General features: G+C 68.7%; 49 protein-coding genes (2 of these 49 cut by a window edge). 32 read left to right on the forward strand and 17 right to left on the reverse strand.

Annotated elements, in window-relative coordinates; translation table 11 throughout:
- Together murI and ABD088_RS11130 are read left to right on the forward strand one after the other, a co-directional pair.
- Positions 1-882, forward strand: partial view of a glutamate racemase gene (gene murI / locus ABD088_RS11125; RefSeq protein WP_343902003.1) — the 3' portion only. 54 nt of this gene lie to the left of the window's left edge; the window shows 882 of its 936 coding nt (coding positions 55-936); the start codon falls outside the window, past its left edge; it ends in the stop codon at positions 880-882.
- A complete protein-coding gene (locus ABD088_RS11130) occupies positions 879-1,739 on the forward strand; it encodes an MBL fold metallo-hydrolase (protein ID WP_343902004.1) in 861 nt (286 codons plus the stop codon). Before murI ends, ABD088_RS11130 begins: the two co-directional genes overlap by 4 nt.
- A gap of 19 nt (positions 1,740-1,758) precedes the next feature.
- On the opposite strand, the gene ABD088_RS11135 is transcribed toward ABD088_RS11130, so the two are convergent.
- A complete protein-coding gene (locus ABD088_RS11135) occupies positions 1,759-1,884 on the reverse strand; it encodes a hypothetical protein (protein WP_343902005.1) in 126 nt (41 codons plus the stop codon).
- Positions 1,885-2,030: 146 nt separating this feature from the next.
- Here ABD088_RS11135 and rph point away from each other — a divergent pair, with 146 nt between their 5' ends.
- Positions 2,031-2,783 carry a ribonuclease PH gene (gene rph, locus ABD088_RS11140; RefSeq protein ID WP_343902006.1) on the forward strand — a complete coding sequence of 251 codons (753 nt, stop codon included), beginning with the start codon at positions 2,031-2,033 and terminating at the stop codon, positions 2,781-2,783.
- Positions 2,780-3,409, forward strand: a complete 630-nt coding sequence (gene rdgB / locus ABD088_RS11145) for an RdgB/HAM1 family non-canonical purine NTP pyrophosphatase (RefSeq protein ID WP_343902007.1) — start codon at positions 2,780-2,782, stop codon at positions 3,407-3,409. Before rph ends, rdgB begins: the two co-directional genes overlap by 4 nt.
- Before the next feature lie 66 nt (positions 3,410-3,475).
- Here the strand turns inward: rdgB and ABD088_RS11150 are convergent, their stop codons facing one another.
- Positions 3,476-4,171, reverse strand: coding sequence for a DedA family protein (locus tag ABD088_RS11150; RefSeq protein WP_372710587.1), 696 nt, complete (start codon positions 4,169-4,171; stop codon positions 3,476-3,478).
- 117 nt (positions 4,172-4,288) lie between these two features.
- Between ABD088_RS11150 and ABD088_RS11155 the strand changes: the two genes are divergently transcribed.
- Positions 4,289-5,296, forward strand: a complete 1,008-nt coding sequence (locus ABD088_RS11155; protein ID WP_343902008.1) for a 3'-5' exonuclease — start codon at positions 4,289-4,291, stop codon at positions 5,294-5,296.
- Between the two features lie 27 nt (positions 5,297-5,323).
- On the opposite strand, the gene ABD088_RS11160 is transcribed toward ABD088_RS11155, so the two are convergent.
- Positions 5,324-6,238 carry an ADP-ribosylglycohydrolase family protein gene (locus tag ABD088_RS11160; RefSeq protein ID WP_343902009.1) on the reverse strand — a complete coding sequence of 305 codons (915 nt, stop codon included), beginning with the start codon at positions 6,236-6,238 and terminating at the stop codon, positions 5,324-5,326.
- Positions 6,239-6,348: 110 nt separating this feature from the next.
- Between ABD088_RS11160 and ABD088_RS11165 the strand changes: the two genes are divergently transcribed.
- The 3 genes from ABD088_RS11165 to ABD088_RS11175 all read left to right on the forward strand — a co-directional run bounded on the left by ABD088_RS11165 (position 6,349) and on the right by ABD088_RS11175 (position 11,943).
- Complete coding sequence (locus tag ABD088_RS11165) at positions 6,349-7,515, forward strand: exonuclease SbcCD subunit D (protein WP_343902010.1); 1,167 nt, start codon at positions 6,349-6,351, stop codon at positions 7,513-7,515.
- On the forward strand, positions 7,512-10,595 hold the full coding sequence (locus ABD088_RS11170; protein ID WP_343902011.1) for an AAA family ATPase: 3,084 nt from the start codon (positions 7,512-7,514) through the stop codon (positions 10,593-10,595). Before ABD088_RS11165 ends, ABD088_RS11170 begins: the two co-directional genes overlap by 4 nt.
- Positions 10,596-10,659: 64 nt before the next feature.
- Positions 10,660-11,943 carry an MFS transporter gene (locus tag ABD088_RS11175; RefSeq protein WP_343902012.1) on the forward strand — a complete coding sequence of 428 codons (1,284 nt, stop codon included), beginning with the start codon at positions 10,660-10,662 and terminating at the stop codon, positions 11,941-11,943.
- 28 nt (positions 11,944-11,971) lie between these two features.
- Here the strand turns inward: ABD088_RS11175 and ABD088_RS11180 are convergent, their stop codons facing one another.
- The gene (locus tag ABD088_RS11180; protein ID WP_372710551.1) at positions 11,972-12,724 is read right to left on the reverse strand and encodes an IclR family transcriptional regulator; all 753 of its coding nucleotides are present in this window, start codon (positions 12,722-12,724) and stop codon (positions 11,972-11,974) included.
- Positions 12,725-12,991: 267 nt separating this feature from the next.
- Between ABD088_RS11180 and ABD088_RS11185 the strand changes: the two genes are divergently transcribed.
- Entirely contained in the window at positions 12,992-14,323 is a 1,332-nt protein-coding gene (locus ABD088_RS11185; RefSeq protein ID WP_343902014.1) for an MFS transporter, read from the forward strand.
- A gap of 121 nt (positions 14,324-14,444) precedes the next feature.
- Here ABD088_RS11185 and ABD088_RS11190 read toward each other — a convergent pair whose 3' ends face one another.
- Positions 14,445-16,007, reverse strand: coding sequence for an aminopeptidase P family protein (locus ABD088_RS11190; protein ID WP_343902366.1), 1,563 nt, complete (start codon positions 16,005-16,007; stop codon positions 14,445-14,447).
- Between the two features lie 58 nt (positions 16,008-16,065).
- On the opposite strand from ABD088_RS11190, the gene ABD088_RS11195 reads away from it, so the two are divergent.
- From ABD088_RS11195 to ABD088_RS11205, 3 genes are all read left to right on the forward strand, one after another.
- Positions 16,066-16,923 carry a PHP domain-containing protein gene (locus ABD088_RS11195; protein WP_343902015.1) on the forward strand — a complete coding sequence of 286 codons (858 nt, stop codon included), beginning with the start codon at positions 16,066-16,068 and terminating at the stop codon, positions 16,921-16,923.
- 376 nt (positions 16,924-17,299) lie between these two features.
- Positions 17,300-18,979, forward strand: coding sequence for a sodium:solute symporter family protein (locus ABD088_RS11200; RefSeq protein ID WP_343902016.1), 1,680 nt, complete (start codon positions 17,300-17,302; stop codon positions 18,977-18,979).
- A gap of 17 nt (positions 18,980-18,996) precedes the next feature.
- Entirely contained in the window at positions 18,997-19,128 is a 132-nt protein-coding gene (locus tag ABD088_RS11205) for a putative transporter small subunit (RefSeq protein WP_343902017.1), read from the forward strand.
- Between the two features lie 100 nt (positions 19,129-19,228).
- On the opposite strand, the gene ABD088_RS11210 is transcribed toward ABD088_RS11205, so the two are convergent.
- Together ABD088_RS11210 and ABD088_RS11215 are read right to left on the reverse strand one after the other, a co-directional pair.
- Positions 19,229-20,092, reverse strand: coding sequence for a DNA-methyltransferase (locus tag ABD088_RS11210; RefSeq protein ID WP_343902367.1), 864 nt, complete (start codon positions 20,090-20,092; stop codon positions 19,229-19,231).
- Between the two features lie 71 nt (positions 20,093-20,163).
- Positions 20,164-21,840 (reverse strand): DEAD/DEAH box helicase, encoded by a 1,677-nt coding sequence (locus tag ABD088_RS11215; protein ID WP_343902018.1) that lies wholly within the window; start codon positions 21,838-21,840, stop codon positions 20,164-20,166.
- 389 nt (positions 21,841-22,229) lie between these two features.
- On the opposite strand from ABD088_RS11215, the gene thiO reads away from it, so the two are divergent.
- The 3 genes from thiO to ABD088_RS11230 are packed head-to-tail and all read left to right on the forward strand — an operon-like array spanning position 22,230 to position 24,443.
- On the forward strand, positions 22,230-23,411 hold the full coding sequence (thiO, locus tag ABD088_RS11220; RefSeq protein ID WP_343902019.1) for a glycine oxidase ThiO: 1,182 nt from the start codon (positions 22,230-22,232) through the stop codon (positions 23,409-23,411).
- Positions 23,408-23,653, forward strand: coding sequence for a sulfur carrier protein ThiS (gene thiS, locus ABD088_RS11225; RefSeq protein ID WP_343902020.1), 246 nt, complete (start codon positions 23,408-23,410; stop codon positions 23,651-23,653). Before thiO ends, thiS begins: the two co-directional genes overlap by 4 nt.
- A gap of 4 nt (positions 23,654-23,657) precedes the next feature.
- The gene (locus ABD088_RS11230) at positions 23,658-24,443 is read left to right on the forward strand and encodes a thiazole synthase (protein ID WP_343902021.1); all 786 of its coding nucleotides are present in this window, start codon (positions 23,658-23,660) and stop codon (positions 24,441-24,443) included.
- 50 nt (positions 24,444-24,493) lie between these two features.
- On the opposite strand, the gene ABD088_RS11235 is transcribed toward ABD088_RS11230, so the two are convergent.
- On the reverse strand, positions 24,494-25,957 hold the full coding sequence (locus tag ABD088_RS11235) for an RNB domain-containing ribonuclease (RefSeq protein WP_343902022.1): 1,464 nt from the start codon (positions 25,955-25,957) through the stop codon (positions 24,494-24,496).
- 78 nt (positions 25,958-26,035) lie between these two features.
- Between ABD088_RS11235 and ABD088_RS11240 the strand changes: the two genes are divergently transcribed.
- Together ABD088_RS11240 and ABD088_RS11245 are read left to right on the forward strand one after the other, a co-directional pair.
- Positions 26,036-26,716, forward strand: coding sequence for a ferritin-like fold-containing protein (locus ABD088_RS11240; RefSeq protein ID WP_343902023.1), 681 nt, complete (start codon positions 26,036-26,038; stop codon positions 26,714-26,716).
- A gap of 42 nt (positions 26,717-26,758) precedes the next feature.
- Positions 26,759-27,451: a 4a-hydroxytetrahydrobiopterin dehydratase gene (locus ABD088_RS11245; protein WP_343902024.1), complete on the forward strand. Its 693-nt coding sequence runs from the start codon at positions 26,759-26,761 to the stop codon at positions 27,449-27,451.
- A gap of 95 nt (positions 27,452-27,546) precedes the next feature.
- Here ABD088_RS11245 and ABD088_RS11250 read toward each other — a convergent pair whose 3' ends face one another.
- Positions 27,547-27,774, reverse strand: coding sequence for a DUF3107 domain-containing protein (locus tag ABD088_RS11250; RefSeq protein WP_343902025.1), 228 nt, complete (start codon positions 27,772-27,774; stop codon positions 27,547-27,549).
- Between the two features lie 67 nt (positions 27,775-27,841).
- Positions 27,842-28,519 carry a TetR/AcrR family transcriptional regulator gene (locus ABD088_RS11255; protein ID WP_372710546.1) on the reverse strand — a complete coding sequence of 226 codons (678 nt, stop codon included), beginning with the start codon at positions 28,517-28,519 and terminating at the stop codon, positions 27,842-27,844.
- A 32-nt stretch (positions 28,520-28,551) separates the two neighbouring features.
- On the opposite strand from ABD088_RS11255, the gene moeB reads away from it, so the two are divergent.
- Complete coding sequence (gene moeB / locus ABD088_RS11260) at positions 28,552-29,730, forward strand: molybdopterin-synthase adenylyltransferase MoeB (RefSeq protein WP_343902026.1); 1,179 nt, start codon at positions 28,552-28,554, stop codon at positions 29,728-29,730.
- A 13-nt stretch (positions 29,731-29,743) separates the two neighbouring features.
- On the opposite strand, the gene ABD088_RS11265 is transcribed toward moeB, so the two are convergent.
- Positions 29,744-31,093, reverse strand: a complete 1,350-nt coding sequence (locus tag ABD088_RS11265; protein ID WP_343902369.1) for a glutamyl-tRNA reductase — start codon at positions 31,091-31,093, stop codon at positions 29,744-29,746.
- Positions 31,094-31,284: 191 nt separating this feature from the next.
- Between ABD088_RS11265 and hemE the strand changes: the two genes are divergently transcribed.
- The 8 genes from hemE to hemL all read left to right on the forward strand — a co-directional run bounded on the left by hemE (position 31,285) and on the right by hemL (position 40,130).
- On the forward strand, positions 31,285-32,355 hold the full coding sequence (hemE, locus tag ABD088_RS11270; RefSeq protein ID WP_343902027.1) for a uroporphyrinogen decarboxylase: 1,071 nt from the start codon (positions 31,285-31,287) through the stop codon (positions 32,353-32,355).
- Positions 32,356-32,447: 92 nt separating this feature from the next.
- Positions 32,448-33,917: a protoporphyrinogen oxidase gene (gene hemG, locus ABD088_RS11275; RefSeq protein WP_343902028.1), complete on the forward strand. Its 1,470-nt coding sequence runs from the start codon at positions 32,448-32,450 to the stop codon at positions 33,915-33,917.
- 59 nt (positions 33,918-33,976) lie between these two features.
- Positions 33,977-34,681: a hydrogen peroxide-dependent heme synthase gene (gene hemQ, locus ABD088_RS11280; RefSeq protein WP_343902029.1), complete on the forward strand. Its 705-nt coding sequence runs from the start codon at positions 33,977-33,979 to the stop codon at positions 34,679-34,681.
- Positions 34,678-35,892, forward strand: a complete 1,215-nt coding sequence (locus ABD088_RS11285; protein WP_343902030.1) for a ferrochelatase — start codon at positions 34,678-34,680, stop codon at positions 35,890-35,892. The genes hemQ and ABD088_RS11285 overlap by 4 nt, the downstream gene beginning before the upstream one ends.
- Positions 35,889-36,887 (forward strand): hydroxymethylbilane synthase, encoded by a 999-nt coding sequence (gene hemC / locus ABD088_RS11290; protein WP_343902031.1) that lies wholly within the window; start codon positions 35,889-35,891, stop codon positions 36,885-36,887. The genes ABD088_RS11285 and hemC overlap by 4 nt, the downstream gene beginning before the upstream one ends.
- On the forward strand, positions 36,888-37,766 hold the full coding sequence (locus ABD088_RS11295) for a uroporphyrinogen-III synthase (RefSeq protein ID WP_343902032.1): 879 nt from the start codon (positions 36,888-36,890) through the stop codon (positions 37,764-37,766).
- A gap of 64 nt (positions 37,767-37,830) precedes the next feature.
- A complete protein-coding gene (hemB, locus tag ABD088_RS11300; protein WP_343902033.1) occupies positions 37,831-38,814 on the forward strand; it encodes a porphobilinogen synthase in 984 nt (327 codons plus the stop codon).
- Between the two features lie 2 nt (positions 38,815-38,816).
- Entirely contained in the window at positions 38,817-40,130 is a 1,314-nt protein-coding gene (gene hemL, locus ABD088_RS11305; RefSeq protein ID WP_343902034.1) for a glutamate-1-semialdehyde 2,1-aminomutase, read from the forward strand.
- 80 nt (positions 40,131-40,210) lie between these two features.
- Here hemL and ABD088_RS11310 read toward each other — a convergent pair whose 3' ends face one another.
- From ABD088_RS11310 to ABD088_RS11325, 4 genes are all read right to left on the reverse strand, one after another.
- A complete protein-coding gene (locus ABD088_RS11310; protein WP_343902035.1) occupies positions 40,211-40,870 on the reverse strand; it encodes a methionine ABC transporter permease in 660 nt (219 codons plus the stop codon).
- On the reverse strand, positions 40,867-41,961 hold the full coding sequence (locus ABD088_RS11315; protein WP_343902036.1) for a methionine ABC transporter ATP-binding protein: 1,095 nt from the start codon (positions 41,959-41,961) through the stop codon (positions 40,867-40,869). Before ABD088_RS11315 ends, ABD088_RS11310 begins: the two co-directional genes overlap by 4 nt.
- A gap of 115 nt (positions 41,962-42,076) precedes the next feature.
- Positions 42,077-42,982: a MetQ/NlpA family ABC transporter substrate-binding protein gene (locus tag ABD088_RS11320; RefSeq protein ID WP_343902037.1), complete on the reverse strand. Its 906-nt coding sequence runs from the start codon at positions 42,980-42,982 to the stop codon at positions 42,077-42,079.
- A gap of 328 nt (positions 42,983-43,310) precedes the next feature.
- On the reverse strand, positions 43,311-43,991 hold the full coding sequence (locus ABD088_RS11325) for a 3'-5' exonuclease (protein ID WP_343902038.1): 681 nt from the start codon (positions 43,989-43,991) through the stop codon (positions 43,311-43,313).
- A gap of 69 nt (positions 43,992-44,060) precedes the next feature.
- Here ABD088_RS11325 and ABD088_RS11330 point away from each other — a divergent pair, with 69 nt between their 5' ends.
- The 3 genes from ABD088_RS11330 to ABD088_RS11340 are packed head-to-tail and all read left to right on the forward strand — an operon-like array spanning position 44,061 to position 51,123.
- Entirely contained in the window at positions 44,061-44,444 is a 384-nt protein-coding gene (locus ABD088_RS11330; RefSeq protein WP_343902039.1) for an MGMT family protein, read from the forward strand.
- Complete coding sequence (locus ABD088_RS11335) at positions 44,444-47,677, forward strand: ATP-dependent helicase (protein WP_343902040.1); 3,234 nt, start codon at positions 44,444-44,446, stop codon at positions 47,675-47,677. Before ABD088_RS11330 ends, ABD088_RS11335 begins: the two co-directional genes overlap by 1 nt.
- Entirely contained in the window at positions 47,674-51,123 is a 3,450-nt protein-coding gene (locus tag ABD088_RS11340) for an ATP-dependent helicase (RefSeq protein WP_343902041.1), read from the forward strand. Before ABD088_RS11335 ends, ABD088_RS11340 begins: the two co-directional genes overlap by 4 nt.
- An 11-nt stretch (positions 51,124-51,134) precedes the next feature.
- On the opposite strand, the gene ABD088_RS11345 is transcribed toward ABD088_RS11340, so the two are convergent.
- Positions 51,135-52,568 carry a phosphotransferase gene (locus ABD088_RS11345; protein ID WP_343902042.1) on the reverse strand — a complete coding sequence of 478 codons (1,434 nt, stop codon included), beginning with the start codon at positions 52,566-52,568 and terminating at the stop codon, positions 51,135-51,137.
- A 208-nt stretch (positions 52,569-52,776) separates the two neighbouring features.
- Here ABD088_RS11345 and nudC point away from each other — a divergent pair, with 208 nt between their 5' ends.
- Both nudC and ABD088_RS11355 read left to right on the forward strand, forming a co-directional pair.
- A complete protein-coding gene (nudC, locus tag ABD088_RS11350; RefSeq protein ID WP_343902043.1) occupies positions 52,777-53,727 on the forward strand; it encodes an NAD(+) diphosphatase in 951 nt (316 codons plus the stop codon).
- Between the two features lie 4 nt (positions 53,728-53,731).
- On the forward strand, positions 53,732-55,852 hold the full coding sequence (locus tag ABD088_RS11355) for an ATP-dependent DNA helicase UvrD2 (protein WP_343902044.1): 2,121 nt from the start codon (positions 53,732-53,734) through the stop codon (positions 55,850-55,852).
- A gap of 13 nt (positions 55,853-55,865) precedes the next feature.
- On the opposite strand, the gene ABD088_RS11360 is transcribed toward ABD088_RS11355, so the two are convergent.
- A complete protein-coding gene (locus ABD088_RS11360; protein ID WP_343902045.1) occupies positions 55,866-56,879 on the reverse strand; it encodes a ThiF family adenylyltransferase in 1,014 nt (337 codons plus the stop codon).
- Between the two features lie 135 nt (positions 56,880-57,014).
- Here ABD088_RS11360 and ABD088_RS11365 point away from each other — a divergent pair, with 135 nt between their 5' ends.
- Positions 57,015-57,671, forward strand: the 5' portion of a protein-coding gene (locus ABD088_RS11365) for a M48 metallopeptidase family protein (protein WP_343902046.1). The gene runs 15 nt beyond the window's last position; only the first 657 of its 672 coding nucleotides appear in the window; the start codon lies at positions 57,015-57,017; its stop codon lies off the right edge, out of view.

Here is a 57,671-nt window from a genome sequence, read left to right on the forward strand (position 1 = left end):
GCCGCCCGCGAACGCACGGCACCCCTGGGGATCTTCGACTCCGGCGTCGGGGGCCTGACCGTCTCGCGCGCCATCATCGACCAGTTGCCCCATGAATCCACGCTCTACGTCGGGGACACCGCGAACAGCCCGTACGGCCCGTTGCCGATTGCCCAGGTCCGGGCCAACGCCCTGGGCGTCATGGACGAACTGGTCGACGCCGGGGTGAAGCTGCTGGTCATCGCCTGCAACTCCGCCTCCGCCGCGGTGCTGCGCGACGCCCGGGAACGCTACACCGCGCGCTACGGGATCCCCGTCGTCGAAGTCATCCTGCCCGCGGTCCGCCGGGCGGTCGCGGCGACCCGCAACGGGCGCGTCGGTGTCATCGGCACCGAGGCCACCATCGGCTCGCGGGCCTACCAGGACGCCTTTGCCGCGGCCCCCCACCTGCAGATCACCGGGGCCGCCTGCCCGCGGTTCGTCGAATTCGTGGAAAAGGGCATCACGTCCGGCGAGGAACTGCTGCGCACCGCCGAACAGTATCTGGCCCCGCTCAAGGACGCCGGCGTGGACACCCTGGTGTTGGGCTGCACCCACTACCCGCTGCTCACCGGCGTGATCTCCTACGTCATGGGCGACGGGGTGACGCTGGTTTCCAGCGCCGAGGAGACCGCGAAGGACGTCTATGGTGCCTTGATGCGCCATGGCATTGCCAGTGGCACCGGGGAACCGGGCAACCACGAATTCATGTCCACCGGCGACGCCGCATCCTTCGAGGTCCTGGCCCGCCGCTTCCTCGGCCCCGAGGTCCAGGGGGTCCGGCACATCTCCCACGGCGGCACCATCCACCCCACCGGCGAGATCCCTCGCGTGGACCGGATCGACGCGGGGAGCCGGCCATGAAGATGACCATCATCGGCTGCTCGGGCTCGTTCCCCGGCCCCGGGTCGCCGGCCTCCTGCTATCTGGTCACCGCGCACGACGGCGAACGCACCTGGCGGATCCTGCTGGACCTGGGCAGCGGCTCACTGGGCGTGTTGCAGCGCTACATGGACCTGGAGGACATCGACGCGATCTTCCTGTCCCACCTGCACCCTGACCACTGCATGGACCTGTGCGGTCTCCACGTGGCAGTGCACTGGAACCCGAACGGCTGGAACCGTGACCGCATCACCGTCTGGGGCCCCGCGGCCACCGCCGACCGGATGGCCACCGCCTACGGCCTGGAACTGCAACCGGGCATGCACGAGGACTTCGACTTCAACCACTGGGTGCCCCGCGCCCCCGTGAAGCTGGGCCCCTTCACCGTCTCCGCGATCCCGGTGCGGCACCCCGTCGAGGAGGCCTATGCCCTGCGCGTGGAAGCCACCGAGACCCTGCAGGACGGGTCGGTACGCACCTCAGTGCTGGCCTACTCGGGGGACACCGACACCTGTGAGGGGCTCGTGGAGGCGGCGCGCGACGCCGACATGTTCCTCTGCGAAGCGGCCTTCGAGGAGGGGCGCGACGACGCCATCGACGGAGTGCACCTGACCGGCAAGCGCGCCGGCGAGATGGCCACCGCCGCCGAGGCGAAGCGCCTGCTACTGACCCACATCCCCGTCTGGACCGACATCAACACCGTCGTCGACGAGGCCAAGACCACGTACGACGGCGGATTGGCCATCGCGGTCTCGGGGGTCACCTACGGCGTGTGGTCCGGCGACCGGCTCGGCGAGCCCAAGGTCCGGCCGGTCCCGCGGGACCCCACCCGCGGCTGAGCCGCGGGCCTTGGTCCGCTCAGCCCAGTCGTTCGGCCAGGGAAACGATGATGCCCTCCGGGCCCAGACCGGTGAAGAAGACGACCGCGGCTTCCAGACTGACGACGGTGATCCCCACATGGTCCATCCGTAGTATTCCGGGCATGGCCGCAGTCCCCTGGACTCGTCGGGTCCGCCGGCGTGTGCCGACCGGGGGTCGAAACGCCACGCCGGTCAGGCGGCGCGGACCAGAGGTTGGCGGAGCCGTTCCCGGTTCGGTGCCCGCCGTCCTCGGACCCTAGACTGGAAGGCATGACTACTGGTTCGAACACATCCTCCGTCCAGCGCGCCGACGGGCGCGGCACCGCAGAACTGCGGCCCATTTCCATCACCCGCGGGTGGTCCCGCCAGGCCGAGGGTTCGGCCCTGATCGAATTCGGCAACACCCGCGTGTTGTGCACCGCATCGTTCACCGCCGGGGTTCCGCGCTGGCTGAAGGGCGAGGGAACCGGCTGGGTCACCGCCGAATACGCCATGCTGCCCCGGGCCACCAACACCCGCAACAGCCGCGAATCGGTCAAGGGCAAGATCGGTGGTCGCACCCACGAGATCTCCCGCCTCATCGGACGCTCCCTGCGTTCGGTCATCGACACCAAGGCGCTGGGCGAGAACACCATCGTGCTGGACTGCGACGTCCTCCAGGCCGACGGCGGAACCCGCACCGCGGCGATCACCGGCGCCTACGTGGCCCTCGCCGACGCGATCGCTTGGGCCCAGGGCGAGAAGCTCATCCCCGCCAAGGCCACGGTGCTCACCGACAGCGTCTCGGCGATCTCCGTGGGCATCATCGACGGCACCCCGATGCTGGACCTGCCCTACGTGGAGGATGTGCGCGCCGAAACCGACATGAACGTCGTGGTCACCGGAAGCGGCGACTTCGTCGAGGTCCAGGGCACCGCGGAGGGCGCCCCGTTCAAGCGCGACGAACTCGACGCCCTGCTGGATCTGGCACTCTCCGGCACGTCCGAGCTGGCCGTCATCCAGCGCGAAACCCTCGGCAAGTGACGACGGCCGAACCCCGGCTGGTCCTGGCCACCCACAACCAGGGCAAGCTGCGCGAACTGCGCGAACTGCTGCGCGGGCAGGTCCCCGGCCTGGACGTGGACACGCAGGTCGTCGACGCGGGGGCCGTGGGCGCCCCGGATGTGCGCGAAACCGGGGTGACCTTCGAAGCCAACGCGTTGCTGAAGGCCCACGCCGTCGCCCAGTCCACCGGGCTGCCGTCGATCGCCGACGACTCGGGGCTTGCCGTGGACGTCCTCGGTGGCGCCCCGGGCATCTTCTCCGCCCGCTGGGCCGGGCGCCATGGCGATGACCAGGAGAACCTGGAACTGCTGCTGGCCCAACTGGGAGACATCGACGCCGGGCACCGGGGCGCCTCGTTCGTCTGCGCCGCTGCCCTGGCGTTGCCCGATGGCACCGAACGGGTCGAGCTGGGGCGGCTGGCCGGAACCTTGCTGACGGCCCCGCGGGGGGCGGGTGGTTTCGGTTACGACCCGATCCTGCAGCCCGAGGGAACCGAACTCAGCTGCGCCGAGCTGACCAGCGAGGCGAAGAACGCCATCAGCCACCGCGGCCAGGCCTTCCGGGCGTTGATGCCCCACCTCGTCGAGGTCCTGCGAAACCACTAGGTGACCTGATGCACCACGCCCCCTGGTCCGTCATCGGACCAGGGGGCGTGGTGTTCTCCCGTGCGGCTACTTCTTGGCGGCCGGCTTGCGACGGGCCTTGAGCAGTTCGAAGACGATGGGCAACACCGAGACCAGCACGATGACCACGAAGATGATGTCGATGTTGTTGCCGACCCATTCGTACTGGCCGAGCCAGTGGCCCAGCAGGGTCACCCCGACGCCCCACAGCAGGGCACCGATGAGGTTGAAGCTGATGAACGTGGCGTAGTGCATCTTGGCGACGCCGGCGATGACGGGCACGAACGTGCGCACGATCGGCACGAACCGGGCCAGGATGACCGCCCGCCCGCCGAAGCGTTCGAAGAACTCGTGGGCCTTGTCGACGTATTCCTTCTTGAAGAACCGCGAATCCGGTTTGTTGAAGACCGCAGGGCCGGCCTTGCGCCCGATCAGGTATCCGGTCTGGTCGCCGGCGAAGGCCGCCACGAAGACGCACAGCGCGAACAACCACAGGTTCACGTCGATCGCCCCGGTGGCCACCAGCAACCCGGCGGTGAACAGCATCGAATCGCCGGGCAGGAAGAAACCGACCAGCAGGCCGGTCTCGGCGAACACGATCCCGCACACCAGCAGGATGATCCAGGGGGCCAGCGCCGGATCGCGCAGGAAGACATCGGGGTTCAGGAAGTCCGGCAGCAGGCCGGCCATCTGGGGTTTCAGGAGGGTTGCGGCGTCCAGGGCCGGGCTCAGGGCGTCAAGTATCACCTGCCCAGCTTACCGGCGGACCTCCCCGAAACCGCCCGATGCCGCACCCGGCGTCAAAGTGTGGGCAGATTCCCAGCTGCGCCCGGCACCACGCCGCGCCGGTAGTATGGGTGGGTGGCTTTGGACTTTACGGCGATCGACTTCGAGACGGCCAATGGATTCCGGGGGTCGGCCTGCTCGGTCGGTCTGAGCCGGGTCCGCGACGGGGTGATCGTCGAGGAGACCCAGTGGCTGATGCGCCCGCCCGCCGGCTTCGACCACTTCGATCCGCGCAACGTGCAGATCCACGGCATCACCGCCGACATGGTGGCCCGCGCGCCCCGCTTCGGTGAGCTCTTCGCCCCGCTGGCAGCGTTCATCGGATCCGATACCCTCGTGGCCCACAACGCAGCCTTCGACCTGGGCGTCATCCGCTCCGCCTTGGAGGTCTCCGAACTGGCCGGCCCGGCCTACGATTTCGCCTGCACCGTCAAACTGGCCCGCAAGACGTATTCGCTGGAGTCCTACTCGCTGCCCTTCGTCGCCGAGGCAGCCGGCGCGCCGATGACCAACCACCACGACGCCCTGGCCGATGCCCGCGCCTGCGCTTCGATCATGATCGATGTGGGTCACCGGCACGCCGCCGATTCGGTGTCGGCGGCCGCAACCGCCACCCGGGTGGCCATGGGCCGCGCCGAGGCCTACGTGCCGGGCGACGGGTTGTCCAAGGCCACGGAGACGGCCCAATCCCATCGCGCTTCCGGCCAATTGGTCCCCGCGCAGCCGCAGTGGGCCGGTGGCTGGCCCACCGAGGGCGAAAACCCGATCCCCAACCCGGACGCGGATCCGTCCCACCCGCTGTGCGGGGAGACCGTGGTGTTCAGCGGCAACCTGGCCATCACCCGGCCGGACGCCAAGCAGCGCGCGGCGGAGGTCGGCGCGTTCTGCGCCAGCCGGGTCACCCGGGCCACCACGGTGCTGGTGGTCGGCGACGGTTTCACCCCGGCCAACCTGCACACCTCCCGCCAGACCAGCAAGGTGCGCCATGCGCTGCGCCTGCGCGAACAGGGCCGCGAGGTCGCCCTGCTGACCGAAGGCGAATTCCTGCAACTGGTCGGCGGCTTCTGGCCCGCCAGCGCCTAGACCCGGCGCCGCATCCGCGCCCGGGGCCTACGGGACTGACGGGGCGGTGCCCAACACTGCCGTGACCCAGCGGTGGTGCATCTGCTCGATCACCGCTCCCGTGGCGGACGGCCCAGGGTGTTCGCCACGCCGGTACCCCACGGCCGAGGCCACCAGGGCAGCGGCGTAGCCTGCAGTATCCGGATCCACGTCCCGGCCCAGACGCTGGACGACGGCGGTGGCCGGCTCCTGGCCCGCCTCGCCGGCGGCGAGCTGGTCCAGTGCCGCAGCAAGGGCCGCGCGCAGCGCTCCCAGGGCAGCGCCGTCGTCGTTCCCTGTCTCCTGGAGCAGCTCCGTCCAGCGCGCCGGTGCCTGCGCCCCCAGATCGAGTCCGGCACGCACCGCCCGGCCGGCCAGCCCGGCAGCACGGTGTGCGGCGGGGGAGCCGTGGGTCAGGGCTGCGGCGTCGGTGGACAGCCGGGCCGTCATGTCCTCATCGACCCGGGGCAGCAGGGCCATGGCGGCGGCCCGGGGCAGGACCCCGGGGCCGTCGGCGGAGGGGAAGGCGGGGCGGCCGGTGCTGGCCATCTCCGGCCGGGCCAGCGCCACCAGGTTCTGCGGGTCGGCGGGGGCCAGGGGGCCCGCGGAATCCAGCACGTGGTCGATCCAGCGGGGGAGCGGCTCGGGCGATCCAGCCGGGAAGGAACCGGTGGCCGCCTTGAACCAGCGCAGCCCGGCCAGCCACATGCACGCCGCCTCGTCGGCGGATACCCCGTCGTTGGCCCACTCCACTGCCTCGAGCAGGCCGTCCAGCAGGAACAGTTGCAGGGTCTCCGTCTCACCCGGTCCCGGGGCCGGGGTCGGACGGGCGGCCGCAGCACCGTCGGCGGTGGCCTGCAGGATGGCGCCGACGCGGTCGGCATATTCGGGGCGGGGCTCGAGGTCGTGCTGGGGTGAAGTCACCGGAACAGTCTACCGAGGCCCCCGCCGGCGGACGGCCCACCCGGGAGGCGGCGATCCACAGCCTGGCCGGCCCGTCCCGATCTGTCGGCCACGCTCGATAGTCTGGGTTCATGCGGATCCTGCACACCTCCGACTGGCACCTGGGCCGGTCCTTCCACGGCGCCGGCCTGATGGAGGCCCAACGCGGCTTCATCGACGCCCTGCTTGAAACGGTCACCACCGAACGCGTCGAGGTGGTCCTCATCGCCGGAGACGTGTATGACCGGGCGCTGCCCTCCGTCGATGCCGTCACGCTGTTCGATGACGCCATCGTGCGGCTGCGCGCCGCCGGCGCCACCGTGATCGCCACCAGCGGCAACCACGATTCGGCGTTGCGGCTGGGATTCGGCTCCCGCCTGCTCGAACGCGCCGGGCTGCACCTGCGCACCCAGGTCGCGGATCTGGACACCCCCATCCTGCTCGACGGCGGCGACTTCACCCTGGCGGTCTACGGCCTGCCGTACCTGGAACCACGGATGGTCGCCGATACCCTCGGCGTCGAGGCACCCGGCCACCAGCCGGTGATCCGCGCGGCAATGGACCGGGTCCGGACCGAGCTGGCGACCCGTCGCGCGGAGGCCACCGGCCCGGTCCGCTCCCTGGTCATGGCCCACGTCTTCGCGGCCAGCGGCCAGTCCAGTGACTCCGAACGCGAGTTGAGCATCGGCGGTCTGGACATCGTGCCCATCGAGGAGTTCGGCGACGTGGACTACGCAGCCCTGGGGCACCTGCACGGCCGGCAACGGCTGGCCGAAACCATCCGCTACTCCGGCTCGCCGATCGCCTATTCGTTCTCCGAGGCCACCCACCGCAAGGGCGCCTGGCTGCTGGACCTCACCGCCGACGGCGTCACCTCCATCGAAGCGGTCGACTGGCCCGCAGCCACGTCGCTGCGCGTGCTGCGCGGGCAACTGGAGGAGCTGATGGCGGATGCCTCCCTGGCCGACGCCGAAAACGCCTGGTGCCAGATCACGCTGACCGACCGGGACCGCCCGGCCCAGGCGATGGAACGGTTGCGCACCCGCTTCCCCGGCACCCTGGTGCTTCATTTCGAACCCGAGGGCCGCCCCGCCGACGTCGAACGGACCTACCGCGACCGGCTCGCCGCCGCCGAAAGCCCCTTGGACGTCTGCACCGGGTTCATCGACCACGTCAGGCAACGCCAGCCCTCGGAGCAGGAGGCCACCCTGCTGGCCCGGATCCTCGCCGAGGCCACGAGTTCGCAGGGGGCCCGATGAGGATCCACCACCTGGAGGTCGCTGCGTTCGGTCCCTTCGCCCACCGCCAGTCGATCGACTTCGACGAACTCTCCGCCGCGGGCCTCTTCCTGCTCAACGGCGAAACCGGGGCCGGCAAGACCAGCATCCTGGATGCCATCTGCTATGCGCTCTATGGCAGCCTGCCGGGCACCCGCGAGGGGTCCAAGTCGCTGCGCAGCGACCATGCCGGCCCGGCGGATGAACCGGAAGTCGTGCTGGACTTCAGTACCGGTGGCCGCCGTTTCGAGGTCCGCCGCTCCCCGCAATGGCAGCGTCCCTCCAAGAGGGGCGCGGGAAAGACCACGACGGCGCAGGCCCAAAGCAGGCTCCGCGAATTCGTGGACGGCAGCTGGCGGGAACGCTCCACCCGCAACGATGAGGTCGCCGCCGAACTGCTCGAGGTCATCGGGCTGGGCAAGAACGAATTCACCCGGGTGGCCATGCTCCCGCAGGGGGCCTTCGCCGCGTTCCTGCGCGCCAAGGACAGCGAACGCGAATCACTGCTCAAGACGCTCTTCGACACCCGCCTCTACGGCAGCGTCGAGACACTGCTGGCCGAGGAACTCACCGCGGCCCGCACTGCAGCAGAGGACGCCGAACGCTCGCGTTCCACAGCCATCGCCCAGCTCATCGACGACGGCACGGCCTCCCTGTACGACGACGGTGCCCCGGTTCCCGAGGCACTCACCGCCGAGGACACCGACACCGATGGCCTGCTCGGGCTCCTCGCCGCACGCCTGGTGGAGCGCACCACGGGGCTTGCTGCCGAACGGACGGCAGCCGACACCGCGGCCGCCGCCGCACGGTCTGCGGCCACGGCGCTCACCGAGGTGGCCGAACGCCACCGTGCCCTGGCCGAACTGCAGACCTTGCGCGCCGCCCACGCGGCACGGTCCGAACACGTGGCGGACGTCGAGGCCCGGCTGGCCCTGGACGCACGGGCCGGCGGGCTCGCGGGGGCAGACACCGCGCGCCGCCGTGCCACCCAGGCGGTGGAATCCGCCGAAGCCGCGCTTCAAAGCGCACACCACGGAACCGCTGACGGACTCGCCGCCAGTTATCTGGCCCAGGCTCCCGACGAGCAGGCCGGGGCAGCGCCCGTGTCGGGGGAGGGGGCCCTCGCGGCCCGCGCCGCGGACGCCGCGTCCCGGGCTACCGGTGACGCAGCAGTCCTGGCTGCTGCCCTGCCCGATGAGGCCGAGCTGGCCGAGCGTACCGCCGAGCTGGCCACCGCGCGGGCGGATCATGTCCGGCGCACGGCTGTGCATGATGAGGCCCGTGCGGAACAGGAGCGGGTGGAGGCCTCGCTGCCCGGACTGCGCGAGCGCGCGGAGGCCCTGGCCGGAAGCGCCACACGGGTGCCGGTGCTCACGGCAGCACGCGATGCCGCGAGGCTCCGGGTCGGGGCGGTGGCCGCTCGTGCCGAGGCGGAGGCCATCGCCACCGCAGCCCACGCGGACTGGGTGGTTGCGAAGGACCGCCAGCTGGCGGATCGGGAACGGCTTCTCGAGCTCGGGCGCACGCGGTTGGCCCAAGCCGCCGCAGCCCTGGCCCGCGAACTGGTTCCCGGCCAGCCGTGCCTGGTGTGCGGTTCCCCCGAGCATCCGGCGCCGGCCGCGGTCACCGACGGCGTCCTCATCGAGGAGGCAGACGAGGAAGCCGCCCGCGACCACGCACAGTCCAGCGAGGCCGCGGAGGCAACAGCGGCCGTTCGCCTACGCGATGCCCGCGCCGCAGCTTCCCAGGCCGCAGGCCAGGCGGGGGACTCCAGTGCCGAGGAAGCGGCCGCGGCACTGGCCACCGCCGAGAAGGAACTGGACGAGGCAACTGCCGATGCCCGCGACGCCGAGCGAGCCGGTGCCGATCTGGCAGAGGCCAGCGCGGCAGGTGAACGACTGCGCGCCACCACGACGGAGGAAACCGCGGCGCTGGCCGTCCTGACCTCACGCATCGGGCACCTGGCGAGCGAGGTCGCCACCGTGGAAACCCGGCTGGCCACTTTGCGCGGCGGCGAGGAATCACTGAAAGCCAGACACGGGCGCATCCTGGAAGCACAGAAGGCCCTTGAGGGTCTGGCCGAGGCCGCCCGGGGTCTCGACCAGGCCAGGGACGCTGCCTCCTCCGCCGCACACACGTGGGAGGACGAGCGCTCGGCTGCAGGGTTCGACGACGACGCGGCCTGGTCCGCTGCCATCCTCGACGCAGGTACCCGCACCGCAGCGCAGGCCGAGGTCGAGGGGTTCGCCGCCGAACGCGTGCGGATCGAGACCCTGGCGGGAACCGAAGCGGTGGCCACGGCCCACGCCGAAGCAGAGCGGGGGATCGGTGCCCCGGACCAGGAACAGCTGGACCAGGCGTCCGTGACGGCGGCGGAGGCCGCTGCCGCCCGTGACGCGGTGCTGCAACGCGACGCGGTCCTGCGCTCCTACGCCAGCCGCTTCGAGAAGCGCGGCGAGGGCTTGCGCCGGTTGGAGGGCACCCAGGGCACCGTGCTGCAGCGCTACCAGACGGTGAAGTCCCTCGCCGAGCTAGCCCGCGGAGGCGGGGAGAACCGATTCAAGATGACCCTGTCCACCTACGTGCTGGCCGCCCGGCTGGAGGCCGTCGCTGCAGCAGCCACCGAACGCCTGCTGGTCATGACCGGTGAACGCTACGCCCTGGTCCACGACGACAGCCCGAAGGGCAATGCCAAATCGGGGCTCGGCCTGAACGTCCTCGACGCCTGGACCGGACAACGACGCGACACGCAAACCCTGTCCGGCGGCGAGTCCTTCATGGCCTCGCTGGCCCTGGCCCTCGGACTGGCCGACGTCATCCAGCAGCAGTCAGGCGGAATCGATATCGAGACGCTGTTCGTCGACGAGGGCTTCGGGTCCCTCGACGAGGGGGCGCTCGAAATGGTCATGGACGCCCTGGATGGGCTACGCCGCGGTGGCCGGGTCGTGGGGCTGGTCAGCCACGTCGCGGAGATGAAACAGCGCATCCCGGCCCAACTGCGCGTCCGCAAGGAACGCACGGGTTCCACCGCCCAAGTGGTCATGGCCGACCCGGTAGAATAGCGGTGTCAGGGTTGGGCGCTCCGGGTGGTTGGGACGGGCGCGCTATCGAGGAACCCTGAACCAGATGAACACCCAGACTTCACCCTCCGACGCAGACCCGCGCTCCGAGGCTGCAGGCGGCGGGAACTTCCGCGGCCTGTTGGAATTGGCGGGACCCGCATTCTTCCCGCTGGCCTTCTTCGCCCGGCTGCCGTTGGCCATGTTGACCATCGGCACCTTGACCCTCATCAGCACCGCCACCGGTTCCTACGCCAGCGGCGGCGTCGCCGCCGGCGCGGTGGGCATTGGATCGGCCATCGGCGCTCCACTGCTCGGCTACTCGGCCGACCGGTGGGGGCAACGCCTCGTCCTGGTCCCGGCCGCCTTGGCCCATGCCCTGATCGTCGCCGGCCTCATCGTCTCCGGAGCCGGCCTCATCGCTGGCGTCCCCACACTCCTGGTCATCGTCATCGCCTTCCTGGCCGGTGCGACCTGCCCGCAGGTGGGGCCGTTGGCCCGCGTGCGGTGGATGGCGTTGACCGCGGGACGTCGTCGCGGACGCCGCGAACTCGAAACAGCACTGAGCTACGAGAGCACCGTCGACGAATTGACCTTCGTCATGGGCCCGGCGTTGGTCGGCGTGCTGGCCTCGCTGGTCGCGCCCTGGCTGCCGCTGGCACTGGCCGCGGTGTTGACTGCCGCCCTCGTGCCGGTCTTTGCCGTCCACCCCACTGGCCGGGCAGTGCAACCGCATCGCCCCACCGGCGAGCCCGCCGCAGGCTCCGGCTGGGTGCGTGGGCGCATCGTCCGCGTGGGACTGTGCGTGCTGGGCATGATCGGGATGGGAACACTGTTCGGCTCGGTCTCGGCCGGGGCAGTGTCCTTCGCCGGCATCTTCGGAAACGCCAGCGCCGGCGGTCTGCTCTACGCTGCACTCGGGCTGACATCGGCGATGGCCGCGCTTTCGGTCTCGTTCTGGCCGCACGGCTGGGCGCAACCGGTCCGTTGGGCCGCCTGCGCAGTGCTGCTGATCCCCTTGGCGCTGCTGCTTCAGGTTCCCGATTCCATAGGTTCCATGGTGGTATTCCTGTTGCTGATCGGACTGCCCATCGGCCCGATCATGGTCACGATCTTCACCGTCGGGGGAGACGTCGCACCCCTGGGTCGGATGGGAACCGTAATGACCATGCTCGCCAGCGGGATCGTCGTGGGAACCGCGATCGGCAACGGCCTGTCGGGAATCCTGGCCGATCTGGTCGGGCCGCACGGGGCCTTCCTCGTCGCAGCAGGTGCCGCGGTGCTGTTGTTCGTCTCCGGCGCCGGCATGTTTGTGCTGGGCCGCTTTCGACGCACGCCGGCGGCGGACTAGGCCCGAGTCCCGCCCAGCGCCAGCGGCATCAGGAACCCAAGGCGCGTTCGACGGCCACCGCAGCTGCCGAAACCTGCCGCCCCACCTCGTCGACGTCGATGGTCCGCGTGGCCGTGGCATAGACCACCGCCAACGCGGCTGGGTCTTGTCCCGGGATGCGCAAGGGGGCCGCCAGGGACGTCACGCCGGGGATGACCTCATCGATGCTGGTCGCGTAGCCGCAGTCGCCGGCCCGGGCCGCCTCGTCGCGCCAGGGGTGGCCCGGGGCGACATGTTCCCACTCGGCGGGCGTCATGGTGGACTGGATGGCTATGCCGGGTGCGCCCCGTGAGAGCGGGTGGCGCGAGCCGGGACGTTGGAGCACCGTGGCGTGCCCCTGCCGCGGTTCCACGGTGACCAGCGTGACGCAGTCATCGTGGTCCCACACCACGATGAAGGCACTCATCTGCAGGTCGTTGGCCAGGATGGTCAATTCCGGGAGGGCTGCCGATTGCAGATCCCGCTGGACTCCTCGCGCCAAGGCTGCCAGCCCGGGAGCCCCCTGCAGGCGTCCGGACTCGTCCCGGCGCACCAGTGAGTGGTCTTCCAAAGTGCGCAGGATCCGGTAGGCGATGGAGCGGTGAACGCCGAGTTCCTCGGCCAGTTCGGCGATCGTCGGGGCATCCTGCCGGTCGGTGATGATCTCCAGGGCGCGGAGCCCACGCGACAACGTCTGGGCCGGTGAACTGCCCGGTGCATGTTCGGTCACGAGGTACTGCCTCCGGTAAGGTGCGGGAGGCATCCGCTGGGGGGAGAAGGCCTCTGGTGCCGACAGGGTGTTCTGCCAAGGAACTATGAGTTCGAATATAGAACACTAGCATCGTCCGGGCAACCATGCGCCGACCCTCCTCGAGCGGGGTGGCGCGGCCGGCCGTGGTGCCACCCGACGCGTCGCCGTATTTGACGAGAAGTTGACGAGCGGCAGGTTATGATGAGCTGGATCACAATTACCGTCCGATTGGTCGGTAACGCACCGCGCGCCCTGTGGCGCCGAATTTTGGAGTCCAGCATGTCCCACTCAGCGGCAGCACCGGCTGCCACCTCCCGGCGCGAGGAACGCAAGGTCCTCGCCGGAACCCTCGTTGGCACCACCATCGAGTGGTACGACTTCTTCATCTACGCCCAAGCTGCTGGCCTGGTGCTTGGCCCGCTGTTCTTCGCGCCCTTGGGGGAGACCGGTGCGCAGCTGGCTTCGTGGGCGTCCATCGGCATCTCCTTCTTGTTCCGTCCGCTCGGGGCCATCGTTGCCGGGCACCTGGGCGACAAGCTCGGACGCAAGAAGATGCTCGTCTTCACATTGATCATGATGGGGCTGTCCACCGCACTGATCGGTGTCCTGCCCACCCACGCCCAGATCGGTGGCGCGGCTGCGATCATGCTCATCATCCTGCGTGTGTTGCAGGGCTTCTCCGCCGGCGGTGAATGGGGCGGTGCGGCACTGATGTCCGTTGAGCACGCCCCGGACAACCGCCGTGGCTTCTTCGGTGCGTATCCTCAGATCGGCGTGCCCTGCGGCATGATCCTGGCGACTTTCACCATCTGGATCCTCACGACTGTCCTGGGCAACGAGGCCTTCTTGTCCTGGGGCTGGCGCGTTCCGTTCCTGCTCTCGATCCTGCTGATCGTCGTGGGCTACCTCATCCGCCGTTCGGTCGAGGAGTCCCCGGTCTTCACTGCCCTGCTGGAGCGCAAGAAGGAATCCAGCGCCCCGCTGGCCCAACTCTTCAAGCACAACACCCGCGAGGTCATCCTCACCGCGCTGATCTTCATCGCCAACAACGCCGCCGGGTATCTGGTGATCGCGTTCTTCGCGACCTACGCGTCCAAGACCTTGGGGATGGAGCGCGGCCCGGTCCTGCTGGCCACCATGTTGTCGGCCTTCGGCTGGCTGATCTTCACGTTGTACGGGGGCATCCTCTCCGACAAGATCGGTCGCGTCCGCACCTTCCAAATCGGCTACGCGCTGGTGGCCTTGTGGGCGGTGCCCATGTGGTTCCTCATTGATACGGCGAACATCTTCTGGTACTTCGTGGCACTGTTCGTCCTCACCATTGGCCTGGGACTTTCCTACGGGCCGCAGTCGGCACTGTATGCGGAGATGTTCCCGGCTCGAGTGCGCTATTCGGGTGTCTCGATCGGCTATGCCCTGGGTGCGATCCTCGGTGGTGCCTTTGCACCGCTGATCGCCGCGCTGCTGTTGGAGAAGACCGGCCATTCATGGAGCATCGGCATCTACATCGTCGTCATCTCGATCATCTCCCTGGCTGCCGTCTCGTTCGTGAAGGAGACCCGTGGGGTCGACCTGCACATCGAGCACCACGCCAACCACGTGGAGCCCTGACCCCGGGAGAACCGAAAAAACGAGAGGCGTTGCAACACCACCACGTGGGGTTGCAACGCCTCTCGTCATGGACCGGCCATCCGCTGAAACGCGGGCCAGGCCGACGGGGGTGGCGCGGGCGCTACTCGCCGGTCGGTGAGTAGATCCCGGCCATCCAGGACTCGACGTCCTCGGGTGTCCGTGGCAGTGCGGCGCTGAGGTTCTCGCACCCGTCGGCGGTCACCAGCACGTCGTCCTCCAGGCGGACGCCGATGCCGCGGTATTCCTCCGGAACTGCCAGATCCTCGGACTTGAAGTACAGGCCGGGTTCGATCGTGAAGACCATGCCGGGTTCCAGCACGGCGTCCAGGTAGAGCTCGCGTTTGGCCTGCGCGCAGTCGTGGACGTCCAGGCCCAAGTGGTGGCTGGTGCCGTGGGGCATCCAGCGGCGGTGGTGCTGCCCGTCCGCGGCGAGGGCCTCGTCCAGGGGAACCGGCAGCAGGCCCCAGTCGTCCAGCCGCTCGGCCAGGACCTTCAGCGCCGCCTCGTGCAGCTCGCGGAACTTGCGGCCCGGGCGCGCCACCTCGAAGGCGGCGTCGGCTGCGTCCAGGACGGCCTGGTAGATCTTGCGCTGCACGTCGGAGTACTTGCCGTTCACCGGCAGGGTCCGGGTGATGTCGGCGGTGTAAAGCGAATCGGCTTCGACGCCGGCATCGACCAGGATCAGATCCCCGGTGTTGACCTGGCCGGTATTGCGGATCCAGTGGAGCACCGTGGCGTTGTTGCCCGATGCGGCAATGGTGTCGTACCCGAGGTCGTTGCCTTCCTCGCGCGCCCGGGCAAAGAACGCGCCTTCCACGACCCGCTCGCCGCGCTTGTGCTCGATGGCGCGGGGCAGTTCCTCGACGACATCGTGGAAGCCGTTGACCGTCGCCTCGACGGCAGCTCGCATCTGCTCGATCTCCCAGTCGTCCTTGACCAGGCGCAGTTCGGAGAGCGCCTCGGCCAGTTCGGCGTCGAGGTGGTCAGAAGCCTCCAGATCGACACCGGTGTTGATCCGCGAGGTGTCCACCAGCGCGTCGCAGTTCAAATCGACGTCGCGCAGCAGGCGGATGCGCATCCCCCCGAACTCCGTTGCGCCGGCGTCACGGGTGATCGCATCCTCCAGCTCGGTGTCCATGTGCGCGGTGGGCAGCAGCAGCCGCGCTTCCAGATCCGCCAACGTTGGCCGGGTGCCGATCCAGAATTCACCGGAGCGTGCATCGGAGTAGAACTCCTCCGAATCGCGTCCGGCCATCGGACGGAAGTACAGGGTGGCCCGGTGGTTGCCGCCGTCGTCGCCGGTACCCTCCTCGGCCGGTTCCAGGACCAGGACGGCGTCCGGCTCGTGGTCGACGCCGAGTCCAGTCATGTGGGCAAACCCCGAGTGGGGGCGGAAACGGTAGTCCGTGTCGTTCGAGCGGACCTTCAGCGGGCCGGCCGGGATGACCAGTCGTTCGCCGGGAAACCGCAGCGAGAGGGCGCGACGTCGGGCTGCGGCATACGGTGCCACGGCATCCGGGCCGGGGGACGTTGCCTGGGTGGAGGGGGCCCACTGGGAGCCCATGAAATCCTTGAAGGCCTGCGAGGAGGGACGCTGCGAACGGTTGTTCACACGCTCCTCGAGGGGTTGATCGCTACCGGGGGTGTTGTTCGCATCAGTTATCACCGTCCCATCGTCTCAAAGCCGGGGCAATACACCAAGGCGCCGGTATGCTGACGGGATGCTGATCGACCTGCATTCGCACTCGAATATTTCCGATGGGACCGAGACACCGTCGGAACTCATGGCGGCAGCAGCCGCTGCTGGCCTGGATGTCGTGGCGTTGACGGATCACGACCAGACGTCCGGGTGGCTGGAAGCCAGTGGGGCGGCGCTCGCGCACGGGGTCGGCCTGGTTCCCGGGATGGAGATTTCCTGCAAGGCAGGGAAAGGCCAGAGCGTCCACCTGCTCAGCTACCTGCACGACCCTGCCGACGCCGACCTGCTCGAGGAGATCAACAAAGCCCGGGAAGCGAGGATCGACAGGGCCCGGCACATGGTCGAGATCATCGCCGAGGACTACCCGATCACGTGGGACCTCGTGGCAGAGCAATCCACGCCCGGAGCGACACTGGGCCGCCCTCATATCGCCGATGCCCTGGTGGCTGCCGGTGTCGTTTCGGACCGCAGCGAGGCCTTCGCCACGGTGCTCACCTCACACTCTCGCTACTACGTCGGGCATTACGCCGTCGATCCTGTGCGGGCCGTTGAACTGGTCCGCGCCGCCGGCGGCGTCCCGGTGTTCGCCCACCCCATGGCCGAGCTGCGAGGGCGGGTGGTCGCACCGCCGGTCTTCGACGACATGATCGACGCCGGTCTGCTGGGTCTGGAGATCGACCACCGCGACAATTCACCGGAGGGGAAGGCCTTCCTGCACCGGCTCGCCGCCCGGCACGGCCTGATCGTCACCGGTTCGAGCGACTACCACGGCGCCGGAAAGCCCAACCGGCTGGGTGAAAACAGCACGGATCCTGCCATGCTCCGCCGCATCCTGGAGGCGGGAACCGGCAGCGCCCCGGTCGGGGTGCCTGCCATCTAACGGTTGGTTGAAAGCTTCACCAATGCGTGATTGCCAGCCGGTAACTGATAAGGTCACCGAATGTAGGGGGTTGCCTGAGGCAACTTGTCGAGCGTTGATCCAAGCGTCTTGTCGACCCCCGATCCCACAGCGGGCCACTTGTCGGCCCCTGCCGACAGCGTGGCCAGGACCCGAGATCCGGGTAGCCACGTGCACTGCGCCGAATGCGGACCAGCCGGTCCGATACGCGTGCCGGATGGGATGCGCGCCCTGAATGTGTCCTCACCGGACCAAGCCCGCTTAGCAGCGGCCAGGCAATGGAGCCCGAAATCGACGGGTCGGCGCGCTGCGGCAATGGGAGGCATCCGGTGGCCTGCCCTGTGAGTAGAGGAGCACCATGGCACCGAACGGTGTGGAGCTCCAGCAGTTGAGCGGATGGTTGGTCATCGCCCTGCTGGTGTTCTTTTATGGGGGTACGTTCATCATGACCCTCGGAATTGGCAAGAAAAAGGAAAACGCCGACGGCTACATGACGGCCGGCAACAAGATCGGCTTCGGCATTTCCGCGGCCAGCATGACGGCTACCTGGATCTGGGCATCCTCGATGTACGCTTCGGCGACCTCGGGCTACGCCTACGGTATTTCGGGTCCCATCCACTACGGACTGTGGGGTGCGCTGATGATCTTGTTCATCTACCCCTTCGGCAAGCGCATCCGCAAGGTAGCGCCCCGCGCGCACACCCTCGCTGAAGTGATGTATGCCCGCCATGGGCGCGCCAGCCAGCTGATGCTCGCCGGGTCCAACATCGTCGGCAGCCTGATCAGCGTCACCAGCAACTTCATCGCCGGCGGCGCCCTGATTGGCATGCTTTCGCCGTTCAGCTTCCAGCAGGGCATCCTGGCCGTGGCCGCGGGTACGTTGTTGTACTCGCTCTGGTCCGGGTTCCGGGCCTCGGTCATGACCGACTTCGCCCAGGTGCTGGCCATGCTCGGCGCCGTGGTGATCATCATCCCCGTCGTCTTCTTCGCCGCAGGTGGGCCGGACATGTTTGTCCAGGGTGCCGCGAACCTGACGCCTCAGCAGGGGAACTTCTTCTCCTCCGACGCCTTCATGAACCAGGGGGCCCCATACATCGCAGCCGTCCTGGCCTACGCCATCGGCAACCAGACCATCGCCCAACGGCTGTTCGCCGTGCGGGAGGACCTCATCAAGAAGACGTTCATCACCGCGACCGTCGGCTACGGTGCCACGATCATCGGCATCGGCATGCTGGGAGTCATGGCCCTCTACCTGGGAATCACCCCCACCGGTGGGGACGTGAACAACCTGATCCCACAGATGGCTGCCACCTACCTCGGCCCGGTACTGCTGTGCCTGTTCCTGATCATGGTCATCGGCGCGTTGTCCTCCACGGCAGACGCGGATCTCTGCGCACTGTCCTCGATCATGATGGCCGATATCTATGGGCAGAACATCGCCAAACGCGGCAAGGCCAACCCGAAGACCATGCTGTTGATCGGCCGCATCACGATGATCGTTGCCACCGGCGCCGGACTGTTCTTTGCCAGTGGGCAGATGAACATCCTGGACCTGCTGGTCTTCGTCGGCGCGCTCTGGGGCTGCCTGGTCTTCCCCGTCATCGCGAGCTTCTACTGGTCCAAGGTCACCAACACGGCATTCGTCGCGGCGGTCCTTGCCGCACTGGCGATCTTCATCCCCGTGCGGTTCTCCTGGATCCCCGTCGACGGGCTGTGGGGCCTCACCGTGGACGTCATTTCCATCGTGGGCATCGGCGTGGTCATTGGCCTGATGTGCTTCGGGTTCTTCGGGGGACGCGTCGCCCGTATTGCGGGCATCCTCTCGGCCATCGTGGCCGCACCGTTTGCCCTCGGGCACCTGCATGACTATGCAGTGCTCAGCGGCTCCCTGGTGGCCTATGCGGTCTCAACCGTGGTCTGCTTCGCGATTTCCGCGCGTTCGAAGATGGACTTCGACTTCTCGACAATCAAGGACACCGTCGGGGACTTCGACCCGACCACCACCGATGTCGCTGACACCGCTGTGACGCAGCGCTAACCCCGAAGGAGATGAACATGGAACCGATCTTCCTGACCCTGTATGTGCTGATGTGGCCCGTCATCGTGGCCGGCACGCTCTTTGTCATCACCCGCGCGTTCCTGCGCGAGTGGCTCGAAGCCCGTCGTGAGCACCGCACGATGGTCTAACAGCACGCAGACGAATAAGCCGTGTCCGGCGCATCCTTCGATGCGCCGGACACGGCTTGTTCTTTCGGAGGCAGCGCTGGCACTGATCGCGGTGACGCCTCTACTCCGGGAGGAACACCGTCTCCTGCGGTAGCCGGGAGCGCATCGTCTCGATGGCCTGGGCATTGGCATCCACACAGACGAACCGACGACCCAGATGCGAGGCCGCGGCACCGGTGGTTCCCGAACCGGCGAAGAAATCCAGCACCCAATCGCCGGGCCGGCTGCTGGCCGCGATGATCCGGCGCAGGATGCCCAGCGGCTTCTGCGTCGGATAACCGGTCTTCTCCTTGCCAGTCGGCGAAACGATGGTGTGCCACCAGACATCGGTGGGCAGCTTGCCGCGTGCGGCTTTCTCCGCGGTGACCAGACCAGGAGCCATATAGGGCTCCCGATCGACTTCCTCCGAATTGAAGTGGTAGACGGCAGGGTTCTTGACATAGACCAAGATGTTGTCGTGTTTGGCCGGCCACCGGCTTTTGGACCGGGCTCCGTAGTCGTAGGCCCAGATGATCTCATTCAGGAAGCAATCGCGGCCGAAGATCCCGTCGAGCATCACTTTCGCATAGTGCACCTCGCGAAAGTCCAGATGCAGATACAACGTACCGTCGTCGGCCAGCAACCGCCATGCTTCGAGCAGGCGGGGCTCGAGGAAAGCCCAGTAGTCCTCGAAGGCATCATCGTAGCTGTGCAGCGTGCCGCGGATCGTGGAGTAACTGGCGCCCTTGAATCCCACCCGGTCCCCGGCACCGTCGGCGGCACGGACCATTGTGGTGCGTTGGCGGGCCTGCTTGCGACCGGTGTTGAACGGCGGGTCGATGTAGATCAGGCTGAATGCGCCGTCGGGTAGCGTCGTCAGGAATTCGGCGTTGTCCGCGTGAACGACCAGGTCGGGCCCGTCGGGGGACCACGTGGGGGCCTTCATCACGGGCGAGGGGACCCCGGACGACTGTCCGGGATCCCCTTCAGGTGCAGGCGTGCTGGCGCCCATCAGACCTACTCTGACTCGGGTCGGTTAGCGACCTCGCCGTGGTGGCGACGTGTGCGTGAGCGACGGCGGCGGGCGGGGCTGGCCGATTCGTCGCCGGCAGCAGTGGGCGAGGCCTCGGCCGGTTGGCTCTTCACTTCGCCGGTTGCCTCGCGGTTGGGACGGTCCGAACGGCCATGGCCGTGACCGCGGCGTCCGCCACCTTCGCTGCCGGACTCCGACCGACGGCCCCTGCCGCTACCCTCGCCGCGTCCGCCGCGGGATCCGCTGCCCCGACCGCCGTCACGACCGCCGTCGCGTTGGCTCGGACGCTTTCCGGTCTCGCCCAGGTCTTCGAGCTTCTCGCCCGAAAGCCCCTGGAGTTTGCGCTGGTTGCGCGGCAGCCGACCCTTGGTCCCGGCAGGGATGTCCAGATCGGTGTACAGGTGGGGTGAGGAGGAGTAGGTTTCCACAGGGTCGGCCTGGTCCAGTCCGAGGGCCTTGTTGATCAAGCCCCAGCGGGGGACATCGGACCAGTCGACGAAGGTGATCGCGGTGCCCTTCTTCCCGGCACGGCCGGTGCGGCCGACCCGGTGGAGGTAGGTCTTCTCGTCCTCGGGACACTGCAGGTTGATCACGTGGGTGACGTCCTCCACGTCGATGCCGCGGGCCGCGACCTCCGTGGCGACCAGTACGTCGACCTTGTTATTGCGGAAGGCACGCAACGCCTGCTCACGTGCTCCTTGACCGAGGTCCCCGTGGATCGCGCCAGCGGCGAAACCGCGGTCGATCAGTTCCTCGGAAAGCTTGGCTGCCGAGCGCTTGGTCTTGGTGAAGATGATCGTGCGTCCACGGCCTTCGGCTTGCAGGACGCGGGCGACGACCTCGTCCTTGTCCAGCTGGTGGGCGCGGTAGACGACCTGGCGGATGTCCTTCTTGGTGATGCCCTCATCCTCGGGGTCCGCTGCGCGGATGTGGGTGGGGTGGGACATGTAGCGGCGGGCCATCGAAACGACGGCACCGGGCATGGTAGCCGAGAACAACATGGTCTGGTGGACAGCGGGAATGGCGGCCAACAGGGTCTCCACGTCCGGGAGAAAGCCCAGATCCAACATCTCGTCCGCTTCGTCGAGTACGACGATGCGGATGTTCTTCAGGTTCAGGTGCTTCTGCTTGTGCAGATCGATCAGGCGGCCCGGGGTGCCGACGACGATTTCCACTCCGGCGGTGAGCTGCTCGATTTGTGGTTCGTAGGCCCGGCCGCCGTAGATGGTGGCGATGCGCGCATTGCGCTTGGTCGCCGCCTTCTGGATATCGGCCGAGACCTGGTTGGCCAGTTCGCGGGTCGGGGCGACAATCAGGGCCTGCGGCGCACCCGGAGTGGGGAGCTTGTCGTAATCGGCGTCGTCGGGACCGATGACCCGCTGCAAGGCGGGGATGCCGAACCCGAAAGTCTTGCCGGTGCCGGTTTTGGCCTGGCCGATGATGTCGTGACCCCCCAGTGCCACCGGAAGGGTCATGGCCTGGATCGGGAACGGGTGGATGATGCCGGCGTCGGCGAGAGACTCGACGATGTCGGCGCGGACCCCGAAATCGGCGAAGGTCTGTTCGGGGATCTCATGCGGCGCGTCTTCGGTGGCCAGGGTCCCGTCAACTTCGAGCTGTTCGGTTCCGGTGTCGTCGGTGAGTTGTTGCTCAGTATTCAATGAATTCTCATTCGTTTAGGCGCCGGGGCGCGGTGTGCTCAACGTCCCCCGATTCCGGGAGCGGAGTCCACCGCTGCAGCGGCACGTCCAGCGGAGCCGATCGTGGGCTAACGAGCGCGACTGATCGCGCAAAAGGTGCAGGTTCGCTGGGAATTCCTGCCAAGAAAATGCGTCTGGTACGACCGGGCATCCTTGTCTACAGAACCAGTCTATCCCCCCGGGTGCTGCCCGCCGGGCGGACGCGGGTTCACCGCGCGGCGTGGGCTAGGGTGGGACGAGACCACGGGAGCCCGCAAACGGGCTGAGAGGGCGCTGCCGCACAGGATGCGGCGAGGCGCCGACCGATACACCTGATCCGGATCATGCCGGCGGAGGGAAGGCAGCAAACCATGCATTGTGCAGTTCTGGGCGCCGGGATCATCGGCTTGTCCGTGGGCTGGGAGCTGGCCCGCACCGGCCACCAGGTCACCCTCATCGATCCGGAACCCGCCGGCGGAGCGACCCATGCCGCAGCCGGGATGCTCGCCGCCGTCACCGAATTCCACCGCCAGGAACAACACCTGCTGAAATTGTCGCTGCCCGCTGCCGCCGGCTGGCCGAAGTGGGCACGCGACTTGGAGGAAGTGAGCGGTCAGGACACCGGGTTCAGTGCGCGGGGCACCCTGGTCATCGCTGCCGATGCGGCCGACCGGGAATCGCTGACGGATCTGGCCACCGCCCAACGTGCAGCCGGCCTGGACATCGGTGAACTGGGAACGACTGCGGCCCGCGTTGCGGAACCCCTGTTGTCGCCACGGCTGGCGGGGGCCTTCGCTGTTCCCGGCGAGGCACACGTGGACCCGCGCCGCACCGCCGTCGCCCTCTTGGCGGCGCTGGAGGCAGCTCCCGGGGCGCGGGTGCTGCGGAAGCCGGCGACCGCAGTCGTCCCGGGGGACCGCGGGCCGGTGGTCCAGCTCGGCCGTGACGGCGAGCAGGGGCGGGTGGATGCCGATGAGGTGGTGGTGGCAACCGGGATCGGGCGACCGGGGTACTCCGCGCTGCGGCAGGACATCGCCGGACTGGCTCCCGGGTTGCGGCTGCCCGTGCGTCCGGTGCACGGAGACGTGTTGCGGCTGCGGGGGACCTCGGTCTCACCCCGGCCCACGGGGACAACGGTGCGGGCCCTGGTCTCCGGGCACGGCGTCTACATCGTTCCGCGTCCCGACGGGGAGATCGTGGTCGGCGCCACCGAACGCGAAGACCTGCAGGACGGGGTCGGAGTCGAGGGCGTCCACCGCCTCCTGCGCGATGCGTTGCGGGTCATGCCGGCGCTCGGACACTTCGAACTGGCCGAGAGCACTGCCAGGGCCCGTCCGGCCACCCCGGATCACCTGCCCCTGCTGGGGAGGATCTGCCCCGGACTCATCGCCGCCACCGGGTTCCACCGCCATGGGGTGTTGCTCAGCGTCGCGGCTGCCGCAACGGTCTCCGGACTGCTCGCCGTGCCTGCGGGTGACGGTTCCGGGGCCCCACCCCCGCGTGTCCCAGAGCAACGGCCCTCTTCGCCCTTCGACCCCTGGAGATTCTCATGACCGACAACGACGCCACGCTGGTCCTCAACGGTTCGGCCCAACGACACATCGAAATGACCGTGTTGCAGTTGGTCCGCCGCGAGACCGGCCCGTCCCACGGCCCGGACTCCACGACGACGGCTGGCGCCTGCGGGGTTGCCGTCGCAGTCAACGGAGAAGTCATCCCTCGCTCGGCCTGGGCGCGGACCGAGCTGGTGCCGGGCGATCGGGTCGAACTCCTATCGGCGGTGCAGGGTGGCTGAACCGATGCACCATGACGATTTGGTCATCGATGGGGTCCGGCTGGGCTCGCGGCTGATCACCGGCACCGGCGGAGCCCCGGGACACACTGTCCTGGAGCATGCGCTGCTGGCCTCCGGCACTGAAATCACCACCGTATCGATGCGACGGCATGCGGCGGCACCGGCCGACGAGTCGATCTTCGGTTTGCTGCACCGACTGGGCATCAGGATCCTGCCCAACACCGCCGGGTGCCAGACAGCCCAGGAGGCAGTCCTGACCGCGCGGTTGGCCCGCGAGGCGCTGGGGACCGACTGGCTGAAACTCGAGGTCATCGCCGATGACGAATCGTTGCTGCCCGACATCCCGGAACTGCTTGCCGCCGCCGAGACGCTGGTAGCGGAGGGATTCAAGGTCTTTGCGTACACCAACGACGACCCGGTGGCTGCCCGGCGCCTGGAGGACCTCGGCTGCACCGCTGTCATGCCCCTGGGGGCGCCCATCGGCACCGGGCTGGGAATCCTGAATCCGCACAACATCGAGACCATCGCCGCACGGCTCTCGGTTCCCGTGGTGCTGGACGCGGGGATCGGAACGGCCTCGGATGCTGCACTGGCCATGGAGCTGGGATGCGACGCCGTGCTGTTGGCCACTGCCGTGACCCGCGCTGCGGATCCCGTGGTGATGGCCGAGGCCTTCCGGCATGCAGTGCGTGCCGGACGCCTGGCCCGGCTCGGCGGCAGGATCCCACGGCGTCCGCTGGCCAGGGCCTCCTCGGCTCCCGAGGGGAGGGCGGAATTCCCCCTCGCGTGAGGAGGAATCTGAGACGACGTGCCACAGCCCCGGGGGACAGGGCAGCGGGATCACGGGATCCTGAAGAGGACCGTCCGCTGGTCGATGTCCGCTTCGATGAGTTCGGCGCGGACACGTTCTCCGGCCTCGGCGGTTCCCTCGAACCGGGCGTTCACTGCTGGGTCAAGCAGCTGCAGCCGTCCGCCCGGGGTGTTCCCCTTCTCCCGGGCCGCGGCGATCTGCTCCGGGCTGGCCCCATTGAGGGTGACCGCGTCAAAGGTCTCGCCGATCCGGTCGACGAGCAACGCTGCCTCCACGGTGTCGATGGCCGCCCGTTCGACGTTGCCGGCCACCTGGTTGGAGGCCTGCATCAACTCCGGCAGCAAGGGCAACGCCTGGCGGATGCCCTCGGGGACTGCGGCACCACGGACCAGATGCTCGCAGACGACCAGCACAAAACGGTCCACCAGCCGGCGCAGGGGAGCGGTGGTGTGGGCGTAGGGGGCGGCAATGGCCGCCTGGATGCGTTCCTGTGGGAGCTCGCCGTCGAATGCCGTGTAGCCCGCGCCCCGGAACAGCGAGGTCGCGGCGTGCATGATGGCCAGCTGCCGCGGTTGGGTCACGTCCAGGGACCTGAGGAATTCGCCGTAGGGCACGCCGTCTTCCCAGGGGGTGCCCAGTGACGCGGCTTCCCGGCGGAAGGCCGTGGAACTGTGCTCGTCGGGGGTGGGCATCGTGCGCAGGATCCCGATCTTTCCCTCGAGCATGATCCGGGCGGCCTCCATACCCGTCATCAACGAGATCTGGGCGTTCCATTCCTCCACGGGCAGGGGAGCACGTGCCTCCAGCTGGTACACGCCGTCGTCGTCCACCTCCACTTCCTGCTCGGGGATGCGCAGGCTGGCGCCACCGCGCAGGCGTTCGGCATCGATGCGCTTGATGCCCACTTCCCGGAGCAATGCCAACGAGGCAGAAGCCGTCCCGTCGTCGAGGGAGGCCTGGACTCCGGCATAATCAAGCTTTTCCCGGCTGGAAACCACGGCCCGAACCAATTCGGTGCGCAGCACTGTGGCCGTCGAATCCAGATGGAACGTCCAGACGTAGGCGCTGCGCCGTTGGCCCGGCAACAGGGACCCGGCGTCCTCGCTGACGATTTCGGGATGCAGCGGAATGCGTCGCCCGGGCAGGTAGAGGGTCTGCCCGCGTCTGCGTGTCTCGGCATCCAAGGCGCCGCCGAGGGACACGAAGGACGGGACATCGGCGATGGCATAACGGACCGTGTAGCCCCCACCGTCCCGTTCCAGATGCACCGCCTGATCCAAATCGGTCGAGGTCGGTGGGTCGATGGTCACGAAGTCGATGTCGGTCAGGTCGTTCCCGGGGGAGGGAGGATGCTCGACGGCGGACCGGGCCTCGGCCAGCGCGTCCTGGGGGTATTGATCGGGCAGCTCGAGTTTTTCGGCCAGCCCTTCGAGCGCGGCCGCGAGCCGGGATTGGCGGGCGCTGGACTTCACGTCAATGAGTTTGTGGACCACAAGGGCCAGCTTAACCACATCGGCGCCTGAAATCAGTGCCCGCCCCGGGTGAAGTCCCAGCGGAGTAGGGTGGAATCCATGACCGAGCTGCCGCCGCCGATCCTTGACGAAGCGACCCGTACCCGTGCCGAACTGGCTCTCTATGGGCTGATGGCCTACCGGGAACTGACGGCATTCGAACGCCTGTCCTCCGATGCACGCTTCTCTCCGACGCTGGCAGACCGCGAGGCATTGGCCCGGCTGTCAGTCCACGAGTTCGGACACTACGAGCGGGTGGTCGCGGCCATCGCCGCGCACGGCCAGGACCCGGAGACGGCCATGGAACCATTCATGGCCTCCATCGATGCATTGCACGAGCGCACCCGGCCGGGGGACTGGTTCGAGTCCCTCATGAAGGCCCACGTCATCGACTCGGTCTCCGGGGACTTCTACGTGGCGATTGCCCGGGCGCTGGCCCCCGAAGCCCGGGCGCTGGTCCAGGAGGTGCAAGCCCTGGACGAACAGAACAAATGGCTCCACGACCGGCTACGGGCCGCCCTGGACGACGACCCGCGCCTGGCGTCGCGGCTGGCCCTGTGGGGGCGGCGCCTGCTGGGGGAGGCGTTGACGCAGGCGCGCAGGATCAATGAACGTGGACTGAGCTGGGACCAGCTCTTCGCTTCCTCGGGCGGGGAGGGCGATGAACGCCTGGCCCGGTTGTTCGGCACGCTGGTCGAGAACCACTCGCGACGCATGGCCGCCCTGGGGTTGACCGCCTAGGTTCCCGGAAGCAGCATGGGCAGGGAGACGAAGGAGAGCACCATGACCGCTCCATCCCCCGAAGAGCCCACGTCCCCGGATCCCGCCGCCCTGACGGGAACCCAGATCGTCACCGCTCTGACCCAGCTGCCCGACTGGCGCTACCGCGTGGGGGCGCTGGTCACCGCCTATGCCTTCGAGACTTCGGCAGCGGCGGTTGGCTTCATCGCAGCAGTGGGCGCGCTCGCCGAGGAGCAAAACCACCACCCCGACCTTGAATGGCGCTACGACACCGTGTTCCTGGGTGTCTCCTCGCACGACGCCGGGCGAAAGGTCACGGCGAAGGACACCCGCCTTGCCGCCGCCGCCTCCGCCGCAGCCCAACGCTGCGGGGGACACGCCGAACCGCACCGGCATACCACCGTGGAGCTGTGCCTCGACACGCACGATCCCTCACGGATCGCCGGGTTCTGGTCGCGGGCCCTGGGCTATCGGGCGGCGGAGAACGGCGACCTCGTGGATCCAGAAGGCAGGAACCCGACGATCTGGTTCCAGGTCACCGATACTCCATCGGGGAACCGGTTCCACCTGGACCGCCATATACCCCTGAGCTCCCTGGACGCCGAGCGTGAACGCATCCGCTCTTCCGCGGGCGAAGGGGACGGTGCGCGGCACCCTTCCTTCAGCATGTACACCGATCCGGAGGGCAACCGGGTGCGCGTGTGCACGGAGATCGGGCACATGCCGGCCGGCTGACCCCGAGGAGGGGCGTTTCGGTGCTACCGCCCCCACCTGCGCAAACGGCCGGCCCCGACGCGTGCGTCGGGACCGGCCGAAAGGTGCCGGACTGGTCAGGCCTGGGCGGCGAAACCGACGCGGCGCTGCTCTTCGGCGCCGATCTCCACATATCCGATGACACCGGCAGGAATGATGATCTGGCGGCCCTTCGAGTCGGTGAGGACCAGGTCAGTGGATCCGCTGATGGCGTCGCGAACGGTCTGGGTGACCTGCTCCGCCGTCTCGGCGGATTCGATGACAACCTCGCGGGCAACATTCTGGATTCCGATGCGCACGTCCATGGTGGCTCCTCTATCAGTCGGTGGGCGCCGGTTGGCGGCGCCGGTCTACGTCAGACAACAATCTACGTCAGGCTTCCTTGGGGAACCGACCGATTCCGCGCCAAGCTAAACGGGACACCAGCTCGCTGGCCTCGTCGAGGTCGACCTCGCCCTCCAACTCGAGCCAATAGCGCGCCGCCACCTGGGCCATGCCGGACATGGCACGTCCCAGCAGGACCGCCTGGGCCTGGCTCAGCCCGGTGTCCTCCGAGATGACCCCCGCGATGGCATCGGCAAACCGGGCGTTGAACGTCTCGAGTCGCGAACTGACGGCCGGATCATGCATGAGATCGGATTCGAAGACCAGCCGGTGTGCCTGGCTGTCGCTGGCGATGAAGCCGAAGAATTCGCGGATGGTCGCCTGGACCCTGAGCTTGTTGTCATTGGTCGAGGCGATCGCCCCGAGCAGCCGGCCGGTCAGGTCCTCCAGGTGCTCGTCCAGGAGGGCCAGATAGAGCTCGCGCTTGCCCGGGAAATGCTGGTAGAGGACCGGTTTGCTGACCATGGCGACTTCGGCGATCTCGTCCATGGCGGCACCGTGGTAGCCGTGGGCGACGAACACCTGGTGGGCTGCCCTGAGCAGCTGCCGCCGGCGTTGGTCCCGCGGCATCCGCGGGGTCCGCTGCGAATGTTCTGAACTGCTCTCCACTGCCTGCCTCTCCGCCGGGACGCCGTCGTCGTGCCGGACGATGCCCATTCTACCCATGGGTACTGCTCCTGCGGGACTAGGCTGGATCCATGCAGGAAGCGACAGCACAACGCCCCGGTCCCCTCGTTGAACCGGGAGCGGAGCTGGGCCCCGAAGAACTCCAGCGTTATTCCCGGCACATCATCATCCCCGAGGTCGGGATGGCGGGGCAGCGCCGGCTGAAGAACGCCAGGGTGTTGGTGATCGGAGCCGGCGGGCTGGGTTCCCCCGCGCTGCTCTACCTGGCGGCGGCCGGGGTGGGCACCATCGGCGTCGTCGAGGACGACACGGTGGAGGTATCCAACCTGCAACGCCAGGTCATCCATGGGATGTCCAACCTGGGGCAGGGCAAGGGCGAGTCCGCCCGTGAGTCCCTGGCCGAGATCAACCCGTTCACCGACGTCGTGCTCCATGCGGAACACCTGGGCAGCGCCAACGCGCTGGAGATCTTTTCCGGCTACGACCTCATCCTGGACGGGACGGACAACTTCGCCACCCGGTACCTGGTCAACGACGCCGCGGCGATCCTGGGAAAACCGTACGTCTGGGGCTCGATTCTGCGCTTCGACGGGCAGGTCAGCGTGTTCTGGAATGGCCAGGGGCCCACGTATCGCGATCTCTATCCCGAGGCGCCGCCGGCCGGTACGGTCCCGTCGTGTGCCGAAGGCGGGGTCTTCGGGGTGCTGTGTGCCCAGATCGGTTCGGTCATGGCGGCCGAGGCGATCAAGCTGATCACCGGCATCGGGGAGACCTTGCTGGGCCGGGTACTCATCCTCGATGCGCTGGCCATGACCTGGCGCGAAATCCGGTTGCGCCCCGACCCGGAAACCGTGCAGCCGTCCGAGCTGCTGCAGGACTACCCGGCCTTCTGCGGAGTGGCCCCGTCGGTGGAGCGCGACGTGCCGACCATCGACGCCGCGGGTCTGCGGGACCTCTTGGCGCAGCGGGCCGCGGGGAACCGCGACTTCCTGCTCGTGGACGTCCGCGAGGCGGGGGAGGCGGAGATCGTGGCCATCGACGGTGCCGAGTTGGCGCCCCGCGGACAGCTGCTGGGCGGCGACATCGAACTACCGCGGGATCGTGAACTGATCCTGCATTGCAAGTCGGGCGGCAGATCGGGCGAGGTGCTCGGGTATCTGCTGGACCAGGGGTACACCAACGTCAGGCATCTGGAGGGCGGCATTGCCGCATGGGTCCAGCAGGTGGAACCCGACAAGCCGATGTACTAGGACCCGGCGCGGGTCAGGCCCCGCGTTGGACGGGGCAGGACGCTGGTGCGTCGTTGCCCTGCTGCACTGTCCCGGCTGCGGGGGCAGCAGGCTCGGCGGGGGTGGCGGCCGGTGCGGCCAGTTCGATGCCGAAGAGCGTGGAGAGTGCCTCCTCGACGTCCCCCTGGCGCCCCTCGGCGGCCAGCTCGCGTGCCCGCACGGTGGGGACATGCAGCAGCTGGCGCATCATCCGACGCATGGCGAATTCGACTTCCTCGGCGGCAGCGGTGCACCCGTGCTGGGCCCTGACCTTCTCCACCTCGGTCTCCAGCACGTGCTGGGTGTGACGGCGCAGGGCCACGATGGCCGCATCCGCCGAGCGCTGGCGCTGGGCACCGGCGAACTGTTCGGCGGCATCCCCGACGATCGCACTGGCCTCGGACAGCGCCTGGGACTGTTCGGCAGGGGCCGCCATGCGCACCGATTCCAAGGTGATCAGCTCCACGCCCTCGAGCGTGGCCACATCGGGATCGACGTCGTGGGTCAGGGCCAGGTCGATGGCGACCAGGGGGCGGCCGCCGCGGTTCAACGATTCCAGCTCGGCGGCGTCGATGCGTACGCCGCCACCGCTGCAGCCGATCAGCACGTCGGCTTCGCGCAGCACCAGATCCAGCGAATCGTCATCGACTGCCGTCCCGCCGCGGGAAGCCACGAAGGCGTCGGCACGCCCGGAGGCCGAGTACACGAAGATGTTGGTGGCGCCGCGCTCCTTCAGGCGGGCCATCGTGGCCCCGGCGTAGGCCCCGGTGCCGAAGACCACGACATTGCGTCCGGCCCAGGACGTGGTGCCGGAGATGTCCTCGGACAGGTCCAGGGCAACCGAAACGATCGAGAGACCGCGACCGCCCAGTGCCGTGCGGGTCCCGACATCCTTGGCGGTGCGTGAAGCAGTTTGGAAGAGACGGACCAGTGCGCCGGAGGCGGTGCCGGTGGCCTGGGCGTCGATGAGGGCGCGGCGGACCTGGCCGGCGATCTCGCGTTCACCGATCACTGCCGAGTCGAGACCGGCGCCGACGGCGAAGAGGTGGGAGACGGCGTCGTGCTCCGTCTTGGATTCCAAGGCCTGGGAGACCTGGTCCTCGGGCAGCCCCGATGCCGCGGAGATCTTTTCGATCACTGCCTGGCGGGCCGCGGGGATCTCCGCCTCGTTCGGGGCCTCGCAGTAGACCTCGTACCGGTTGCAGGTGGACAGCACGACCGCGCCGGAGACCGGGGTGGTGCCATCGAGCACAGCGGAAGCGACCCCGTCGGCGCCGGCGCTAAGCCGTGCCACCGTCTCGAGGTCGATATCTGAATGGGAGGCGACGAGTGCTAAGAAGACCACAATGTCCCCCATCATAACTTCCCCCGGGGTCATATGGCAGCGAGGCTGACCTAAGTTGCTGCCCCAAAACCCCCGGAATGGTGGGCGGAAACGGCTTTTCGACGTTTTGTAGAACGTGTCGTTGGCCACGAATCGCCGCCGGACCCACCGAGGATTAACGGTTGGTGACGCGGACTTGGCAGAATCGGAGCATGACCTTGAGCGCTAGCCACCCGTTGATGGATGGCCGTACCTCCACATCCGACCTGATCACCGCATACCGCGGCGGTGTCCCGAGCCGACGGCCGGTCTGGTTCATGCGACAGGCGGGCAGGTCGCTGCCCGAATACCGCAAGCTGCGCGAGGGCACCAACATGCTCGAATCGTGCCTGCGCCCGGAGATGGCCTCCGAGATCACCCTGCAGCCGGTCCGCCGCCACGGCGTGGACGCCGCCATCTTCTTCTCCGACATCGTCATCCCGCTCAAGCTTGCCGGGGTGGACGTGGACATCGTGCCCGGTGTCGGACCCGTGCTGGGGGAGGCCGTGCGCACCGCTGCCGACGTGGCCCGGCTGCCCCGCCTCACCGACGCCGCACTGGATCCCATCCGCGAGGCCGTGGCGCTTACGGTCGATGAACTGGGCAGCACCCCGCTGATCGGTTTTGCCGGGGCACCGTTCACGGTCGCCGCCTACATGGTCGAGGGCAAGCCATCTCGCGACCACCTGGGACCGCGCCGGATGATGCACACCGATCCGGACACCTGGCAGGCGTTGGCCGACTGGGCTGCCGAGGCCTCCGGGGCGTTCCTGCGGGCCCAGCTCGAGGCAGGTGCCAGCGCCGGACAGCTCTTCGACTCGTGGGCCGGCAGCCTCTCCCTCGCCGACTACCAGCGGTTCGTGGCGCCCGCCTCCACCCGCGCACTGGCCAGCGTCAAGGACCTGGGCGTGCCCCTGGTGCACTTCGGCACCGGCACCGGGGAACTGCTCCCGGCCATGCGCGACGCCGGCGCCGACGTGGTCGGTGTCGACTACCGGCTGCCACTGGCCGAGGCCAACCGCCGCCTCGGCGGCAGCTCGGTGCTGCAGGGCAACATCGACCCGGCCCTGCTGGCCGCCCCCTGGGAGGTCCTGGAGGAGCATGTCCGTGCCGTCCTGGCCTCGGGCGACGAGGCGCCGGGCCACGTGGTGAACCTGGGGCACGGAGTTCCCCCGGACACCGACCCCCAGGTCCTGACCCGGTTGGTCGAACTGGTCCACTCGGTGCCCCCGGCGGCCCGCTGAACCACGTGAACCACGTTCGCACCGGGCTCACAGGGCGGACCACCATAATGGACGGGACGGATGCCGCACGGCACCGCGGAAAGGACGACCGGATGACGCAGGCAGCACAGGCAAGCGGCTCCACCCCGGACACCGCGGCGCCGCGGGCCATCGTCGTCGGGGGCGGGATCGCCGGACTGGTGGCCGCCCGCGAGCTGTCACTGACTGGCCACCGCGTCGACGTCTACGAGGCATCCGCGCACTTCGGCGGCTGTGTCGGCTCCCACGAGGTCGCCGGGCTCATCCTGGACGCCGGGGCCGAGTCCTTCGCCGTGCGGAACACTGCCGTTGCCGACCTGGCCACCGAGCTGGGACTCGGTGAGTCGATCACCAGCCCGCACGCCGGCGGCTCCTGGCTGTACCACGCGCCCGCCGCGGCGGGACGGAAACCGGTGGCCCGCGCCCAGGCCATGCCCGCCACCGCCGTCCTGGGCATCCCGGCGGACCCGCGCGCCGAAGACGTCAAGGCCGTCATCGGCACCGCCGGCTCGGTCCGGGCAGCCGCGGACCTGGCCATGCCGGTGACCCGCCGGCAAGCCACCGAACCCATCAGCCTGGGCGAACTGGTCCAGGCCCGCATGGGCCAGGCGGTCCTGGACCACCTGGTCACCCCGATCGTCGCCGGCGTCCACTCGGCGGATCCCTCCACCCTGGATGCCGACACCGTCGCCCCGGGACTGCGGGCCGCCATGGCCGCACACCATTCACTGGCCCGGGGCGTCGCCTCGCTGAAGGCCTCCGCGCCGGCAGGAAGCGCCGTTGGCGGCCTCACCGGCGGCATGCACCGCCTGGTCACCGCCCTGGCGGCCGAGCTGGAGGATGCCGGCGTCGGCCTGCACCCCGGCTCCCGGGTCGCCAGCGTCGAAGCAGCCGCAGGCGACGACGACGGATGGCAGGTGCTCGTCGAGGGGCACGCCTCCCGTGAGCAGGCCGACCGGCTGGTCATCGCCACCCCGGGACCCGCAGCCGTGGACCTGCTGGCCTCAGTGCTGCCCGACGCCGCGGCACTGCGTCCGTCGACCGGCCACGGGATCGCCCTGGTGACGCTCGTGGTGGACCAGCCCGAACTCGACGAGGCCCCCCGCGGGACCGGCCTGCTGGTGGCCCCCGGTACTCCCGGCGTCACCGCCAAGGCGCTCACCCACGGCACCGCCAAATGGCAGTGGCTCGCCGACGAGGCGGGCCCCGGCACCCACGTGCTGCGCCTGTCCTACGGCAGGCTCTCCGACGGTCCCGATGCGGTGCCCGCCGATGAGCCCACGTTGCGGGATATGGCCATCGCCGACGCCTCGGCACTGCTCGGCATCGCACTGACGGAGGCCGACGTCGTCGGCTGGGATGTGGTGCGCCACGATGCGGCACTGCCCTTCGCCACCACCGGCCACCGCGACCGGGTGACCGCCTTCCGCGCGGCAGTCGCCCACCACCCGGGCCTGGAGGTCGTCGGCGCCTGGCTTGCCGGAACCGGACTCGCCTCCGTCGTCGCCGACACCCGTTCCCGTACCGCCATCACCGCCAGTTGACGCGGTTGGCACCCCTGACCCCCACGAAATATCCAGCAGCAGAAAGTTGAGGCCACACCGTGAGCCAAGCACCTTCCACCCCCGAGACCAGCACGTCTGACGCCGCGGAGGAAGAGCTCTTCTATACCCTGTGGACCGTGTTCAAGCGCGACTCCGACCTGGACCGCAGCGAAGGCGTGGAGGCCTTCGACTCACTGGTCGCCGAGCTGGCCGCCAGCGGCGTCGTGCTGCGCGGCACCTACGACGTCTCCGCCATGCGCCACGACGCGGACATCATGGTCTGGCTGCACGGCCCGCAGCCCGATGACCTGCAGGAAGCAGTGCGCAAGATCCGCAGGACCTACCTTTTCGCCGAGACCTCCATCGTCTTCTCCGCCATGGGCGTGCACCGCGATGCCGAGTTCACCAAGAACCATGCGCCGTCGTTCGCCCTGGGCAAGTCGCCCGAGCAGTGGCTGTGCGTCTACCCGTTCGTGCGCTCCTACGAGTGGTACCTGCTCGACGGCGCCGAACGCGGCAAGATGCTGCGCGACCACGGCATGCTGGGCCGTGACTTCCCGCAGGTCCAGGCCAACACCGTCGCGTCCTTCGCGCTGGGGGACTGGGAATGGATCCTGGGCCTGGAGGCCCCGAACCTGATCGACCTGGTGGATCTGATGCGCCACCTGCGCTACACCGAGGCCCGCAACCATGTGCGCGAGGAGATCCCGTTCTACACCGGCAAGCGCATCGAGTCCGCGCAGGTCGCCGAGGTGCTCCGATGAGCGGCGCCGGGCACACCTTCGACCCCCGCGAGGGCTACGACGCCTCCGGGAGGATGGCCCCCAAGCCCTACGACGCCATCCTGCTGGCATCCTTCGGCGGGCCCGAGGGCCAGGAGGACGTCATCCCGTTCCTGCGCAACGTCACCCGCGGCCGCGGCATCCCGGACGAGCGCCTCGAAGAGGTCGCCACCCACTACCGCGCCAACGGCGGCATCAGCCCCATCAACGCCCAGAACCGCGCGCTGAAGGCCTCCCTGGAGGCCGAGCTGGCCGACCGCGGCATCGAGGTCCCCGTGTACTGGGGCAACCGCAACTGGGAGCCCTACATCCCGTCCACCCTGCAGCAAATGCACGACGCCGGACACCGCCGGGTGCTCATGTTCTCCACCAGCGCCTACTCCTCCTATTCCAGTTGCCGGCAGTACCGCGAGGACCTCGGCGTCGCCCTGCGCGAGACCGGGCTGGAGGGAAAGCTGGAGGTCGACAAGGTCCGCCAGTACTTCGACCACCCCGGCTTCGTGGACCCCTTCGCCGAGGGCGTCTCCGCCGGGCTGGCCGATGTGCGCTCCCAGCTCGCCGCAGCCGGCACCCCGGATGCGCCGGTGCGGATCGTGTTCGTCACCCACTCCATCCCGACCTCCGACGCGGAGGCCGCAGGGCCCCGCGATGTGGCAGCGTCGCTGGACACCGACGTGTACTCGGCCCAGCACCTGGCGGTCGGCCGGGCCATCCTCGCCCAGGTGCCCGAGGCCGCCGGCCTGCAGCACTCGCTGGTCTTCCAGTCCCGTTCCGGCGCCCCGCACGTGCCGTGGCTGGAACCGGACATCAACGACGCCCTGGCCGAATACCACCAGCAGGGCACCGGCGGCGTCGTCGTGGTCCCCATCGGTTTCGTCTCCGACCACATGGAGGTCCTCTGGGACCTGGACACCGAGGCGAAGGACACCTGCGCCGAGCTCGGCCTGGCGTTCAATCGTGTCCCCACTCCCGGCACCCACGCGAAGTTCGTGAGCGGCATCGTGGACCTGGTCTCCGAGCGCATCGCCGGTCCCGACGGGAAGCCCCTGCTGGCCGGCCGCGCCTCCGAGGTGGACCTGGGCCCGTGGTTTGATGTCTGCCGCCCGAACTGCTGCGCCAAGGTGATGCGCGACGGCACGGTGAAACCCACCATCGCGGCGGTCGACTCCGAGGTCGGGGTCCCTGCACCATGAGCACCCTGGATAAAGGCACGACGACGGCTGCCGGCTTCCGGGTGGGCACGCGCGGTTCCGCGCTGGCCATGACCCAGACGACGACCGTGGCCGACGCGCTGGCGGCCACCAGCGGCGCCGGCTACGAGCTGGTCCGGGTCAAGACCGAAGGGGATGTGACCAGCGGGCCGCTCTCCCAGCTCGGCGGCACCGGCGTCTTCGCCGCCGCCCTGCGCCTGTCGCTGCTCGACGCCGGCTGCGACGTCGCCGTCCACTCGCTCAAGGACCTGCCCACGACCCAGCCCGAGGGCCTGGTCATCGCGGCCACCCCCGCACGCGTCGACGTCCGTGACGCACTGTGCGCGCGCGACGGGCTGCGGCTGGACGAGCTGCCGGACGGCTCGAAGGTCGGCACCGGGTCCCCGCGTCGCGGCGCCCAGTTGAAGGCCGCCCGGCCCGACCTGCAGATCGTGGACATCCGCGGCAACGTCGGCACCCGGCTGGGCCGGGTCGCCGGTTCGGCACGCCCTGAAGACGACGGCGGCGTGGGCCGTGGCGTCCACGGCGACCTCGACGCCGTCGTGCTGGCAGCTGCGGGGCTCGAACGCCTCGGACTCGCCGGGCACATCACCGAATACCTGGACCCGGAGATCATGCTGCCCGCCCCCGGGCAGGGATCCCTGGCCGTTGAGGTACGCACCGGCGGAACCGGCAACGCCGCGGTGGACGAGGCCCTGCAGGTGCTCGACGACGTGCCCACCCGGCTGGCCATCACCGCCGAACGCGCGTTGCTCGGCCGCCTCGAGGCAGGCTGCGCCGCACCCATCGGCGCGCTGGCCCGGGAGATCGACGGTTCACTGGTGCTGACCAGCGTTGTCTGCGCCCCGGACGGAAGCAGCACGTTGCGCCGCAGCGCCACGGCTCGGACCCCCGGCACCGACGGAGCGCGCGAACTCGGCGTCCGGTTGGCCGAGGAACTGCTCGACGCCGGTGCCGCGGAGCTGGCAGGACTCTAGGTGCCCCAAAGCCCACCGCTGGCCGGACGGACCGCGCTGCTGCTGCGCAGCGCGGACCGGGCCGCGCCCACCATTGCCGAGCTCGCCCACCGGGGAGCGGCGACCGTGCTTTGCCCGGTGATCGACTTCGAGCTCCCCGAGGACACCAGCGCGCTCGACGACGGGGTGCAACGCCTGGCCGACGGCGGATTCGAATGGCTGGTCATCACCTCGCGCACCACCCTGCTGGCCCTGGCCCGGCGGGCCGCGGCCCGGGGGCTGATGAGCGCCGGAGATACCTCCCTGCCGGTAGCCCCAGGCACCCGTGTCGCCGTCGTGGGGGAAGCCACCGCGGCAGCATGCCGGGCAGCGGGACTCCGGGTCGACGTCGTCCCCGCCCACGACCATTCGGCCCGCGGCATGCTGGCCGAATGGCCCACCGCGCTCCGCCCCACCCCGGGGAGTGTGGTGTTCATGCCCCAAGCGGACATCGCCTCACCGACCCTGGCCGAAGGGCTGGGGGCGTGGGGGATCGATCCCGTGATCGCCACCGCGTATCGCACCGTCGATGCCCCGGCAGCACCGGGCCGGGCCCTGGCGGACCCGGCGGCCGGCACCCCCGGCCCCGATCTGCTGCCCGCGGACCTGGCCGCCGCCCACGGCGCGCCGCCGGGAATCGACGTCGTGTTGTTCACCTCCCCGAGCATCGTGCGCCGCTACCTGGCCCTGGCCGGGTCGCCACCACCTGACCTGATGGCGGTGGCCATCGGGGACCCGACCGCCACCGAACTCCGCTCCAACGGATGGGAACCGGCGGGCATCGCCGCCGTGCCCTCCCCGGCAGGCCTCGCCGACGCCTGGCAACGGGCCCTGCACCCAGCCCCGCCCGGCGTCGGCTGACCGCCCCCTCCCCCACCGAAACCATCCCCCGATTGCCCCCTGCGGCAGAAAGTCGAAGGCCACCATGTCTTTCCCCACCCACCGGCCCCGCCGGTTGCGCACCACCGCGGCCATGCGACGCCTGGTCGCCGAAATCGATCTGGCCCCCCGCCACCTGATCCTGCCCGCGTTCATCCGCGAGGGCCTCACCGAGCCCCGGCCCATCGAGTCCATGCCCGGCGTCGTGCAGCACACCACCGATTCGCTCAAGCGTGCAGCGGCCGAGGCCGTCGAACTGGGGCTGGGCGGCCTGATGCTCTTCGGCATCCCCGCCCACCGGGACGCGACCGGCAGCGCCGGACTGGACCCGCAGGGCGTGCTCAACCAGGCGATCGCCGACGTGCGCGCCGAGGTCGGGGACGAGCTCGTCATCATGTCGGACCTCTGCCTCGATGAGTTCACCGACCACGGCCACTGCGGCGTCCTGGACGCCGATGGACGGGTCGACAACGACGCCACCCTGGAGATCTACGCGAAGATGGGCGTCGCCCAGGCGCGTGCCGGGTCCCACATGGTCGCCCCCTCGGGCATGATGGACGGCCAGATCGCCGTCATCCGCCAGGCCCTGGACGCCGCAGGATTCGAGGACATCCCCGTGCTGGCCTACGCCGCCAAATACGCCTCGGCGTTCTACGGCCCCTTCCGTGAAGCCGTCGACTCGCAGCTTTCCGGCGACCGCCGCACCTACCAGATGGACGCCGCCAACCGCCGCGAGGCCATCCACGAGGTCGAACTCGACCTGGAGGAGGGGGCAGATCTGATCATGGTCAAGCCGGCCATGAGCTACCTGGACATCCTGGCCGACGTGGCCGCCATGTCACCGGTGCCCGTATCCGCCTACCAGATCTCCGGTGAATACGCGATGATCGAGGCCGCGGCAGGAAACGGCTGGATCGACCGCCGCGCCGCCATCACCGAATCGGTGCTCTCCATCCGCCGCGCCGGCGCCGACACCGTCTTGACCTATTGGGCCGCCGAACTTGCCGGCTGGCTGAAGGAAGGAAAGTAACCATGACCACCTCGCAGGAACTCTTCGACACCGCCCGCGGCCTGATGCCCGGGGGAGTGAACTCCCCGGTGCGCGCCTTCGGTTCCGTCGGCGGCGTCCCGCCCTTCATCGTGGGAGCCGAGGGAGCGCACCTCACCGACGCCGACGGCAACGACTATGTCGACCTCGTCTGCTCCTGGGGCCCGGCACTGCTCGGCCACAAGCATCCCGCCGTCCAGGAAGCCGTCCACGCCGCCGTGGACCGGGGGCTGTCCTTCGGCGCCTCCACCCCCGACGAAGCCGGCCTGGCCCAGCTGGTGGCCGGCCGGGTGCCTGCCGTTGAGCGCATCCGCATGGTCTCCACCGGGACCGAAGCCACCATGACCGCCGTCCGGCTGGCCCGCGGCTTCACCGGCCGGGACCTGATCGTGAAGTTCGCCGGCTGCTACCACGGTCACCTCGACGGGCTCCTGGCCGCCGCCGGCTCCGGTCTGGCCACCCTGGCCCTGCCCGGCTCCGCAGGAGTCACCGCTGCCACCGCCGCCGAGACGCTCGTCCTGCCCTACAACGACGTTGCCGCCGTCGAGGCAGCCTTCGCCGAACACGGTTCCCGCATCGCAGCGGTCATCACCGAGGCAGCCCCGGCGAACATGGGAGTGGTCACCCCGGCCGACGGTTTCAATGCCGCCTTGTCCCGGATCACCTCCGCGCACGGCTCGCTGCTGATCCTCGACGAGGTACTCACCGGCTTCCGCACCGGCCCCGCAGGATACTGGGGACTGACCGGCGCGAACGAAGGCTGGACTCCGGATCTGTTCACCTTCGGGAAGGTCATCGGCGGTGGGTTGCCCACCGCTGCCCTGGGTGGACGCGCCGAGGTGATGGACTACCTGGCCCCCCTCGGCCCCGTGTACCAGGCGGGAACCCTTTCCGGGAACCCCGTGGCCATGGCCGCCGGCATCGCCACGCTCACCCACGCCACGGCCGAGGTCTACAGCCACATCGATGCCCGCAGCACCGAACTGCAGGCCGCGGTGACCCGGGCCTTCGACGCCGCCGGGGTGGACCACTCCATCCAGACGGCGGGGAACCTCTTCTCCGTGGCCTTCGGAACCTCGGCCACCGGGGTCCATGACTACGCCCAGGCGCAGGGCCAGGAGGCCTTCCGCTACGCACCGTTCTTCCACTCCATGCTCGATTCCGGTGTCTACCTGCCGCCCAGCGTGTTCGAGGCGTGGTTCCTCTCCGCAGCCCATGATGACGCCGCCATGGAGCGCATCATCGGGGCCCTGCCCGCCGCGGCCCAGGCCGCGGCCGCAGCGCAGCCCCAGGCCTAGAGGCCCCACCCCGGGAGCCCCCGGGGACAAGAAAGCGGTGCTTCCCCAGCAGGGGAAGCACCGCTTTTATGGGTGGTCGACTAGCGGTGCATCATGCGCTTGGCCAGGAAGTTGCCCAGCAACTGGGCCAGCTGGACGATGACCACGATGACCGCGACCGCCAGCAGGGTGACCGCGTAGTTGAACTGCTGGTAGCCGTAGGTGATGGCCAGGTCACCCAGGCCGCCACCGCCGATGTATCCGGCGACGGCGGACATGTCCACGACACCGATGAAGATGAACGTGTAGCCCAACACCAGCGGGGCCAGGGATTCACGGAGTACGACGTCGAAGAGTACCCGGGTGCGGCTCGAGCCCATGGCGCGGGCCGCCTCGACCACTCCGGGGTCCACGCCGACGAGGTTCTGCTCGACAATGCGACCGAGTACTACGGCAGTCATGAGCGTCATCGGGAAGATGGCCGCCTCGGTGCCGATCGAGGTTCCGATGACCGACAAGGTCCACGGCCCCACCAGCGAGATGAAGATGATGAACGGGATCGGCCGCACGATGTTGATCAGGAAGTTCAACACATTGAACAGCACCGTGTTCTGCAGGATGTTCCCCGGACGGGTGGCATAGAGCAGGATGCCGATCAGCAAGCCGAGGATCCCGCCGATGATCATCGTGACGATGACCATGAACAGGGTCTGCTGGATGGAGGTGGCCAGCTGTGGGCCCATGGTGGTCCAGTCGATCATCGCCGTGCTCCTTCGTCGTCGGTGCCGGCAACGACCGCGGCGGGCCACTGCTGGACTGTGGTGATCTTCGACAGGCCCTCGACGACGGCGTCGACGTCCTCATCGGGCCCGTCCAGGACATAGGTCAGTGATCCGAAGGGCCGTTGCGCGATCTCGGTGACGGAGCCGTAGACGACCGAATCGTGGACGGAGGGCCGGGAGGCCAGCAGGGAGGAGATCTCCCGCTGGTTGGCCCCGGGCCCGGAACCTGCGGCCTCGGAGATGGTGATGCTCACCAGACGGCCGGGGTGCAGCTGCTGCAACCGGGCCACCGTGTCAGCGGATGGCTTGTCGGCGATGGTGCTGCTGATGAACTTCTGCGTCGCCGGGTTCTTCGGGAAGGCGAACACGTCGTAGACCGGCCCGTGCTCCAGCAGAGACCCCAGTTCCATGACCGCCACGTGGTCGCAGATCGAGCGCACGACGTGCATTTCATGGGTGATCACCACGATGGTGGTGCCGAATTCTGCATTGACCCGCTTCAGCAGGGCCAGAACCTCGGTGGTCGTCTCGGGATCGAGCGCGCTGGTGGCCTCATCGGCGAGCAGGATCTCCGGGTTGGTTGCCAGGGCACGGGCGATGCCCACACGCTGCTTCTGCCCGCCGGAGAGCTGGCTGGGGAACTGGCGTGCCTTGTCGGAGATCCCGACGAACTCGAGCAGTTCGGCGACGCGGTCGGCGCGCTGGGCCTTCGGCCAGCCGGCGACGATGAGCGGGTACTCGACGTTCTTGGCCACTGTGCGGGAGTTGAACAGGTTGAACTGCTGGAAGATCATCCCGATGCCGCCGCGCAGGCCACGCAGCTGCTTCTCGCCCATGCCGGTGAGCTCGTTGCCGTTGACCGTGAGACTGCCGCCGGTCGGCAGTTCGAGCGCGTTGATCAGGCGGACCAGGGTGGATTTACCGGCTCCGGAGTAGCCGATGACACCGGTGATGGAGCCCTTCTGGACGTCGAAGGTGACGTCGCGGAGCGCGTGGACGGGCTTGCCCTTGGAGGCGCCGCGGCCGGGGTAGGCCTTGGAAACGTCACGGAAGCTGACGATGGAAGTCACCGCAGGTCCTTTCTCGCAATGGATGGTTCGGGGCCCACGAAACCCGCTGCGGCCCCTGCACCCGGAGTGGGGGTGCTGGAGCCGCAGCGGGTGTGGCCGGCAGGGTTCCGGAGGACTACTTGGAACCCTTCATGTTGTCCTCGATGACCTTCAGCGCCGACTGGAGATCCTCGGGGGAGTTCTCCTTGAAGACGCCGCCGTCGCCGAGATCCTTCTTGATCGCCTTGACGACCTCGGGATCGTGGTACAGCTTGGCGATCTTCAGCAGTGTCGGGTTGGACTTGTCCTCGTCACGGGCGACGAACGCGTTGATGTACGGCTTCGTCGAGTCCGCGGACGGGTCGTCCTGGGCGATGATGTCGTCGTTGCTGAGCTTGGCAGCGGTGGCGAAGTTGTTGTTCACGATCGCACCGGCCAAGGAATCCAGGTTCTGTGCCGTCATCTTCGCGTCGACGGTGACGACCTTGACCTTGGAAGCTGCGGTGTCGACGTTGGCGGGGGTCGACGTCGAGTTGGCTCCGCCCTTGACCTTGATCAGACCGGCGGTCTCCAGCACAATCAGCGACCGGGCCAGGTTGGTCGGGTCATTGGGGATGGCGATCTGCGAACCGGCGGGGATCTCATCGGTGGACTTGTACTTGGTGGAGTACAGCGGCAGCGGGTACACGGCCGTCGCGCCGATCGGCTGCAGGTTCTTGTTGTTCTTGCTGTTGTACGTCGCCAGGTACTGCAGGTGCTGGAACTCGTTGAGATCCAGCTGCTTCTGGTCCAGGGCCGGGTTCGGCTGGTTGTAGTCGGAGAAGTTCTTCAGCTCCACGTCCACGCCGGTCTCGTCCTTGACGACCTTCTTGTAGACCTGCCAATACGGCTCGGCGCCGTCGGAGACGCCGATGGTCACCGACTTGAGGTCGGTGGGCAGCGCCGACGACTTGTCGGAACCGCCGCCGCAGGCGGTCAGGCCCAGGGTGGCGACGGCGGCAACTGCCGCTACTTTGACAAGGGACAAGCGAATGTTCTTCATGCGAGTGTTCTTTCCGGCTGGAAGTGACCAACGGCCACCACGGACCGCTAAAAATCGAATGAATCAATTCCAGCAGGCCAACAAGACATCACAAAATCGAACCCGATGGCCGTTGGCTGATTGTTTGTCGAATGTTGTTCGATGGTGCCCCGGGTTTTGGTGGTCCGCATGCGGTACGGGCCTGCTGCGCTCTAAGAACGAGGCCATTCAACAGGTGGCAGGGGGCGGCCCGCAATTTCGTGACATGACTCTCTGCGACGTGACGCGACAGGCACCAGATGGCCGCCCACCGCCGTCGTACACGGTCCGACGGGGGCGGACCCCACGGCTAGCGGACCGGCCAAGTCCCATCGACGACGGCTGCGGGATCCTTGCGGCGGAAGTACTCCTGCAGGCTGGCGGCCTGCTCGGCAGCCCACCGGACCTGCAGACCGTGAAGCTCGGCCGGAGCGACCGCCAATTCGTTGGGGTATTTGAGTGCCTGGGCATCGGCGACGCCGATGGTGGCTGCCGCATCGGCAACGGAGGTGTGGGCGTTGTTCAGGGGGATCGAGTAGTGCTCGCACAGGGCGGTCAGCGTGCGCTTGCCGCGACGGTACTTGTCCACGTGCTTGTCGATGATGAACGGGTCGATCACCGGCTGCGGCACCAGTTCGGGCACTCCGTGGCGGGCCGACTCCCGGGCCAGCACCGTGAAGTCGTAGCTCGCGTTGAAGGCCAGGACGGGCATGGTCTGGAACAGGTCCCCCAAGTGGGCCGAGATCTCGGCCACGGCCACCGCCGGGTCGACACCGGAAGCCACTGCACGTTCCGTGCTCACCCCATGGACGGCGGTGGCTTCCTCGGGGATCGGCACCCCCGGGTTCACCAGCCATTCACGGTGGTTGATGATCTCCTGCCGGCCGTTGACCACCACGACGGAAGCGGTGACGATCCGCGCCTCGAGGGGGTCCTTGCCGGTGGTTTCCAGATCGAATGCTGCGCGGGGAAGCTGATGCCAAGTGTCCATGGACCTACGGTATCGTCCACGTCCGTCGAATGGGCGCCGGCCGGGCCGGCGACGCCTAAGCTGGAAGGCATGTCACTGGAGTATGCCGAGGCCGTCCACCGTGTCGCCGGGCGCATCCCGGCAGGCAGCGTGCTGACCTACGGAGATATCGCCGAACTCCTCGGAGCCGGAGGCCCGCGCCAGGTGGGCGCAGCGATGTCCCGCTCCGCGACCGCGCTGCCCTGGTGGCGCGTCCTGCGCGCCAACGGGACGCTGCCGGCGGACCTGCAGGAACGTGCCCTGCCCCATTGGACGCAGGAAGGCATCCCCCTGCTGCGGGGCCGGGTGAGGGTCGCCCAGGCCAGATGGCAGCCCGGCCACGCGGAGTTCGGATTCCTGGACACGGTGGCCGCTGAGTTGGCCGGCGGCGCGGCAGCGGACACCGCGCCCAAACGTCAGCGGCAGGTGCTCTGATGGGGACCGTGGACATCATCGAGGGAACGGGCCCGCGCACCCGCGCACGCCTGGCCGAGCTGGAGGCAGGCCATGGCCCCGTCCTGGTGCTGGGCGCCCCCGGGACCGGCAAGAGCACCGCGTTGCTGCAGACCGTGGTCCGGCGCCTGGATGCCGGCCACCCGGCGGAAGCGCTGCTGGTCATCGCCCCCTCACGCACCGCAGCAGGGGACCTGCGCGACCGGCTCTCCGCGGCATCGGACACCACCTTTTCCGAGCCGGCGGTACGCACCTGGGCGGCCTACGCCTTCGACCTCATCCGCAGGGCCCGCCTGCTGGGCTTCCTGCCCGCGGTCGAGCGTCCGCCGCGGCTGCTCTCCGGCCCCGAACAGGACACCCTGATCGGCCAGATCCTCTCAGGTCATGCCGAGGGCATCACCGCGGGCCCCGCCTGGCCGGAATCGTTGGGCGAGGCCATCGGCACGCGGGGCTTCCGCAAGGAAATCCGCGAGCTCTTCGACCGCCTGGCCGAGTACGGCGTCGAGGCGGGGGAGCTGCAGGACCTGGGGAAGCGGTGCCTGCGCCCCGAGTGGACGGCATCGGCCGAGCTCTACCAGGAATACCGGGACCTGCTGGATTTGGGCAGCAATGAGGCCTTCGACCCGGCCGGCCTGATCACCGCTGCAGCGGATCTGCTCGAGGACCACCCCGAACTGCTGGAGGCCGAGCGTGAGCGCATCACGCTCCTTGTCGTCGACGATCTCCAAGAGGCCAACCCCGCCCAACACCGCCTCCTGAAACTGCTTGCTGCCGGCGGTGACCTGTTGGCTTTCGCCTCACCGGACAACGCCGTCCAGGGATTCCGCGGGGCCCGCCCCGACCTGCTGGGACGCTTCGACACCGACTACGGCACCACCCGGCACCCGGCGACCGTCATGGAGCTGGACACCTCCTGGCGGATGGGAGCGGATATCGGGGAGGCCTGGACACGCGTGGCTGGGCGCATCCCCGTCACCACCGGCACTGCCGGCAGGCGTTTGCTGTACCCCGAAGCCGAACCGGGTGCCGCTTCGGCCCGGGAATCGGTCGAGGTCCACCTGGTGGAGTCACCGGTCCATGAACTGCGGCTGCTGACCCACCGCCTGCTGGAGGAACAGCTCATGGGCTCCCGCCCACTGGACTCGATGGCGGTGGTGGTCCGCAATGGCGGCCAGGTCGCCGCCATATCCCGGCATCTGGCGGCCCAGGGGATCCCGGTGAACGTTCCGCAAGCCGAAGTGCCCTTGCGCGACGAGCCGGCGGTGCGGCCGCTGCTGACCCTGCTGGGACTGGGACTCACCGCCCCCGGGCCTGCGGCAAACCCGGGGGATGACCCCGGGGACGCCGGACCGTCGTTGCCCGAAGCCGGGACCGTCGAGACGCTGCTGTCCTCCCGCTACGGCGCCTCGACGGCGCTGGACATCCGCCGGCTGCGTCAGGTCCTGCGCCGGCAGGAACGGGTCGCCGGTGGACGCCGGTCCAGCACCGAACTGCTCCGGCGCATCTTCGCCGAACCGGCATTGCTGACCGGTCTGGGCCGCGAAGGACGCGGAGCCGAACGGCTGGCCCGCATGCTCGAATCGCTGGCCGCTGAGCTGGAACTGCCGACGGCGAACGCCGAGACCGCGCTCTGGGCCCTCTGGTCCGCCTCCGGCATGGAAACGAAGTGGAAGCAGGCAGCACTCGACGGCGGCGCCGCGGGCGCACGGGCCGATCATGACCTCGACGCGATGATGGCCCTGTTCCAGGCCGCCGAACGATTCGTGGACCAGTTGCCCGGGTCGACTGTCGCCCAGTTCGCGGACCATGTGCTTGGCCAGGAACTGCCCATGGACACGCTGGCCTCCCGCGGCGGCAGCGGGCCGTCGGTAGCGGTGACGACGCCGGCCGGTGCCGTGGGCCACGCATGGGAACTGGTCCTGGTCCCGGGGATGCAGGAAGGCATCTGGCCCAATACCCGGCTGCGTGGCGAACTGCTGGGGAGCAGCGCCCTGGCCGACGTCGTGGAACACGGGCCCGGCATCCTGCGCCAACGCGACCCCGCCACGCGCTTGCGGGCCACGCGTGCCGATGAGCTCAGGACGTTTGCCAGCGCCATTTCCCGGGCCCGGGAGTCCCTGGTCTGCATCGGTGTGGCCTCGGAGGACCACCAGCCCTCCCAGTTCCTGGACCTCGTCCTGCCCTGGACGGACCAGGAGCGGCCCAGACCCCTCACCGTGGTACCCCGTGAGCGCACCCTCGCCTCCCTGGTGGCCCTGCTGCGACAGCGGCTCGAAGAGGGGATCACGGTGCCGGAGCGCGCCGACACGGCACATGACGCGGCGGCCGTCCTGGCCCGGCTGGCCGACCAGCCCGAGCGGGTCCGCGGTGCGGCAACCAGCGAATGGTGGGGACTTCTGCCGTCGAGCACCGATGCCCCGGTCAATCCGCCCGGTGAACCGGTCCGCGTCTCACCCTCACGGGTCCAGGCCGCCCTGGAGTCCCCCCTGGACTGGTTCGTCCAAGCCGCAGGCGGTGAACCGGCGACCGACCTGGCCCGCAGCCTGGGCACCCTGGTCCACGCCATCGCCGAGGACCTGCCGGCCGCGAGCGGCACCGAATACCTCGAGGAGCTGGACCGGCGCTGGCCCGACCTTGACCTGCCGTCGAACTGGGAGACCGCCAAGGACCACGAGCGTGCCGAATCGATGCTGCGCAAACTTGCCCAGTACGCGCTGCTCATGCGCAGCCATGACCGGACACTGCTGGCCCGGGAACGCGACTTCGACGTCGAGATCTCCGGCCCGGACATCACCGTCCGGTTGCGGGGGGTGATCGACCGGCTGGAAGTCGATGCCGAGGGGAGGGCCTACATCGTGGACCTCAAGACCGGAAAGTCGGCGCCGACCAAGGCGGACGTGGAACGCAACCCGCAATTGGGCAGCTACCAGGCGGCCGTGCTGGCCGGCGGACTGGGGCCGGAACTCCCGTCCCGCCCGGGCGGTGCGGCGCTGGTCCAACTCGGCACCACCACGAAGAGTCCCGGCGAGCAGGCGCAGGAACCGGTCGGCGACGAGGACTGGGCCACCCCCATGGTGTTGGCTGCAGCACGGTTGATGGCCGGCAATGAATTCCAGGCCCGGCACGACCCCTCCAAGGCGGGACGCAACGGCAGCGGCTGCCGGTTGCCGGCCGTGTGCCCACTCTGCGACGAAGGACGGCAGGTCACCGAATGAACCACGCGGACGAGACAACCCGGGCGGCCACCATCCCCGACACCACAACGGAGCGGCCGGCGCGGCGATTCACCCCCGAGGAACTGGCGGATCTGCTCGGACAGCACCAACCCACCGCAGAACAATCCGCCATCATCTCCTCGCCGTTGTCCCCCATGCTCGTCATCGCCGGGGCAGGGTCCGGCAAGACGGCCACCATGGCCGACCGGGTCGTCTGGCTCGTGGCCAACGGGCACGTCCGGCCCGACCAGATCCTCGGAGTCACCTTCACCCGCAAGGCCGCCGGCGAACTCGCCCAGCGGATCCGCCAGCAGCTGGCCCGGCTGGCGGAGAGCGGTATCGTCCCCGCACCGGACGACGACGCCCCGCTGGAACCCGCCGTGTCGACGTACCACTCCTATGCCAACACACTCGTGCAGGACCACGGGCTGCGCATCGGCGTCGAATCGGATACCACCCTGCTCGGTGGCGCCCAGGCCTGGCAGCTGTCACTGAAGATCGTCCAGGAGTACGACGGCGACTACGAGCACCTCCGCGCCGCCAAATCCACCCTGGTCGACGCCGTCGTGCAATTTGCCGGAGAATGCGCCGAACACCTGGTCGACCCGGTCGTTGCGCGCGACTACGTCCTCGGGGAAGTCGAGCGGTTGGCTGCGCTCCCGTATCGCGTCGGCAAGCAGACCCCACCGGCACAGAAGGCCCTGCAACTGCTGGACAAGCTCCGGACCCGTGCCACCGTGGCGGACCTCGCCGTGCGGTACGCCCAGGCCAAGGCCGAACGCAACGTGCTGGACTACGGAGACCTCGTCGCGTTGGCGGCCCGCATCGCCCGGACGGTCCCCGCGGCCGGCGATGCCGAACGGGAGCGTTTCAAGGTGGTGCTCCTTGACGAGTTCCAGGACACCTCCCATGCGCAGATGGTCCTGTTCTCCTCCCTGTTCAGCGGGGGACACGCCGTCACCGCCGTCGGGGACCCGAACCAATCCATCTACGGCTTCCGCGGCGCGTCCGCCGGACAGCTGTTCCGGTTCCCCCAGGAATTTCCGGCCACCGGCCCCGAGGGGACCCCCATCCCCTCGGCGGTCGCCTTCCTGACGACTGCCTGGCGGAATTCCGCCAACGTCCTGGAAGCCGCCAATGCAGTCTCAGCCCGGCTGAACCGCGTTGACCCCAACAGGGCCTCCCACTCCATCGGCGTCCCACCCCTGGCCCAGAGTCCCTTTGCCGGGATCGGGAGGGTGGAGTTGGCGCGCTGGGCGACCAGCGCGGACGAGGCGGCCGCCCTGGCCGGTCGACTGCTGGAAGAACACGGATCCTTCACGGCAGAGCATGGCCGCGCTCCGACCATGGCAGTGCTCTGCAGGACCCGTTCGGCACTCGGCGGCATCGCCGAGGCACTGGACCACCGCAACGTCCCCTACGAAATCGTCGGGTTGGGGGGTCTGCTGGCGATGCCGGAAATCGTCGACCTGGTCGCCACGCTCCGCGTCCTGGTGGACCCGTTGCGTTCGGACGCACTGCTGCGGCTCCTGGCCGGCGCACGGTGGCGGCTCGGCCCGGCAGACCTCATGGCCTTCGCCGACTGGTCCCGCTTCCTGGCCCGACGCCGTGAAGCCGCCATCCGCGAGGCCCGTGACATCGACACGACCACCAGCGACAGCCCCGCGGCCGACAGCCACGCCGAGGCGCGCAGCGAGCTGTCGGAGGAAGCCAGCCTGATCGAGGCCCTGGACCGCCTACCTCCCCCCGACTGGACTTCATCCGCCGGCCGAACGCTCACCGGCACAGCACTCGACCGCCTGCAGCGCCTGCAAACCGAGATCCGCTACCTGCGCAGCTTTGCCGATGACGACTTGTCCTCCCTGCTGCACGAGGTCGAGCGTTCCCTGCTGCTCGACATCGAGGTCGCCGCCAAACCCGGGACCAACATCCATGCGGCTCGCCGCCACCTCGATGCCTTCGCCGACATCGCCGCCGGGTACTCCGATACGGATCTCGGCGCCGACCTGGCCGGATTCCTGACCTGGCTCGACGCAGCAGCCGCCAAGGAAGGCGGCCTGGAAATCGTTCAACAGGAAGCGAACCCCGATGCCGTCCAGCTGCTGACGATCCACGCGTCGAAGGGCCTGGAATGGGACGTCGTGGCAATACCCGGCATGAATGAGGGGATCTTCCCCTCCGCGACCGATTCCCGCTGGACCAAGGAGGACGGATCGCTGCCGTGGCCGCTCCGGGGGGACCGGAACGACCTGCCCCAATGGGACACCGACCAGCCCAGCCTTTCCGAGGCAGTCGACGCGGAGACAGTGTTCCGCGGCGAGGTCCTGGCCCACGGCGTGGACGAGGAACGCCGTTTGGCCTACGTGGCGCTCACCCGGGCCAAGGACTTGCTGCTCTGTTCGGCCACAGTGTGGACCGGGTCCCGTTCCAAGCCCACCGCCCCTTCCACGTTCCTGCAGGAGCTGCTGGCCCTGGTCGACGAACCGACTCCCGCCGCCCGGATCTCCCAGTGGTGCGAGGATGACGAGGCCCCGGAACAGAACCCCTTCCGGGAAGATCCGCTCGAATCCAGCTGGCCCTATGATCCGCTCGAGGGCCCGGTGGTCCGCCGCGCCGGCGTTCCCCAACCCCGCGCCACGGGTCGGCGCCGGCAACTGGAGGCGGCCGCACTGGAAACCAACAGCCACCTCCAGCTGCGCCGGGACGCCGCTGCGTCAGGAGAGCCCCTTGACGCGTCCCCGCTGCGTACCGACGTCGGGCAGGCCTGGGACCACGAGGCGGCGCTGCTTCTGGCGGTGCGGGCCGAACGCGAAGCCCGGCGGGAGCTGGCGCCGACGCCCGAACATGTGCGCGCTTCCCTCTTCGTGGATCTCGCCACCGACGCGGCCCAGGTCCTGGAGCAGCTGCGCCGCCCCGTGCCGCGGCGCCCGGGCGTGGCGGCCAGGAAGGGGACCGCTTTCCACGCGTGGGTCGAGGACCACTACGGTTCGACCGGCATGCTGGACTTGGGCGAATTCCCCGGGGCGGCCGATGCCTACGTCGAGGAGCAGTATGGGCTCGAGGAGATGAAGGCCGAGTTCCTGGCCTCCGAATGGGCGCAACGGCAACCCGCCTTTGTCGAGGTTCCCCTGGAGACCAGGGTGGGGCCGGTCAGCGTCCGCGGCCGTATCGACGCAGTGTTCAAGGACACCGACGACCAGGGCAACACGGTCTGGATACTGGTGGACTGGAAGACCGGCAGGGTCCCCACGGGGCGGGATCTGCAGGCCAAGTCGTTGCAGCTCGCCGTCTACCGTCTGGGATGGTCACGGTTGCATGGTATCCCGCTGGACAGTGTCGAGGCCGCCTTCTACTACGTGGGCCAGGGCCAGACCATCAGGCCCGAACGGCTGGCGGACGAGGCAGCGCTGGAAGCGCTGATCACCCGCTCCCTGGCCGCTGGCTGAAGCGGGTAGTGCTACTTCCGGTCGGTATCGGGGTGGCTGTCGGCGTCGTGCTCGGCCTCGAGGACGACCAGCGGGATGGCATCCGTCGCGTCGTCCGGCTTCACCGTGGCCGGGGAACCCTCTGCCTCGCCGTCGGCCAGGTCGATGTCCCGCAGGAACGCCGGCTCGTCGTCCGCATCCTCGTCGTCGGCTTCCGCCAGTCCCTCGGCCGGTTCATGATCGGGCAACGGGGGTGCGGTGGCCGCCGTGGTGGGCCGTTCCTCCCCGTCGGTGGCGACGGAGGATTCCTCATCCCCAGCGGGCCCCCAGTGCGAGACGGCCGAACCCGTGGTGTGGGGAGGCGTCGTGGGTTGCGGGGGAGTCGACCCCTGGCCGGGGTCCGGCTGCGTCGACGTTTCCCCGTCCGTGGAAGCTGCGTCCGGGGACACGGCGTCGTCGGAGGAATCCGGGGCGTCCGCGGGCGGGGCCTCGGGGAGGGGCTGGCCGTGGATGTCCATGCGCGGGGGCTCCACGATGCTGATGGGCTGGCCGCCGAACTCGGCAATGTCGGTATCCAGGTCCCGCAACATCTGCTCGCCCTCGGCGATGCGCTCGGCGTCCTGGGTCGCCAACCCGCGGGTGAACCACTGGGCCAAGGCAAACTCGGCGGCCAGCGCGGCCCGACGCATGATATGTGGGTCCGCCAATTCGCCCCGGGCAGCGGTATAGGCCTCGATCACGGTGTCGGCAAAGGATTGTTCGTGGGCGGCGGCGAGCCAGGCGAAATCATCGGCCGGGTCGCCGATGCGCACGTCGGTCCAGCCCGTCACCGCCGCCACCTTGCCGTGCTCGAGCAGGAGGTTCTCCTCGTGCAGGTCACCGTGGACGACGCGGGGGTTGAACCGCCACAGGGCGATGTCTTCCAGGGCGTGTTCCCAGCGGCGCAGCAGGCGCGGCGGGATCCGCCCGGTCGTGGCGGACTGGTCCAGCTCGTTCAGGCGGCGCTGCCGGAACTCCTCGGCCGTGTAGACCGGCAGGTCGGCACGATCCACGAGCTCTTCGGGCAGAGCATGGATCGAGGCGATGATGCGACCGATGTCCGTCGCGGTCGCTCCACCCGCAGCGACCAGCTCATCGAGGTCCATCACCGCACCGGGCAGATGGTTGTAGACGAAGGTGCGCAGGCTGCCCTGGCGCACGGTCCCGGCCACGGAGGGCAGGCGGAACGGCAGTGCGGCGCGGATGCCCGGCGTGAAGGAACGCAGGGCGGTCAACTCGGTCTCCAGGCGCATGCTGGATTCCTCGTGACGGGGCGAGCGGACACGCCACCGGTTCTCCTGCGCGTCGATGATCAGGGCCGAATCGAAGTCATCGGGATCGTCCGGGATGCCTGCGACGCCGACAGGAGTCAACCCGGGCACCGCTGCGGTCGCGATGGCGGCCAGTTCCATGGGAGATCTTTTCACGTACCCAACCGTAAGCCGCCGAAGGCCCCGGGGCCACGTGGCCGGGGCGGCGAGTCGCCGGAATCCCCGAACCCTCCCAGTCAACACACCGCGGCCGCACAGGTCATGTGGCGCCATGGGCCGCCCCGCCTGGAACTGTCGCAGTCCCGATTCCACACCGCGTCCTGCCGGTGTGCGGTCACCCCCTGAACCTCAGTACGGTAGGAACATGACATTTCGCCAGGACCCCGTCGCCGTGCCGGCCATCGACTACCCGCTGCTGGGGGACCTGCCACTGACCCACGGTGGGGTGGACCGTGGATGTGAGCGCCGAGCCGATGATTCCTGGCTTCCCTCGCTGATGCACGACGACGGCACCCGGGTCCTGCTGCTGTCCCGCGGCAAGGCTCCGGTGCGCGATGGTGCGCTCGTCCTGGTGGGGCCCGGTGACGTCCCCGCCGGCGCGCGGTGGGTGTACCTGGGCCGCTCGGCGGGACGGGAGATCGTGCTCGCGGATCTGGACCAGGCCCCCGATACTCCACCCGATGACGCCGATTGGCTCGGGCTGCGCGACGTCGCCGCCGGGCTGTCCGCCGACGACGCAGGATTGTTCGTCGAGGCCGTGGCGATCGCCAACTGGCACGCCAACCACACCCACTGCCCCCGCTGTGGGACGGCGACTGAGGTGGTGCAGAGCGGCTGGGTCCGCGTCTGCCCGCAGGATGATTCCCAGCACTTCCCGCGCACCGACCCGGCCATCATCGTGGCCATCACCGATGCCGAGGACCGCCTGCTGCTCGGGGCCAACGCGCAGTGGGGCGGTCGGCGCTACTCGACCTTGGCTGGTTTCGTGGAGCCGGGGGAGTCGTTGGAAGCTGCAGTCGTCCGCGAGGTCGGGGAGGAAGCGGGCATTCAGGTCCATTCGGCCCGGTACGCCGGCTCGCAGCCGTGGCCCTTCCCCTGTTCGCTGATGCTGGGCTTCACCGCCGTGGCGCAGTCCACCGCCGTCGTACCCGACGGGGAGGAGATCATCGACCTGCGCTGGTTCAGCCGCGAGGAACTGTCCCGGGAGATCATCGAGGGGTCCATCGGGGTGCCCTCCGGCGTCTCGATCTCCAGTGCCCTCATCGAACACTGGTACGGTGGCCCGCTGCCCGAACCGCGTCGGATGGAGAACTAAACGCATGGCATCACTGGAAGAGCGCATCCTGGGCGGACTCGACGATGAGCAGCGAGCCGTCGCCACCACCCTGAACGGGCCGCTCTGCGTCCTCGCCGGCGCCGGGACCGGCAAGACCCGGGCGATCACGCACCGAATCGCCTATGGCGTGCATACCGCCGTGTACAAGCCCAACCAGGTACTCGCCGTCACGTTCACCTCCCGGGCCGCCAGTGAGATGCGCACACGACTGCGGGACCTGGAAGCAGGGGGCGTGCAGGCGCGTACCTTCCACGCCGCGGCCCTGCGCCAGCTGCAGTACTTCTGGCCGCAGGCCATTGGCGGGCAGCTGCCCGCCATCGTGGACCACAAGGCACAACTGGTCGCCGAGGCGGCACGACGGCTGCGCATCACCACAGACCGCGCCTCCATCCGCGACATGGCAGCAGAGATCGAATGGGCGAAGGTCTCGATGCTGACCCCGGAGGGTTACGTGGAGGCGGCCACTGGGCGCGCCGAGCCGGCGGGGTTGGATTTGCGCACGGTGGCCCGGTTGTTCCAGTCCTACGAGGACGTCAAGGCCGACCGCCATGTGATCGACTTCGAGGACGTCCTGCTGCTGACCGTGGGAATCCTCGATGAGGACCCCCGCGTAGCTGCCTCGGTCAGGGAGCAGTACCGGCATTTCGTCGTCGACGAGTACCAGGACGTTTCCCCGCTGCAACAGCGCCTGCTGGATTTGTGGCTGGGTGGCCGCGAGGAACTCTGTGTCGTGGGTGATGCCAGCCAGACCATCTACTCGTTCACCGGTGCCACGCCGTCACACCTGCTGAATTTCACGGTCGCACACCCGCAGGCGCCCGTGGTGAAGCTGGTGCGCGACTACCGCTCCACACCCCAGGTGGTGAACCTGGCCAACCGCCTGCTCTCATCCCGGCGTCTCGAACCCGGCGCCGCCGGCCGTGACGTCCAGTGGGCGGCACCGCTGCAGTTGCTGGCCCAGCGCGAGCCGGGTCCAGAACCCGAATTCACCGAATGCAGTGATGACGAAGCCGAGGCCGCCCACGTCGCGCGGCGGATCCGCTCCCTCACGGACGAGGGCGTTGCCCCCGCAGGGATCGCCGTGCTGTTCAGAACCAATGGGCAGTCCCAGGCCTACGAACAGGCGTTGGCAGCCGAGGGCATCGGATACCAGCTGCGCGGCGGGGAACGCTTCTTCCAACGCCGTGAAGTCAGGGACGCGATTTTGGCCTTGCGGGCTGCATCGCGGCAACCGGCCGACGACGCCGTCCCGCAGGTGTGCCGAGATGTCCTGGCTTCTTTGGGATATGCGGCCCAGGCTCCGTCGGCGACCGGTGCCGTCCGCGAACGCTGGGAATCGCTCTCGGCCCTCGTGGCACTCGCCGATGAACTCGCCACGGCGCGCCAGGATCGGGACTCGCCGTTCACGCTGTTGGAATTCGTGGCAGAACTCGACGAGCGGGCCACTACCCAGCACGCACCGACCGTCCAAGGCGTCACGTTGGCCTCCTTGCACTCGGCCAAGGGCCTGGAATGGGATGCGGTCTTCCTCGTTGGGATGAGTGAGGGCCTGATGCCCATCTCCTTCGCCGAAGACCAGGGTGACTACGACGAGGAACGCCGCCTGCTGTATGTGGGCATCACCCGAGCCCGCAAGCACCTGTCCCTGAGCTGGTCGACCGCGCGTACCCCGGGAGGTCGTGCCAGTCGCAGGCCGTCACGGTTCCTGGATGGCCTGCGCCCGCAATCCTCCAGCCAGGTGTCGGCCAAGACGCCTGGTGGCGGTGTCAGGAGGCGCAAGGCCGCGACGCCACCGACCTGCAGGGTCTGTGGAACGCTGCTGGGGAGCGCTGCAGAGCGCAAGCTGGGCCGATGCCTGGATTGCCCCTCGACCTACGATGAAAAGGTCTACGAATCGTTGCGGGAGTGGCGGTTGACAACCGCGCGGGAGGCCGAGGTTCCGGCGTTCGTGATCTTTACGGACGCCACCCTCATGGCCATTGCCGAAGCGATGCCGGATACGCCGACCGCGTTGTCCAAGGTTTCGGGGGTGGGGGCGGCCAAGCTCGAACGGTACGGCAAGGACGTACTGGACATCCTCGGCGCAGGCTCGACTCCCGCCTGAACGACACGTCGGCTCATGCTGCGGGAATCATGCAGGTGCAGCCGGGCCGTGGCTCCACCGGAATGCGCTCTACCCCGCCTGTTGCCAGGTCGATGCAGAGCACCGCATCCGCTGCCGATGGGACGTTGACGCCATCGAGCAGCATCATGACCTGGAGGGTCGCCAGACCAGCGGCTGTCGCGGACAACGCCAACTCTGCCGTCGAGCTGGCGCTCCGGGGCGTTCCGGTGGCCCTGGGCCCGTCTGCCGCGAGGTGTGGTGAGGACTGTGCGCAGTCCAGGCAGGACGTCAGGCCAGGAATGACCAACGGGCCGATGCGGGCCCAGGCCGGGCCGAAGATGACCGGCAGATGGGGGACGCGGGTGGCGGCCAGGTGGCTCAGCAGATGGTCAGGCAGGGCATCGCATGCCGTCACCACGATCACCTGTGCCTTCAACCCCTGGTCATCGGGGCCGGGGGTCCAGTGGGAGAGCCGGGTCCGTGGCCAGGTGGCCTCCAAACGGTGCGCCAAGGCGACCGTGCGGGGTTTGCCCAGATCGGCTACGCGCAGCGGTCCCGCCCCCACATCGCCAGGCTGGACCGGGAAATCGTCGTGAAGATGCAGCGCGCCCACACCGGAGGCGGCGAGCAAAGCGGCGATGGATTGTCCGCAGCGGCCCAGGCCTCCGACCCGGACCATCGCCGCGCTGCGGTTCCGGACAATCTGTCCCGCTGCGGCGCCGTAGGCCACCGAGAAGGCATTGACGTCGGGAACCAGCGTTGCGCCGAGCACACCGGGGAGCCGGAAAGGGTCTTCGAGGACTGGGGCCAACATGGTCAGCAGTTCCGCACGTCGACCGGTTCCCGGACGGAGGAGTAGCGGAACCTCCGACGGGTGGTCGGCTTCCTCCGGCGATCCGGCAAGAGACCTGATGTAGTCCTGGTCGGTAGCCGAAAGACCGGATATCCACAGTCCGTCCTTGGCCCCTCCGACGCGAACCGTGGTCTCGGATACGCTAACGACCTGAAGCCCGGGAATGATGCGCATGTTCGTCTCCAATGCTCGGTCCGGACGGATTCCGGTGGGGATATCCTGACAGGTCGAATCCGCAAAAATACCGGTATCCACAGGCTCCGGTGGGCGCGTGCCCGCCGGTTCAAGATCAGGAGGAGAGGAAGCACCATGCCGCAGCATCCGACAGAGCGTTCCATGCATACCCCGGATGGGATAGCGGTGCGCGTCCTGCGTTCAACGCGTCGACGTCGAACCGTCTCCGGCGTCTGGAAGAACGGGGAAGCCGTGATTTCGGTCCCGGCCACGCTGAGCCTGCGTCAGGAAGACGACTGGATTGAACGGATGGTGCCGGGGATCCTGGCTCGGAGAGCCAAGGCCCTGGACCGCTATGGGAAGAATTCCGATGAGGAACTCATGCAGCGCGCGGGGATGCTGAACCGCAAGTATTTGGACGGCAAGGCCGAGCCACTGTCAGTTCGGTGGGTCCGAAACCAGACGACCAGGTGGGGATCGGCGTCTCCTGGATCTGGTGCGATCCGATTGAACCAGCAATTGCAGGGCATGCCGATGTGGGTCCAGGACTACGTCCTGATCCACGAACTGGCACACCTCATCGCCAACGATGGACACGGTCCCCAGTTCAAGGCATGGGAAGGGCGATATGGGCGCCGGTCGGAGGCGAAGGCCTACCTGGCGGGAGTTAGCTTCGGGATGTCCACCCGGGGTGGAACCGGCGCGGGCGGCAGCATCCCAGACCAGCGAGAGCAGTCTCTCCGGGACGACCCGCGGGATCAGGATGAGTACGACTGGTGGGAAGAGACGCCG

Origin of the sequence: Arthrobacter rhombi (assembly GCF_039526245.1) — a bacterium.
Lineage (GTDB): Bacteria > Actinomycetota > Actinomycetes > Actinomycetales > Micrococcaceae > Arthrobacter_H > Arthrobacter_H rhombi.

Coding starts and splice junctions, on each gene's coding strand:
- ABD088_RS11130 (WP_343902004.1), top strand. CDS start 879: ATGAAGATGACCATCATCGGCTGCTCGGGCTCGTTCCCCGGCCCCGGG.
- ABD088_RS11135 (WP_343902005.1), bottom strand. CDS start 1,884: ATGCCCGGAATACTACGGATGGACCATGTGGGGATCACCGTCGTCAGT.
- rph (WP_343902006.1), top strand. CDS start 2,031: ATGACTACTGGTTCGAACACATCCTCCGTCCAGCGCGCCGACGGGCGC.
- ABD088_RS11165 (WP_343902010.1), top strand. CDS start 6,349: ATGCGGATCCTGCACACCTCCGACTGGCACCTGGGCCGGTCCTTCCAC.
- ABD088_RS11170 (WP_343902011.1), top strand. CDS start 7,512: ATGAGGATCCACCACCTGGAGGTCGCTGCGTTCGGTCCCTTCGCCCAC.
- ABD088_RS11175 (WP_343902012.1), top strand. CDS start 10,660: ATGAACACCCAGACTTCACCCTCCGACGCAGACCCGCGCTCCGAGGCT.
- ABD088_RS11180 (WP_372710551.1), bottom strand. CDS start 12,724: ATGCCTCCCGCACCTTACCGGAGGCAGTACCTCGTGACCGAACATGCA.
- ABD088_RS11185 (WP_343902014.1), top strand. CDS start 12,992: ATGTCCCACTCAGCGGCAGCACCGGCTGCCACCTCCCGGCGCGAGGAA.
- ABD088_RS11195 (WP_343902015.1), top strand. CDS start 16,066: ATGCTGATCGACCTGCATTCGCACTCGAATATTTCCGATGGGACCGAG.
- ABD088_RS11200 (WP_343902016.1), top strand. CDS start 17,300: ATGGCACCGAACGGTGTGGAGCTCCAGCAGTTGAGCGGATGGTTGGTC.
- ABD088_RS11205 (WP_343902017.1), top strand. CDS start 18,997: ATGGAACCGATCTTCCTGACCCTGTATGTGCTGATGTGGCCCGTCATC.
- ABD088_RS11210 (WP_343902367.1), bottom strand. CDS start 20,092: ATGAAGGCCCCCACGTGGTCCCCCGACGGGCCCGACCTGGTCGTTCAC.
- thiO (WP_343902019.1), top strand. CDS start 22,230: ATGCATTGTGCAGTTCTGGGCGCCGGGATCATCGGCTTGTCCGTGGGC.
- thiS (WP_343902020.1), top strand. CDS start 23,408: ATGACCGACAACGACGCCACGCTGGTCCTCAACGGTTCGGCCCAACGA.
- ABD088_RS11230 (WP_343902021.1), top strand. CDS start 23,658: ATGCACCATGACGATTTGGTCATCGATGGGGTCCGGCTGGGCTCGCGG.
- ABD088_RS11240 (WP_343902023.1), top strand. CDS start 26,036: ATGACCGAGCTGCCGCCGCCGATCCTTGACGAAGCGACCCGTACCCGT.
- ABD088_RS11245 (WP_343902024.1), top strand. CDS start 26,759: ATGACCGCTCCATCCCCCGAAGAGCCCACGTCCCCGGATCCCGCCGCC.
- ABD088_RS11250 (WP_343902025.1), bottom strand. CDS start 27,774: ATGGACGTGCGCATCGGAATCCAGAATGTTGCCCGCGAGGTTGTCATC.
- ABD088_RS11255 (WP_372710546.1), bottom strand. CDS start 28,519: ATGGGTAGAATGGGCATCGTCCGGCACGACGACGGCGTCCCGGCGGAG.
- moeB (WP_343902026.1), top strand. CDS start 28,552: ATGCAGGAAGCGACAGCACAACGCCCCGGTCCCCTCGTTGAACCGGGA.
- hemE (WP_343902027.1), top strand. CDS start 31,285: ATGACCTTGAGCGCTAGCCACCCGTTGATGGATGGCCGTACCTCCACA.
- hemG (WP_343902028.1), top strand. CDS start 32,448: ATGACGCAGGCAGCACAGGCAAGCGGCTCCACCCCGGACACCGCGGCG.
- ABD088_RS11285 (WP_343902030.1), top strand. CDS start 34,678: ATGAGCGGCGCCGGGCACACCTTCGACCCCCGCGAGGGCTACGACGCC.
- hemC (WP_343902031.1), top strand. CDS start 35,889: ATGAGCACCCTGGATAAAGGCACGACGACGGCTGCCGGCTTCCGGGTG.
- hemB (WP_343902033.1), top strand. CDS start 37,831: ATGTCTTTCCCCACCCACCGGCCCCGCCGGTTGCGCACCACCGCGGCC.
- hemL (WP_343902034.1), top strand. CDS start 38,817: ATGACCACCTCGCAGGAACTCTTCGACACCGCCCGCGGCCTGATGCCC.
- ABD088_RS11310 (WP_343902035.1), bottom strand. CDS start 40,870: ATGATCGACTGGACCACCATGGGCCCACAGCTGGCCACCTCCATCCAG.
- ABD088_RS11320 (WP_343902037.1), bottom strand. CDS start 42,982: ATGAAGAACATTCGCTTGTCCCTTGTCAAAGTAGCGGCAGTTGCCGCC.
- ABD088_RS11325 (WP_343902038.1), bottom strand. CDS start 43,991: ATGGACACTTGGCATCAGCTTCCCCGCGCAGCATTCGATCTGGAAACC.
- ABD088_RS11330 (WP_343902039.1), top strand. CDS start 44,061: ATGTCACTGGAGTATGCCGAGGCCGTCCACCGTGTCGCCGGGCGCATC.
- ABD088_RS11335 (WP_343902040.1), top strand. CDS start 44,444: ATGGGGACCGTGGACATCATCGAGGGAACGGGCCCGCGCACCCGCGCA.
- ABD088_RS11340 (WP_343902041.1), top strand. CDS start 47,674: ATGAACCACGCGGACGAGACAACCCGGGCGGCCACCATCCCCGACACC.
- nudC (WP_343902043.1), top strand. CDS start 52,777: ATGACATTTCGCCAGGACCCCGTCGCCGTGCCGGCCATCGACTACCCG.
- ABD088_RS11355 (WP_343902044.1), top strand. CDS start 53,732: ATGGCATCACTGGAAGAGCGCATCCTGGGCGGACTCGACGATGAGCAG.
- ABD088_RS11360 (WP_343902045.1), bottom strand. CDS start 56,879: ATGCGCATCATTCCCGGGCTTCAGGTCGTTAGCGTATCCGAGACCACG.